Below are 57,671 nucleotides of genomic sequence, written 5' to 3'. Positions count from 1 at the left end.
TCAATGGAAATTATGAATACCATAATCTTTCAGGTGAAGTTATTGTTGGTGTTCCGGGTAAATTCGACTTATCACAAAATTATCCGAATCCGTTCAACCCTGTAACAAAAATAAATTATGATTTGCCTGTTGACGGTAAAGTTAATTTGAGAATTTATGATATTACAGGTAGAGAAGTAGCAAATCTGGTAAACGGAATTCAGACTGCAGGTTATTATACAATTCAGTTCAATGCTTCTAATTTCGCCAGCGGTGTTTATTTCTATAGAATTATTTCTGAAGGAACTGCAGGTCAGCAGTTTGTAATGACTAAAAAGATGGTTCTTGTAAAATAATTCTTAATTCACATAATTTCTTACAAAAAGGGGCTTTCAAGCCCCTTTTTTATTAATATAGGTTCAAAACAATTCTTCCTATTTTGTTTGCTTTGTTAGGTTTTTGTTAGGATAATATTTAAGTTTATAATATTACCTAACATAAAATTGGAGGAAAAATGAAGAAGTTTTTCCTGTATATCTTCACGCCTTTCCTGTTCGTTCTTTTTTTCTTATCTCTCATTACCGATTTTAAATATTTCCCATCTGACAATAAATCTTCTGAACTAAAAGAACCTCTGAAAATGATTCAGGGCAAGGAAGATAATCCTTATGAAGCCGCAGAGTTCAGATACAAAATGCTTGCCACCACGAAAGATTCCAAAGACAAATTTGTAGACTTGCCGGAATTGCGACGGGAAGCGGTTGAATTTTTTAAGCAAAATTTAACACCGCAGGGAGATAATTCAAGCGCTGGAACCGACTGGGTTCCGATTGGACCCGGAAATATAGGCGGAAGAATAAGGTCTATATTAATAAAGCCGTCATCTCCATCTACCATTTTAATTGGAGCAGTTGCAGGAGGGGTTTGGAAATCAACAAATGCAGGTCTTAACTGGACACCAACAATGGATGAGCTTGACCCCATTGCAATCGGAAGCATGGTATTCGACCCCAAACATCCTGACACGGTATTTGCAGGTACCGGCGAAGGTTGGGGAAACTCAGATGCAGTTTATGGAAATGGAATTTACCGTTCGACAAACTTCGGAGACACCTGGGAGCTTCTCGCTGCTACAACTTCAACATCTTTCAGAAATGTTCTGCGGATGGCTTCAGATACTGCCGGAAATATTTACGCTGCAACAAAAAGCATAAACACAAAACAAGGCGGTGGTGAATATACACTCGCAGGAGGGTTATTTAAAAGCACAAATTCCGGAACCAGCTGGACAAAAATAAGCTCCTCTACTTTTGCGGATAACTATTTTAATCCGACAGATGTAATTGCTATGACCCCGTCAGAAATTTTATTTGCCGTTAATAACAACGGTGCAACCTTTGGTGGAATTTACAGAACAACGAACGGCGGAACTAACTGGACTAAAATCACTTCCGGTTTACCGACAACAGGGCATGCAAGAATTGCTCTAGCACAAGACCCTTCGCATAAAGATACTTTGTATTCGGTATTTCAATCAACCGACGGGTCACCCGCAGGTGATGGAGGGCTTGAGGGAATTTTTATGTCCACAAACCGCGGCGTTGACTGGACAGGCGTTACAACACCTCCAAAAATCAGTTCCACCGGAACACGTTCATATCTCGGAACGCAGGGATGGTATGACAACGTTATAACCGTTGACCCGCATAACTCGGCAAATATCTATGTCGGCGGTGTGGATATGATGAAATCAACCAACCGTGGAACAAACTGGACTCAGTTGACCTATTGGCATAGCTTTTATGGCTCTCCTGTAATTCATGCTGACCATCATGCAACTGCTTATGACCCGGTAACTCCTGACATTGTTTATGAAGGAAATGATGGTGGAATTTTTAAGACAACGGACGGAGGAACAACCTGGACTTCTCTGAATAATGGACTTGCAATAACTCAATATTATGGCGGCGCAGTTTCTCCGTTGGGTGTTGGTGCTTTATACGGAGGAACGCAAGATAACGGGCATTTAAAATATTCTGCAGGAACTGACTGGACTATGGTCTTCGGAGGCGATGGTGGTTATGCTGCTGTTGACCAGACAACATCAACTACAGCATACGAAGAATACGTTTATCTTGAAATGTCAAAAACTACAGACGGCGGTTCATCCTGGTTCTCAAGCATAACAGGTTTAACCGACGCAACAAGCAGTTCGCTATGTTTATTCATTTCGCCGTTTTCGATGAATCCCGATGCATCAAGTGTTCTCATAGCCGGTTCAAATAAAGTATGGATAACATCAACCGGCGCAACATTATGGACTGCGTCAAGCGGTGTGCTTTCAGCGGATGAATATGTAAGTGCTGTTTCTGTTAAAGGACCAAGCTCGCCTTATCTCGGATACGCCGGAACAACAGATGGAAAAATATTTAAATGCAGTTCACTTGACCCGGCAATCGGTTTAGATACATGGACTGATGTTACACCTCCGGGAACAAACGGAGCATGGGTTCGCAGATTAGTTATAAACAGTTCCGACCCCGGACGGGTTATTGCCTGTTATTCCGGATATAATATAGTCCCGCCATTAAGCGCAAAACATATATGGCTCACAACAGATGGAGGGCTAAGCTGGTCTGACATTTCAACCCCAATTGGAAACGTTCCCGTTCATACGGCAATTTTTGACCCGAACGATGCTTCGATAATTTATGCAGGAACTGAAACTGGAGTAATTAAAACTACTAACTCAGGTGTGAGCTGGACTAGTTTTGCAACGGGAATGCCGAAATATGTTCCGGTTGATGAGTTAGTGCTTCAAACAACTACGCAAACAGGTTTTGCTTTTACTCACGGAAGAAGTGTTTATTATACCGACGGTCCTCTTCCTGTTGAATTAGCTTCATTTTCCGCAGTCGTTAATGAAAGAAATGTTACTTTAAACTGGACAACTTCGACCGAAGAGAATAATTCGGGATTTGATATTGAACGCCGGACAATTACAAATGAAAACTGGGCAAAAGTCGGCTTTGTTCAAGGGAACGGTAATTCAAGCGAACCTCATAATTATACTTTTACCGAAAATAATCTGAATGCAGGAACATATAAATACAGATTAAAACAAATTGATTACAACGGGAATTTTGAATATTTTAACTTGTCTTCTGAAGTTAATGTTGGTATACCTGATAAATTTGATTTGTCACAAAACTATCCGAATCCGTTTAACCCTACAACAAAAATAAATTACGAGTTTCCTGTTGAAGGAAAAGTAATTCTGAAAGTTTATGACATCAGCGGCAGGGAAGTAGCGCAGCTTGTGAACGAAATTCAGACAGCAGGCTATTATACAGTTTCTTTCAATGCTTCCAGTTTTGCAAGCGGAGTATATTTCTATAGACTCTTTGCAAACGGAAACAACGGACAGCAATATCAAATGACAAAGAAAATGATGCTGATTAAATAAAAATATATTTTAATATTTTTTGTTTTCCTTAAAAAGGGGGCTTAAAAGCCCCTTTTTTGTTAAAATTCCTAACCAATAAAATTAAAAATCACCATTTTTGTTAGGATTTTGTTAGGATTTTTTTTAAGTTTAGTAATATACCTGTTCAAGGTAGAAAATCTTATTTATTAATTAAAAATCATTTTAAGGGGATGAAAATGAAACGAAAAACGTTTACTATTCTTTTATTTATTTTTTCAATTTTTTTAATTTCCGCACCTACATCTGAAGCTCAATACAAGTTGAATGAAGGGTTTGAAGATACGACCTTTCCTCCAGCTGGTTGGACTAGAGCTAACATTTCCGGCAGTGTTGAATGGGTGAGAAGCACTGCCCAGAAAAGAACAGGTGTTGCAAGTGCATTCAGTAATTATGATGCATCTGAACCTTCCATGGACTGGCTCATTTCAAAAAGATTTGTTCCCGGCGTAACGGATTCACTTACATTTTATGCCAGAAGACAATATTCAAGTAATTACCCGCCCGATTCTATGTTTGTATTTATTTCAAATACAGACTCTGTCTATACTAGTTTTTCAACTGTTCTTGTTGAATTTAACACAAACGAAATCACATCAGGCACTTGGAATAAGTTCACAGTCTATATCGGTGGTTATTCCGGACAGACTTGCTGGATTGGTTTCAGACATCAGAATTATGACGGAAATGGAATTTTTATTGACGATGTAACAGTAGGTGAACCGGTTTTAAATGATGTCGGTGTTACAGCCAATAATGCTCCTACGGGCACATTGTTCACATCAAATACACAGATTACTCCCAATGCAACGATAAGAAATTTCGGTACTCTTTCTCAAATAGTTCCGTTTAACATTACTTATCAGATAACAGGTCCTGCAAACTTAACTACTACAACATCAGATACTTTAGCAGCCGGAACTTCAAAAAGCATTTCTTTCCCGGATAACTTTACTCCGAATGTTGCAGGAACATATAACGTAACAATCTATACAAGTTTGGTAACTGACCAGGATAGAAGCAATGATACATTAAAGACATCATTCACAGTAAGCAATCCTAAAGATGTTCTAATACTTAATGCTGACCAGCAAAGTGCTGATTCATTAATGTCACACATGAACCAATCTGGTTATGCAGGAAAGTATGATGTTCTTACAACTTTCCCGAATGTATCTTTCAGCAGCTGGCAAACACTTATTGTATTGCTTGGTAATAGTGCAAACTGGAGTCCTGCATTAAGAGATTCAATGAAATCATTCCTGGATAATGCTCCATTGCCTTTATCCGGTTCAGGCGTTAAAAAAACCTTTATGATTTTCTCCAATGATTTAGGATATTATAATGACCCGAGAAGAAATGCATCAGCTCCTGCAGCAGATACTGTCTTCTACCGTCAATATCTGAGATCAATGTATTGGGGCGATAACTGGCTATCTACAATTGCAGCGGCTGACAGCACATTTAATGGAGTTAATGATTTTTCAGGTTTAAATAATAATTATGTTACGGGTAGCTATCCTGACTTCGTAATGGCAGTTAACGGAGGTTCAGCAGCATTCGTTCCTGCTACGCTGACAACTAATGATACTGCTAACGCTGTATATTATGCCGGTTCAACATATAATATGTTTTATGGAACAAATCAGTATTGGGCATTCAGACCAAGCACTGATGTTGTTGAAGCACCTATTAATGTATTCCAGAAAATTGCAGAATGGATTGAAAATAATGGAGGCGTTCTTCCTGTTGAGCTTTCTTCATTCACAGCTTCAGTATCTCAACGAGACGTTAATCTGAATTGGTCAACAGCTGAAGAAATAAATAATTCAGGTTTTGATATTGAAAGAAAAACAAGTGACGGTCAATGGACGAAAGCCGGATTTGTAACCGGAAGCGGTACCACACATGAAACAAAATCATATTCATTTACTGACAGAGGATTGAATACAGGTAAATATAATTACAGACTCAAACAAATAGATTACAATGGCAACTTTGAGTATTATAATTTATCATCTGAAATAAATGTCGGTATTCCGAATAAATTCGATTTATCACAGAATTATCCGAATCCGTTTAATCCTGTAACAAAAATAAATTATGATTTACCGCTTGACGGAAAAATCATGTTAAAAATTTATGACATTACAGGAAGAGAAGTTGCGCAGCTTGTGAACGAAATTCAGACAGCAGGCTATTACACAGTTTCTTTCAATGCTTCCAGTTTTGCAAGCGGAGTATATTTCTATAGACTCTTTGCAAACGGAAACAACGGACAGCAATATCAAATGACAAAAAAAATGATGCTGATTAAATAATTTTTTTTATTCTTCATACGGAAAGACCGTTCTGCAACTTGCGGAACGGTCTTTTTTATTTTGTCACACTTGTGCATTTCAACTGTCTAATGTATATAATAAATTATTATATATGAAAAACCCATTGTCGGAAAACTATAAATTTGATGAAAATGACCTTGAAACCATCGAATTAGCAAAAAACGGTGATAAAAAAGCGCTTGAACAAATTATAAAAGACAATCAGAATTACATTTACAACATTGCATTACGGATGGTTTTCAATCCCGAGGAAGCAAAAGATATTACTCAGGAAGTCCTCATTAAAGTAATTACGAACCTCTCCCGTTTCGAAGCTAAAAGTAAATTGAGAACATGGATTTATAGAATTGCAGTAAACCATATCCTGAATTTCAAAAAAACTTCCGGTGAAAAAATGCATGCGAATTCTTTCTCGATTTACGGAAATCTGATTGATGAAACACCTGATTATGAATTGCCCGATAATAGCAATTACTCGGTGGATATGAAAATAATTGTTGAAGAAGTTAAATACAGCTGTATGTTCGGAATGCTGCTTTGCCTCGATAGGGAACAAAGAATGGTATATGTTCTTGGTGCAATGTTTGGTGTTACCGACAAAACCGGAGCTGAGATTATGAACATAAGCCGTGATAATTTTCGTCAGAAACTCTCACGTGCAAGAAAAGATATGTATAGCTTTATGAATAATAAATGCGGGCTTGTAAATAAAAATAATCCCTGCAGATGCGAGAAGAAAACAAAAGAATTGCTTGATGTGGGATATGTCAATCCGCAAAGTTTGAGATTTAATGTAAATTATTATAACACGATTGAAAAAGAAGTTGGAAAAAAACTTAATGAGTTTATTAATTTATCGGAGGAAGTTTGTGAAGACCTTTTCAGAACCCAGCCGTTTCAGATTTCCCCTGACTTTGCCGCTTATTTTAAAGAATTAATTAATTCAGGAAAATTCAAAGACATTTTTAATTATAATTAGTTAATCTGCATTATTTGTCAATTTTTTCAATGCCCACTTACCTTTTTATTCTTATTTTTTTCATTTAAATTTAATCTGTTAAAATTAAAAGGAGAAATATAATGAAACCGTTCTACTCCATAATTATATTTATTTCATTGATGTTTTTTGTTGCCAATATCAATGCTCAGTCCCATGACGAAGTTTACAGAGAGGCAAATCCGGAACAAACCGTTCAAACGGATAACTCTCCTTATGCAAATTTATTAGCGCAAATTGCCAATGCAAAGAAAGCAGGTAACTTTGAGCAATATAAACAACTAAGTGAGCAGTTAAAAAGCCAATTTCCTGAAAAATTTCATTATTCGCAGGATGCATTTCAAATAAGAGCACAGTATCCTGAAGGAAATATGAAAGCTCCTTTCATAGAAGGGGATTGGGGTCCGGGCGATGTAAGGCTTTACCCGAGGAATGTCTTTACGGGTAATGCAAGAAATAATAAAACTCTTGACCTGGAAGTAGATTCCCTCGGAAATAAATATGCAGCTTTTATTGTAAGCACGAGAGACTCGATAAAGCTTTATAAATCCACAAATGATGGAACCATATGGACAAATTTTCAGACTGTCATCATTGCCGCCCCTTTGCAATTTCATTCTTTTGATATGTTCATAACAGATTCTGCGAATGCATTTAGAATCGGAATTTCCTGTGCTGTAAATACTATCGGAAGTGAAAATGACGGACAACTTTTCTGGATAAGTATGACAACAGAGGGTACAGGATTTCGTGCAGCGAGCATTTATGCAACGCCTGCAGGTTCAGGATATGCAAATCCTTCAATCACATCAGACGGATTTTTGTACAGCGCAGGACTAACATATTGGTACACGGCATACCAGAGAGTAAACTCCGGAACTGGCGCAGGAAACCAGCTTCTTTGTTCATTCTCTACGGACTGGGGTTGGACATGGAGAATTGATACGGTTAGAAATACTTTTAATGATTTTAGTATTGATATAGAATATAATTCTTATCCTACGGCTGATTCCATTTATGTCATAATGACAAACGATGTTACTCCCGCAAATCCTAATTTAAGGCTTATGAGAGTATGGCTCGGTATTCTCGGAAACTCGCCGGCTTGGACACAATTTAACATCAATGCAAGTGCCCAACCGGAATTGGAATGCGAATTAGCAGTCAACAGACAAAATAACGGAATGGCAATTGTCTTCAGAGAAGATTTCGGTGCTGCAAACGGAAATGCAAGATATAATTATTGGGTACCGGGATTAAGCAGCTGGTGGGGGAACACCGCTGATATATCTGCCAATCCTAATAATGAAAGCAGACCGAGAATTGATTGTCAGGAAAGACAAGGAGCATATCGAGTGAGCTTCGTGTCTCAGGATGTTTTATATGACACGGTTATTTATACTTCCACAACAGATATTACATCAGGATTTGCAGGCAGAACTATTGTAAATCAAACTAATGACGGTTCAACAATAATTTCTCCTGATGTAGCAGGTTTCAGAAGTGGTGGCGGATTCGGTGGCGGAGTTACTTTTGCAGGGTTTTCATCAAGTGTCTGGTATGATGGTTCAAACATTACTCCAACCGGCATAAATCCGAATAACGGAATCGTTGAGCAATATACTCTTTCTCAGAATTATCCGAATCCTTTTAACCCGGTAACAAATATTAAATTTAGTTTGCCTGTAAAAGGATTTGCAAGTCTTGTTGTTTATGACGCTCTCGGAAGAGAAGTTGCGACTCTGATTAACTCTGAATTAAATGCCGGCTCGTATACAGTTGATTTCAATGCGTCTTCATTATCATCAGGGGTTTATTTCTATAAGCTAACCGCAAATAATTTCTCTGACGTAAAGAAAATGCTTTTGGTAAAATAAAATATTTTATTTATCCTAAATTAAAAGACCGTATGGCGGAAGCTATACGGTCTTTTTTTATACAAAAAAATATTATTAAATTTTTAATCTGTCATTACGGGCAGTTCGATGACGAATTTTGCACCTTTGCCGTACACACTTTCACACCATAATCTTCCGTGCATTTCTTCTGTAAATTTTTTTGCAATAGAAAGTCCTAATCCGTTCGAGGTCTCTCCGCCTGTCGGAGTCGAGCTTAAGCGTGAATACTTCTGAAATAGTTTACTTATTTCCTCTTTCCTGATGCCTTCGCCTTCATCAATAATTTCAATTCTTGCAATTTTTTCGTTGCGTGATACATTCACAAAAACATTTTTATTTTTGGGTGTAAACTTTATGGCGTTGGAAAGAAGGTTATCCAATATCTGTGAGAATGCATCTTTATCATACTTGGCTGTTATTGATTTTTCTTTGGTATTAAAAATTAGATTTATATTTTTTTGCTGGGCATGTTTTTTAAACGCATCAACGGATTTTTTTATGGAATTCACAAGGTTTAGTTTAGTCGGCTTTAACTCAATTTTTCCAGCTTCGATTAAATTCAGGTTTAAAATGTTCTTCAGAAGGTTAAGCATTTTTTCGGAAGTTGCTTTAATGTCCTCAATGCTGGATACAAGTTCCTCTTTTTTTAAGGCGTTGAAATCTTCGAGAAGCTGATCGGTTATCATAATAATCGTTGAAACAGGATTCCGCATGTCATGCGCAACAATGCCAATCATTTCGTTTTTATCTTTGTCTAAATCGATTAATTTTTTATTAAGGTGTTCGACTTTTTTAAGAGCTTCCATAATCTCCTTGCTCTTTTTTTCTGCGGCTGCTTTTTCTTCCCGGAATTTTTTTACTTCATATTTTATGTTAAAGCTTTTTGTCTTAAGCAGAGTCTTCTCAGTTATCAGGTCTTTTTGAATTTTTTCAGAAGTTTTTATCTCTTCAAGGGCTTTTTTGTAATCGCCTTTTCTTTCATAATAATCCGAAAGACTGCTATGCAGTCTGAAAATCAACTTCTTGTTTTTTATTTTCTTGGCAATTTCAAGCGCTTTTGTGTAATTATAATATGCTTCTTCATATTGTTTCTCATCTAAGTAAATATCACCGAGAGTGCTGTATCCGGTGGATTTAAACTCAGGCATCTCAATCTCATTCAAAATTTTCATCGCGTGATTAATCTCGTTCATCGCTTCCTTTACTTTGCCTGTCTTATGAAGATTATAAGCAAGGTTTATCAGCACTCCTGCCTCGTGTTTTCTGTCTTTAAGCTGTCTTCTGATATCAACCACCTCGGAATAAAGGTCGACTGCTTTTTTGTAATTACCTGTATGGCTTTCAATCATTCCTAGATTGTTAATGACGTTTGCCATCCCATCAAGGTTTTTCAGTTTCCTTAAAGTTCTCAATCCCTGATTTAAATACTCACGTGCCTTTTCATAATCCTGAAGCTCAATATATACAAGTCCTATGTTCATTAGCGTGAACGTTGTGCTTGGCTCTTCATTAATTTTTTCTTTTAGCTCCAGACTTTGAAAATAGTAATCCAGTGCTTCCTCATAGTCGCCGATTGCTTCGTGAATGTTGCCTATGTTATTTAATAGGTATGCTTTATTCCGTTCATTGCTGATTTCATTTGCAAATTTCAGCGCTTCAAACGCATACCTCAGCGCAAGCTCATAATCTCCCAGACTTGAATAAGCGCTGCTCAATGAACCGTAAGTAGATGCAATTCCTGCTTTGTTGTCTATCTTCGCATAATGATCAAGAGCAATCTTTGAATACTCGATTGCTTTTTGTGCATCACCGAGCGCAAGATTTCCCGAAGCAATATTTAAATATGCTTTTGCCTGCCCTTTGACATAATTAATTTCTTTCGACTGCTTTAGTATCTCTTGCGAATTTTTGATTGCCGAAATTGGATTATTATACCTCAGCGCAGCATTCTCATCATTCTGCTTGTCGATTAATTCCCTGAGAGCTTCTTCATTAGACGTTTCAGTGAATTCATCACTAAGCTCTCCGTTAAGCGGCTTACTGCTAAGCTCGGCAGGAGAATCTTTATAAGAATCTTTTTTTACGATATTATTTTTGGTTTTACTCAATCAACGAGCTGATTTATTTATAAACAAAAAAACCTTAAAGACATCTTTAAGGTTTAATTTGGAAGTATTTTCAACACTATCTCACGTTGCGGAGAGGGAGAGATTCGAACTCTCGGTAAGGGTTTACCCCCTACGACGGTTTAGCAAACCGTTGGTTTCAGCCACTCACCCACCTCTCCGGTGGTACATATATAAGCTGATTTTTAAATATATACAAAAATAGCTAATTACCGATACTGTTACAATGGAATAAAAAACTGCACCGTGTGTCATTCTGAGGAGCTTGCGACGAAGAATCCCCTTAAGGGTGTCATTCCTGCGGGGTACCCTTTGGGTCACGCAGGAATCCCATTAGTGAAACATAAATTGCCACAGAGAACACAGAGAAAATAAAAAATAACAGTAAAAAACGAAGTTTTTCTGAACACAAAAACACGAAAGCACAAAACAAATAACCAATGTCATTCCCGCGTAGGCGGCAATCCACCCCCTCTATGTCATTCCTGCGCAGGCAGGAATCCCATTATTAGAAATAAACATTTTACGCCCCCGCTGGAGTCTCCGCAGGGACTCCAACGAAACATAATTTCTGATGCTTGTTGGTGAAAACACCAACAAGGGCTTTTCAAGTTCAGAAGATCTGTGTATAAATAAAAAGGGGCTTTCGCCCCTTTTGTGTTATTACAATTTTATTTTAAAACTCTCTTACAGCGATATTATATCATTATATATCACAAACAACATCAGCACAAGCAATAACGCGAAGCCGACGTTTTGTAAAACAATCTGAACTTTGTAAGGCACGGGACGTCTCACGATTCCCTCATAAGCAAGCATCACGAAATGTCCGCCGTCAAGAGCAGGGAAGGGAAGTATGTTAATTACCGCGAGCGACATCGAGAGCAATGCAAGGAAACTAATGAAAGTAAAAATACCGCCCTCAGCAGATTGTGCAGATACCTGCGCAATCTTCACAGGACCACCGATTGCTTTATTAAAAGGAATGTCGCCCTTTATGATTTTGTAAATCGAACTAAAGAAAACCTCAACACCGTAATAATACATATCCGAAGCCGCTTTTGGAACTGCGCTGATTACGTTGTAATTTTCGGTCTTAACAGGTCCTTCGTATTTTGCGCTTATGCCTATTCCGATTGTTGAGTCAACTCCCGGCGTAACCATTCCCGACATCACCTGACCATCGCGCGTCCATTTAATTTCAGAAGTTCTGTTAGCATTTGCTTTAATCGTTTCAATCAATTGTTGTGAGTTGCTTATCTTAACGCCGTTAAATTCAGTTATAATGTCATTCACCTGCAATCCTGCTAATTCAGCCGGTTTGCCTGATACAACCATATTCACAAGAGGCATAACTTTTTCGGGAAACAACCCGACGTTCTTTTCGGTGATATCGCCAAGCTGTTCTTTTGTAACTCTTATGACGGTATCTTTTCCGTTCCTGTTAATTGCAAAAGTCAATGCTTCTCCAAGATTATCAATGTAAATGGAAGAAGTAATGTCTTCCCAGTAATGAACAGGATTATTATTGATTGAAAGAATTCTGTCGCCTGGTCTTATGCCTGCACTATATGCCGGTGTATTTATGCTTACATAACCGACGGTTGTTGTCTCGGTTAAATTTTTTCCTTTGATAAGCGTGAGCGCATAAAAAATAAAAAATGCAAGCAGGATGTTCATTATAACACCTGCGGTTATAACAACCATTCTTTTCCAAACGGGCTTTGAGCGGAACTCCCAAGGTTTCGGAGCTTCTTCTATGAAATTTTTATCCATAGATTCGTCAACCATTCCCGCTACTTTAACATATCCGCCGATAGGGAAGGCGCATAAACGGTAATCCGTATGGTCGCCAAGCTCGACGTTTTCTTTCATTTTGCCGAATGAAAATCCGGTTACTTTATTCCATCCGAATAATCTGTATCCGATTCCCAAAGCAAAAACTTCCGCGCGCATTCCCATCATTCTGGCTGCCGCGAAATGTCCAAATTCGTGGACAAAAACAAGTATTCCGATAACTATCAGAAAGTAAAATATTGTGTTAAATAATTCCATTTATCAGTTTTATAAATTTTTAATTTGAGTACTTCATAAAAACATCATTTCTAGTGTTTTTATCAATATATAATATATCTTCTACTTCAAAATCCTTTAGATTTTTATGACTATCAAGACTATTTTTGATAATAGCCGGGATATCTGTAAATTTTACCTTAGAATTGAGGAAAAGTTCGATTGCAATTTCATTTGCGGCGTTCATAACCGTGGGATACGTGCCTCCCTGCTTGATAACGTCATAAGCAATTTTCAGGCATTCAAACTTGTCAAAATCAGGCTCCTCGAAACATAAAGTATTATATTTCCTGAAATCCATCCTCGGGAAATCCGATTGGATTCTCTCGGGAAATGTAATGGCATACTGTATAGGGATACGCATATCGGGAATTCCGAGTTGCGCCTTAATCGAGCCATCGACAAATTCAACCATTGAATGAATGATTGACTGCGGGTGAACAAGAATTTCAATCTGGTCAACATCTAAATTGAAAAGCCATTTTGCTTCAATGACTTCGAGTCCTTTGTTCATTAATGTCGCGGAATCAATCGTGATTTTTCTGCCCATCTTCCAGTTAGGATGATTAAGCGCTTGCTCGATTGAAATATTCTTGAAATCTTTTTTATCTAAATTTCTGAACGGTCCTCCGGATGCAGTTAAAATTAATTTTGATATTGTCGAATTATCACCTGAAGTATCTTCACCAGTAAGACACTGAAGTATTGCAGAATGCTCACTGTCAATCGGAAGTATTTCTGATTTATGCTTTGCAGCCAAATCATAAATAATCTTTCCGCCTGCTACGAGAGTCTCTTTGTTAGCAAGCGCAACACGCTTTCCTTTTTTCACTGCTTCAATTGTCGGCATCAAACCTGCAAACCCGACAAGCGAGCTTACAAGAATGTCGTAATCATCACGCTTGCATATTTCAACTAATGCTTCATCACCTTTAAGAACTTCTATATCTTTAAACTTTCCTGCATTTAAAAAATCAGAATATGCCTTTTCATCTGTTATTACAACACCTTTTGGCTTAAATTCTTTTATTTGAGCGGATAATTCATCAATATTTTTGTTAACGGTTAAATATACAATTTCTATACCATAACCGTTAGAATTAAGGTTTTTTATGACGTTTAAAGTATTAACGCCAATCGAACCGGTCGAACCTAATATTGAAATTTTTTTATTCATCCTGTAGCTGAACAGATGTCCTGACTGTTCACTAAATCCCCATATATAAAAAAATTGTCCCGCGTTGCACGGGACAATTTCCAAATCATTTATTCTATAATGTTTACAACGTTTTTAAACGAGATATTTATTAATCATTTTCAAAAACTCTTCCTTGCTTCTTTTCCCTTCAATTGCTTCTACAATGTTTCCGTCTTTATCGATTATCAGCGTCATAGGGATAGCATTAATATCTTTGTTGATTGCTTTACTGAAAGCGCTGACTAAATCATCATTGCCGGTTAAAATCTGGTATGAAACAGGATTCTTCTGTAAGAAGCTTTGGACTGCTCCGTCTTCCTGCTCAAATACGCTCACTCCGAGCATCTTGAAATTTTTACCGTTAAGCTCCTGAGAAATTTCAGAAAGGTCAGGCATCTCTGCTTTGCATGGTCCGCACCATGTTGCCCAAAGGTTAACGAATACAACATTGCCTTTGAGGTCATTTAATGAAGCGCTTTTTCCGTCTGCTGTCCATGTGAAATTCGGAGCAACGTTCTTGCCTGTTGACGGCTGAACTGATGAAACAGCTGCTATCTGACCTGTTGTGGATTTAGGAGTCTGCGTGGTCTGATTATTTGTAGTGGTATTAGTCGTGTTGTTATTATTGTTAGTAGTAGTTGTCGTGTTTTTGTCATTAGTGCCGCATGAAATTAAAAAACCACTGAGCAATGCAACGAATAAGAAATTAAAATATTTCATTTTATAATTTTTATTTTATGTTATTAAGGGTAGTGAGAATTTCATCGCTTTGAAGTTTAGATACTGATGAGCAAACAACGTCATCATCTTTGTACCATACAATTACATTATCAGATTGCTTTCGTTTGCACGGCTGCCAGTTTTTTCCAGCGAAAATGTTATTCTTAAATTCTTCGGTAAGCAATAAGCCGTTATCATTGTCATCCATCATATCTTTCTTTTTCAGCTGAAGAGTATAAATCAAATGGTCGCCTTTTTTATGCACAAAATGAACCGCTTTCAAGCCGTTTACTTCATTATATACGCCGCCTAAAAGCTGAGCATCATTTAAATCAGGAACAAAAACTTGAAAATCACATCTTTCTTTGAAAAAGTTTTCCAAACTTTTTGCATCAGAAGTCTTATATTGAATCTGGAAATCACCTGCCGCAATTCTTTCATAAAGCTCCGCAGATTTTTCTACCATGTCCTCGTTTGCAGTTGCGGTTTTGTTGAAGTTCACAAAATTCATTACAATGAAAACAGCAAGGAGCACCACAAATGCCGATGCAAAATAATAAAAATATTTTCTTTGCTGTAGAACTGGTTTATGATTATTAACGTGTGTTGAATTTTTTACGCTGACTTCGCTTAGTTTCTTTTCAAACTCTGCATTTATACCGTTCTGGATGTTCTGTCTTAGATATAAAGGTGTGTCAATGTTTTTGAGGCGTGCCTTAAGAAGCTTCTTTGTCTTCAGCTCAAGAATGTATCTGTTTCTTAAGTCCTCATTTTCGGAAATGAGTTTTTCAATTCTCTTCTTTTCATTATCGTCGGTAATTTCTCCGTCGATGAAAGAAGTAATTTCTTCGTAAAGTTTTTCTTTACTGTTGTTACTGTTGTGGTTTAAGTCTGACATATTAGGTAATTATTCTTCTATTCTTCAATTAATCCTCTAAAGCTTTTTTTACATCGAAGCCCTTGTCGCGTGCATATTCCAATAACTTTTGCTGAAGCATCTTTCTCCCTCTATGAAGACGGCTGCGGACAGTCCCTATCGGGCATTGAACGAACTCCGCTATCTCTTCGTAGCTTAGTCCCTCAAGGTCGCATAAAATAACTACTGTTTTGAAATCGTCCTGCAGCGAATTCAGAGCAGTGATTACTTCATCATCAAGAGTATTCGCAAACATTTTCTCCTGAAGGTCTGTTGAATCTACTCGCTCTGACTTTATGCTGTCATAAAAATTCTCTATGTCCTCATAGTCAACTTTTCCGGGTTCTTTCTGGTTTTTCCGGTACTTGTTGATAAACAAATTTTTCATTATCCTAAACAGCCACGCTTTGCAATTAGTTCCTTTCTCAAATTTATGAAAGAATCTGTATGCGCGCAAATATGTCTCCTGTACGAGGTCATCTGCGTCAAGCTGGCTATTGCACATTCTATATGCATAATTGTGCAGCAGTGACATATGAGGAAGAGCTTCATTTTCGAAGTCCTTTTTGAGCTGCTTTAAGTCTTCTTCCGATAGATTGTCGGGTTCGGACTCATTAAACTCATCCTCGTTTAGGTTTTCATCCTCGGTTGAATTTATGTTCGATTCCTCGGATAATTTAACTTTTGTTTCAGGGTTCAAAGACAAAATTTAAAATATACATAATAAAAGAGGGCGAACGACGGGGCTCGAACCCGCGACCACCAGAGCCACAATCTGGCGCTCTACCAACTGAGCTACGTTCGCCGTTGACTAAACTACTAATTACTGTAAAAATATACAAATATAATGCCTATTTCAATTCATATTAAATGTCACACTCAACTTGATTAAGGTCAACGAAAATATTGTAAATTTTCTATCATGTATTGATTTTAAAATTGATTAAAAAATGTAAATATGCTAAATTATAATATTATTCGGCGTTAGCTCAATGGTGGAGCATTCGGCTGTTAACCGAAGGGTTGTAGGTTCAAATCCTACACGCCGAGCAACAAAAAAGCCACTTTTTAGTGGCTTTTGCATTTTATATATGTATAAAGCGAGAAAACCCTCCCGGTAGTACGCGGAGGGTTTTCTCTTTAACAGTATGAAATAATATTGAAAGAACAGTACTACACTTGTATTTTCACTCTTAATTCTTCTCTGAACTTTCCGTTACCATAGATTTAACGGGTATTACGCTGATTTCACCGTCTGTTTCTAAAATTGCCAAATCCACTTCATCCACATGCGAAACTCCTTTTGTTCTCAATGCTTCTTTTAAATTTTCAAGTGTTACTCTTTCTTTATCCATATTTCTCTTCATCATTTTTCCTTTGCGAATCAGTATTACCGGTTCTCCTTCAAGTATCTTATTAAACTTTTTCGATTTAAAAGCCCAATATTCGATTCCGTAATTAGCTGCCGAAAGAGCAATGACATAAATAACAACTCCGCCAAACCCTGTCTCTTGTGGAATCATTGTGCTGATTCCTTCACCTATAATTATAATCAGAACTAAATCAGCTGCAGATAATTCGGCAATTCCTTTTTTTCCGAGTAAACGCAAACAAACTAATATCAGAATGTATATGCCGATTGTCTTTAATATTACAAATAAAAATTCATTCATACTGTATTATCATAGATTGCCATAAAATTAAAAACAATTCTTATGCCAGTATAAACTTTTTATAATAACAGTTTTTAGGGATAAACGTTGATGGCTTTTGTCAAAAGTGACTGTGTTGTCATTATTTTTTATTAAAGTGTCCCATTAAATCCTTAATTTCCATAAAAAATGAATGTTTTGCTGTGGTATGACTTTTGTTATTATAATGTTATACAATTACTATAAACACGATTAAAATTATCATAGGAGAATTAAATTATGAAGAAATTTATTTTATCAGCATTGCTTTTCATCGGGATTTTGTTTGCGGCAACAGCGGCTGCAAATGCTCAAGATGCAGACGCATCAACAGGAACTGTCGAAACCCGCGATTATGCAATCATAAATAATACCGGCACCACAATTCATTCAATATATTTTTCACCCGCAAATATGGAAAAATATGGTGATGATATATTAGTCCCCGGAGTAAGTATTTTAACAACAAATAATTATGCTTATAGATGGATGGATTTTCCCGTTGCAGAGTGTTTGTGGGATATAAAATATACAACTATTGATGGCACGGACTATGTGGTAAATAACGTTGACTTATGCCAGAGCCGCACAATAACATTCTACGGCTTAACAAAATAAATCAGTTTAATAGATTTGTAGATTAATGAATGTAGTTTGTTATTAGTTGTAAATATTTTTAAAAAATGAAAACCCGGTAATCATGTTCAAAACAATTGCGATTCGATGGATATCAAACAAATTCGAAGAAACGATAAACTGTTGATTTTGATAAGCAAATATATTTAATGTAAAACAAATTTAGCCCCTAATTTCTTACCAATATAACCTATCAGACCCCTTCAAGAGAGTCTTGAAGGGGTCTGTTTTATAATAAACTACTTTAACAAAATCATTTTCTTTGTATCAGTAAAATTATTTGTTATCACTGAATAATAATAAATTCCGCTGGCTAAATTTTCTGCATTCCAATTTCTTTCATAAAATCCTGCTGACAATTCTTTAGAAACTAACGTTTCTAATTCTTTTCCTAATGCATCATAAACTTTTACTGTTACAAATGTTTTTGATGGAATATTAAATGAAATGGTTGTAGCCGGATTAAATGGATTAGGATAATTTTGGTATAACATGAAATCCTTTGAAACTATATTTGATGTTGGTCCAATACCTGTTGACTTTCCATAATGCATTATCAGAGTTTTTGGCACATCTCCGTCGTAATATCTACCTACAGCCCACATATCCGAAGATGTTACTCTTGAAATATCTAACATATTTCCTTGAAAAGGTATAGCTGCACTTACCGTATTCCAGGTGTTTCCGTCATAATGAACAAACGATGAACCCACTGACCAAATATCATTTGCTGAGTTATGAACAATTCCTGCACCTCCGCCCGGACTACTGACCGAAGTCCATGTGCTTCCATTATAATGCAAATATAATGGGAAATACTGAGTGCCGTCATTGTATTCACCTACAGCCCAAATGTCATTGGGTGAAATAACATCAATACTGTACAAGAAATTTTCAGCTCCGGGCTGAGGAACTGATACAAGATTCCAGGTTGAACCGGTTTTATGCAGCACCATTGCTTGAAAATTTTCACCAAAATTTCTTGAATAACCTACTGCCCATACATCATTTGTTGATACACCCTTAATATCTGTTATCATGTTAGTTCTATTGGTTGCCTGGTTTGGAACAGATTCAATGTTCAAGCTTGAACCGTTCCAATGAACTATCAAATTGCCAACTAAAGGACCGGGCGCTCCTATAGCTTGATAACCGCCTGCATAAATATCATCGGGACCAAAAGCTAAAATGCATTCCAAGCTGCTTCCGCCTGTAATTACAGGTGTGCTTATCTGTGACCACGAAGAGCCATCCCAATGTATTATTAGCATCTGAGGAGTTGCAGGAATCCCTGCATAATTTCCTACTGCATAAACATCATTGGAAGACAATCCTTGAACTGCATATAATTCGTTATACTCCGAACCGGGACTTGGTGAGTTAACTGTTGACCAATTGATGCCGTTCCAATGCAAAGCTAAAGTCTTTGATTGGGTTTCACCTGATACTCCAACTGCCCAACCGTCATTAGAACTTATGAATCCCACTCCTCTTAAAATATTACGGACGGAACTTGGATTTGGACTTTCCATCACAGTCCAGTTCTGTGAAAAACTTTCATTGCTGACTGCTATTATAAACAGAAATAATATTGTAATTATCTTTTTCATTTTGTTTATATTTATTTTATTAAATCTCTTCATTTATAACTTAAACAAAGAAAACTAATTTCGGAATGATTTAGGTCATATAATTAAAAATTATTTTTTGGTGCAAATAACTAAAAAACAGTTATTTATTGGTTCCGGCAACCAGCATTTAACGATAACTTCACATATTTTTTAACGATAACTTCACATATTTATAGCTGGATGGATTTTCCGGTATCGGAATGTTTGTGGGATGTTAAATATACAACCATTGACGGGACTGATTTGAGTGTGGTGTCATTGTGAACGCAACGAAGGGTACCCTTTGGGTCACCCCATCCCTTTATAATCAAACCCCTTCTCGAGAAATCTTGAAGGAGTTATTTTAATTCGAATTTTGTTTTACATCTATTGCATCGGATGAAATCATCTATAACCAGTTGTTTAATTTTTTTAACATCAAGCGAAAAAATATAACTGCATTTAGGGCATTCAATATCTTTTATTTTATCTTTCTGAGATAAGACATTTAAATTGACAATTTTTTTATCCCAAAATTTATTTTCGATCCCCCATACAATAAATCCTAATACTTTTTTGCCTTCTTCTTTTGCAAAGTAATCATTTTCTTTTAAAATTTCTTTTAAACCAAATAGTCCATTTTGAATCTCTGAGATGTAATAAAGTAAATAGGGCAATAAAAAGTATAATCCTTTCCATTGATTCTGAATGTCCTTATTAGTTGAAAAAATATAATTAATGTTAGTATTTTGAGTTTTTGTTCCTTCAAATGTTGTAATTAAATGAATTGAATGATTCCAAAGGACATGAAATGTATAGTATGCATCTTTATTATATCGAATATTAAATATTAATTCATCATTTAATAATAAATTGTCAATTTTCTGTAAAGCTTCTTTAATTAAGAACTTTTTCTTTTCGTCTTTCGTCTTTAAAGGGCTGATTTTAGAAACATCTGAATAAAATAATTTATGACACTCTTTAGGATTTACAAGAAGCCATTCCAAAATTAATAAATTTTCTTTTAAAGGTTTTCTTAATAAAGTAAAAGTGATTACTAGATCTCCTTTGATAGAATTAAAAAGGGCTTCTCTAATAAATATTATTAAGTCATCAATTAATCTTTGAATAAGTGCTTTATATATAATCTCAAAATGAATTTTAGTATAACCTTTTTCTATTAACCAATCAAAATTTTTATTTTTTAAAACTTTATCAAATTCTTCTCTATCTTCTTCTTTTAAATCCTTTTTAAGTATTTTTGTGTGATAAATTTTATTCGCTATTAAAGAATCCTGAACGTGCAGAATATGTTTTAAAAGAAATAAACAATAATCGTGACTAAACCTCAATTTTGAAGGTATAATATCATTAAAATTTAATTTAATTGTTTTGGCTTTTTTCTTTGATTTCATAATAATATGTGGTTGCGCTTTTAATAAAATATTAATTATATAATGAAATTATTATATAATTTCTCCTCCTTTTTCTTCGTATTTTTGTATATGGAATTGCCAATCAAAACTTCCGAAACTCCCATAACAGTCAGTGAGTTATCCAGACGAATAAAATCCCTGCTTGAATATGAATTTCAATATATATTCGTAACGGGTGAAATTTCGAACTGCAAAAAACATATTCCATCGGGAAATTTTTATTTTGTAGTCAAAGACGACAAGTCGCAGGTAAGCGCAGTTATGTGGAACTCGCGAAGCGTCAAGCTTGGATTCGAGCCCAAAGACGGACAGCGCGTCGTCATCAAAGGACGCATTTCTCTTTATGAAACCCGCGGGACATACCAGATTGATGTTTTCGAAATGCACCAGGCAGGACTCGGCGAGCTTCAGATGGCATTCGAAATGCTCAAGCAAAAACTTTTCGATGAAGGACTTTTCGATGAAGCAAGAAAAAAACCTCTTCCCGAGTTTCCCGAAAACGTTGTCATCATAACTTCCGAAACCGGCGCAGTCATCGAGGACTTCAAGCGCATAGCAAAAAAACGTTTCCCTGCATCGAAAATTACTCTCATTCCCGCAACCGTTCAGGGAACAACCACCGCAAAAAACGTAATCAAAGCTCTGAAGTTTGCTCAAAACCTAAGCTACAAAATCGACGTAATTTGTATAGCACGCGGAGGCGGTTCGATTGAGGATTTATGGGGATTTAACGATGAAGCCCTCGCGCGGGCAATTTGCGACTGTATGATTCCTGTCGTGAGCGCAATCGGACATGAAATCGACTTCACAATATGCGATTTTGTAGCGGATATTCGTGCTGCTACGCCTTCCGCGGCGGCGGAATTGATATTCCCCGATAAAAATGATTATCTTGAAAGAATAAAGCAATCTGAGTATCTTATAAAGAAGATAGTTAGCGGAAAAATCAATAACTTAGGTGAATATCTTGACGGCTTAAAAAACAATTATTTTTTCAATAAGCCAATCGACATTTTGAATGATTATAAAATGAAACTTGATGACTGTGAGGATGAGTTAAAGAACCTGACAACCGAAAAGTTCAGCGCTATCAAAAACGACTTAAATTACATCGAAAAGATTTTATTCAATATCTCTCCGCAAAATACTCTCAAGCGCGGTTATTCACTCGTTAAGAAAAACGGTAAATATGTTTCAAATTCAGATGAGCTTGTTTTGTTCGACCGCGTGAAAATTCAGTTCAAAGACGGCGAAAATGACGCGGAGATAATTTCGTAAATGGCGAAACAATCAAAAGACACAGAATCGTTTGAGTATAATTACAAACGTTTACAGGATATTGTAGAAAAGCTTGAAAGCGAAGTTGATGATGCTTCGCTCGATAAAATAATGGAATATTATCAGGAAGGATTGAAGCTGATAAATTCCTGCCGCTCTAAGTTAAAAGACGCAGAGCTTAAAATAGAAAAAATAAATTCCGAATTTAATAAAAAATAATAAATGGAACATAAAGATTTCGATTTATCAAAGACGAAATTTTTAAAGGATATAGATTATCCTAACGATTTAAAAAAGTTGAACCTCATGGACTTGCGTGTGCTCGCCGATGAGATTCGCGAGTACTTGATGGACGTTATTTCACAAATCGGCGGGCATCTTGGCGCATCGCTTGGCGTTGTCGAGCTTACCCTTGCGCTTCATTATGTTTATAATACTCCCGATGATAAGCTTATCTGGGATGTAGGACATCAGGGATACATTCATAAAATCTTAACCGGCAGACGCGACAGCTTGAAAACCATCCGTCAGAAAGACGGCATCAGCGGTTTCCTCAAACGCAGCGAAAGCGAATACGATGTTTTCGGCGCAGGTCATGCAACAACTTCTATCTCTGCAGCGCTTGGTATTGCAACCGCTCGTGATTTCCAGAAAAGAAATTACAAAGTCGTTGCTGTAATCGGTGACGGCTCAATGACAGGCGGTATGGCTTATGAAGCGATGAACAACATCGGACTACTGAAAAAGGACATAGTCGTAATTTTAAATGATAATAAAATGTCGATTGCTCCAAACGTGTGGGCAATACAAAATTATTTTACCGACATTTTAACTAACGATACTTACAACAAATTCCGCGGAAAAGTCTGGGAGCTTACGGGTTCATTTGATAAAAAAACAACCGACCGTTTGCGTCACGTTGCTGCAAAAATCGAAGGCGGACTAAAAGGCGTTATCACTCCGGGAATGTTGTTTGAGTCTCTCGGCTTCAGATATTTCGGACCAATCAACGGACACAACGTAGTTAACCTTGTAAAAACTTTAGAAGAAATTAAAAATTTCTCAGGACCTATTCTTCTTCACGTTGTAACTGAAAAAGGAAAAGGACCTTCTTATGCAGATGCGCATCCGCAGAAGATTCACGCATTGACACCATTTGATAAGACAACAGGCATTGAACATAAAAAATCTACTGTTCCTGCATATACAAAAATTTTCGGAACAGCATTAATCGAGCTTGCAAAAAAAGACGATAAGATAATCGGTATTACTGCTGCTATGCCTGACGGAACGGGATTAAACCATTTGCAAAAAGAATTGCCTGACAGATACTTCGATGTTGGAATAGCTGAACAGCACGGCGTTACATTTGCCGCAGGACTTGCAACGGAAGGATTTACACCTGTTTGCGCAATTTATTCAACATTCTTGCAGAGAGCTTTTGACCAGATTATTCACGATGTGGCAATTCAGAAATTACCTGTAGTTTTTGTTCTTGATAGAGGCGGACTTGTCGGCGCTGACGGACCAACGCATCACGGTTCATTTGATTTGAGCTACCTGCGTTTAATTCCTGGTATGGTAATCATGGCTCCGAAAGACGAACAGGAGCTTCGCAATATGATTTATACCGCAACGCAGTATAAACGCGGACCGATTGCTCTCCGTTATCCTCGCGGAAACGCACTTGGTGTCGAGATAAAAGATTTTGAAAAGCTTGAAATCGGAAAAGGTGAAATCGTCAGAAAGGGAAATGATGTTGCAATTCTTGCAATAGGAAACATGGTTGAAAATTCAATGCATGCTGCAGAGCTTCTTGAAAAATCAGGCATCAATGTCGAAGTCGTTAATATGCGTTTTGTGAAACCTTTGGACAAAGAATTATTGTTAAATATACTGGAACGCTTTAACAAAGTTATCACGATTGAAGATAACACTATTAAAGGCGGATTCGGAAGCGCGGTAGTTGAGTTTGCAGCGCAGTATAATTTCAAAAATGATATTATGATACACGGCATTCCTGATAAATTCATCGAACACGGAAAACCTGAGGAGCTTCAGGCAGAGCTTCATCTCGATGCAAAGGGAATTTCTGAAACGGTTAAATCATTTTTAGCTGAACACAAAATTAATGTTAAAAGCTAACCTTTTAATATTGCTTTTTCTTTCCGTTGCAATTTATTCATGCACGGATAAAATCTTTACACCGTCACCGTTCTTTCAAGTGATTTATGAAAAGCCTGGGTTAGTTGATAGTCTCCGGGGTGATTGTTCTGCTTCTCAGATTAGAACATTTAGCTTGGGCTCACATGACCTTGCGCAATATGATAGTTTGTTGTTTCAATTTTCAAACTCTACTGATGCGGACTTAGCTCTCATACAGGTATATTACCCGGGGGCTTCTAACTATCTTATGTATTTACAGGGTAAGTCACTTTCGGAAATAAGTCATTGGCAAATTCCGGCACCTGATTATAACGGAGAAGTGTATCTGCGAATGATATTAAATTCGTCTGTTTGCACAGGGCATATATATCACTTATCAGTTAGAGATTTTAAAATGTACGCGAGATAAATTTTTTGAAGTCATTCCTGCGAAGGCGGGGGGAACCCTTTGGGTCATCCCGGTAGTTTTAAATAAGTAATGATAGACTTAAACAGCTTAATATTAGATAACAAAGCGAAAGCAACCAGGCAAAGCTTCGATAAATCAGATAACGATAAAAAAGTTTATATCGAAACTTACGGATGCCAGATGAATTATTCCGACACGGAAATAGTTCTGAGCGTTTTGAGCAAGTTCGGATATAACGAAACAACAGACATACATAACTCGGATGTTATTCTACTGAATACCTGTAGCATTCGCGAAAACGCTGAGACAAAAATCTTTAATCGTCTCGAAGCATTGAAGATGTTCAAGAAAAAAAATCCGAACATGGTTGTCGGTATTCTTGGCTGTATGGCAGAACGCATGCGTAAGGAGCTTCTTGAAAACGAACCGATTGTAGATTTAATCGTAGGACCTGATGAATACCGTAAAGTCCCGCATCTTATTGATAATGCTCTCGAGACAGGTGAAAAGGGAATTGCTGTTAAACTTTCTAAAGTTGAAACTTATGATGACATCGTTCCAATCAGACGCGACGGTATTTCCGCATGGATAACCATCATGCGCGGCTGTGATAAGTTCTGCACATATTGCGTTGTGCCGTTCACACGCGGACGCGAGCGCAGCCGAAAGCTTTCGAGCATTGTTGATGAAGCAAAAAGATTATATGATGAAGGCATAAAAGACATCTGGCTTCTTGGTCAGAACGTGAATTCATATCGCTATGAGGAATACGATTTCTCTGACTTGCTTGCCAATGTCGCAAAAGCTGTGCCGCAGATGAGAGTCCGTTATACAACTTCACATCCCTATGACTTATCCGATAAGCTTCTTTATACAATGGCTGAGCATGAAAACATCTGCAAATATATTCACTTGCCTGTGCAGTCAGGTTCTGATAGAATCTTAAAACTAATGAATCGCGAATATTCCGTCGAGCATTACATGAATGTCATGAAAAAAGCTCGTAAGCTCATGCCTGACATCGGTCTTTCGACTGACATAATCAGCGGCTTTCCGACTGAAACCGAAGAAGACCATCAGGCAACAATGAACGTGATGAAAGAAGTTAAATACGACGGCGCTTATATGTTCACTTATTCACGCAGACCGAACACAAAGGCATTTAGAATGGAAGATGACATCGACCCTGAAACCAAAACACGCCGTCTTGATGAAATAATTTCTTTACAGCGTGAGCATTCTTATGAGCTTTATAAAGAGCAAATCGGAAAAGAAAAAGAAATAATACTCGAAACGCTGAGTAAAAAATCCGATGATTACTATATGGGCAGAACAGATTGCAATAAATCCGTTATTGTCCCGAAACATAAAAGTTTTGTAAATGAAAATGGCGAGCTTGTTGAAGAAAAAGCTTTCAATATAGGGGATACTATAAAAGTTAAGATAACAAAAGCTAATTCGGGAACCCTCTTCGCTGAACCCATCTAAAAAATAATTATTTGACTGACTATGTAAGCCAAATATTATTTAAATCCCTAAGTTTTTTTGTCCGATTATTTCCATTAAAATTAGTCCAGAGAACAGCAAGCTTCATTGGACTAATTTTTTTTTATGTCATACCAATTCGCAAGAAAGTTGCATTAGATAATCTCAACATCTGCTTTCCCGAAAAAGATTCACATTGGAAAAAAGACATCGTAAAAAAATGCTATAAGAATCTATTCATCGATATGTTCGAGTTTTTATATTTTCCAAAACTTGATGAAACCGGAACCAAAAGCTTTGTCCATTTTAAAAATCCCGATTTAATGCTGAAGAGTCTGAATGCAAACAAACCCGTTATGCTCGCAAGCGGGCATTTCTCGAATTGGGAGCTAACTGCTTTTGCTTCTCCTTATTTTTTTAATAAAGAGCTCGACATCATCGCCAAAAAACAGGCGAGCACCGGATTGAATAAGCTTATTAACCGTTACAGATGCCTTTCGGGAAACAATATTATTCAAACAGGTTCATCACTTCGCGAAGTTTTTACGGCAGTAAAACCAAAATCGATTTTAACTTTTCTAATTGACCAGTCAGCGCATCCCGATTATTCTGAATATGTTTACTTCTTCGGGAAAAAAGTTGCAACATTCGCAGGGCTGTCTAAGCTTGCCTTGAGATTCGATGCAGATATTATTTTCGGCTATGGTATTCGGAACGATGATTATTCATATGACATTTATCTTGAAAAAATAAATTACGATAAGCAAAAAGATTCATCAATCGATATTACTCAGCGATTGCAGACCTCACTCGAAAAAGTTGTCAGTGAAAATCCTTCGCAATGGCTATGGTTTCATAAAAGATTCAAGCACATGAGGAATGACTGACATGATTAATCTTAATGAAATAAATAAAGTTTTAATCATACAAACCGCGTTTCTCGGCGATGTAATCCTCACGCTTCCTCTTGTTCAGGTTTTAAAAAAACATAAACCCGGTTTGCAGATTGATTTTCTTTGCATTCCTGAAACTGCCGGCGTTCTTAAAAATAATCCTGATATAAACGAAGTTATTTTATATGACAAGCGTCAATATAAAGGAATAGGGAAGTTATTTAATCTTACCAATAAGCTCAAAAAAAACAAATACGATTTAATCATTTCACCGCACCGCTCGGCACGAAGCACATTGATAACTTATTTTACTTCTGCTAAGTACTCAATTGCATTTGATAATTCTGCTTTCCGCTCATTATATAAAATAAAAATACCATATCAAAAGGACATTCATGAGATTCAGAGAAATCTATCATTGCTAAAACCTCTCGGCATTAACGAAACACAAATCATTAAACCTGATATTTATATAAGTGAAACTGAAAGAAAAAAAATCGATGAAATATTTCTACAAAACAATATTTCATCAAACGATAAGATAATTTCCATCGCACCCGGCTCTGCATGGTTTACAAAACGTTTCCCACAGGAAAAGTTTTTAAAACTTATTCAAAGCTTAGATAATCAGATTAAAATAATTTTAATTGGCGGTAAGGATGACATTTCAATAGGAGAGTATTTGAAGTCAAATTACCCTGATTCAAATTTAATAAACCTGATAGGGAAGTTAAATATTCTCGAATCAGCAGAAGCAATTAGGCGTTCGCAAATTCTTATCACAAACGATTCGGCTCCATTGCATATCGGCAATTCTGTTGAAACCAACGTATATGCAATCTTCGGCTCGACAATTCCGCAGTTCGGATTTTATCCCTTTGGAAAGAATGATATGGTTTTTGAAATTAACGGCTTGGCTTGCCGTCCCTGCGGGATTCACGGTCGAACTGCCTGTCCGCTCGGAACTTTGGAGTGCATGAATGCAATTGATGAGAAAAACATCGCGGAAATAATTAACAAAAAATTCAAATAAGTTCTTAAACTAAAAACTCTTTCAGTCTTTCTTTAATCTCTTCTTGCGAATAAGCTTCTTCTCTTTGGTTCATCTCATTAATAATGTCAGCTAAAATTTTTTTACCTTCTTTCTTGGTTAAATCTTTTAAGAAACCATCAAATACAGATTCACCATCCATTGCTTTGTTGATTTCAGAATGTTTGTTATGCTCATTCAGCTCTGTATAAATAATGCACCTGAATTTTCTGTTAAAATCTTTTTCGCGGTAAATCTCAAACATTGTTTTATCTGATTCAAATGCCATATTATTTTTTATTTAAGTTTTTTGAAATGTATTTTCCGACCATGTCAAACTCAATATTAACAACATCTTTCTCCTTATTGTATTTGAATATCGTATGCTCAAGCGTATAAGGAATCATCGCAACTTTAACTGTAATATTTTTTTTGCCTTCTTTTGCAATTTCTGCAATCGTCAGGCTTGTTCCGTTAATCGTAATCGAGCCGGTATAAATTATAAAATTTTTAAATTTTTTTGAAAATGAAATAAAATATTCCCTGCTTTGCTTAACGTCTTTTATTTTTTCAATTTTCCCCGTTGTATCGATATGTCCCTGCACAAGATGTCCGTCAATAAATGAGTTCAATTGCAGTGGTTTTTCTAAATTCACATAATTGCCTTTCTCAAGCAAACCGAGATTTGTCTTTGAAAGCGATTCTTTTATTGTCGTAAACTCAAAATTATTTTTCTGAATTTTCTCAACCGTCATGCACGCACCGTTAATTGCAATGCTGCTCCCGGGTTTTATACCTTTAAGGAAATTCTTATCAGCTGTTTCAACCTGAAACGCAATCCCCGAACCGTGTTTGACTTTATCTTTTACTAATCCTGTTATTTCTATTATCCCTGAAAACATTTTATTTTCTGCAATAAATTAATGTATCATTTTCTAATTTAAAAACATTAGTTGCTCTTAATTTACTTTCTGAATTTAAAGAATCTATTCCTAAATCATTAAATGTTCGTATTCCTTCTCCTAAAATCTTCGGAGCAACAAAAAAATAAATATCATCATATAAATCACTCTTCAAAAAATTAGCAAAAGTATGCGCACCGCCTTCTATCAAAACACTTGCAATATTCATTTCATAAAGTTTCTTCAAAATATCTTCAACCGCAAATCCATTTCGAGACTCAAGCCACACTTCTTTTGTATTCTGCTCATCCGAACTCACAAAGGTAATCAAAATTGTCTTCCCATCATCATTCTTGAAAACATTCAAATCTCTCGGAAGTTCATTTGCCTTATCAATTATAATCCTATATGGATTTCTTCCTTCAGCATCTCTAACGTCAAGGAAAGGATTATCGTGTTTAACAGTATTCTTTCCAACCAAAACCCCGTCATAAATGCTTCGCAAATAATGAACATACTTTCTCGATTCTGCTCCCGTAATCCACTTCGATTCGTGATTCTTCAAAGCAATAACTCCATCAATGCTTTGTGCTATCTTCAATGAAACATACGGACGATTCTTCGTAACAAAAGTTATAAAAAATTTATTTATCTCTTCGCATTGCTCTTTCAATATACCAACACTGACTTCAATCCCCGCATCTTCGAGAATTTTTATCCCGCCGCCGTTCACCTCTTCATAAGGGTCCTGCATCCCTATAAAAACCTTCTGTATGCCTTCGCTCACAATTGCCTTTGCGCATGGGGGAGTCTTTCCCGAATGTGAGCACGGCTCAAGATTTACATAAAGCTCAGTTCCTTTCAAATCATAACCTTTGCTTTTGGCATTATTGATTGCATTAACTTCGGCATGTGCTTCACCGTATTTTTCATGGTATCCTTCGCCGATAATCTGCCCGTCTTTTACAATCACACTTCCGACCAGCGGATTAGGTGATACATATCCCGCACCTTTATTCGCAAGTTCAAGGCACCTGAACATATACATTTCTTCATTAGATATATTTCCATTCATATCATTCATCTGATAACAAATTGCTGAATTGGTTTATAACCGAATCCGGGTGATTCCTGTAATATACATATGTCGGAACATCAATTTTTTTAACTTTAAAGGTTTTCTTAGCACGTTTATAAAAATCGGAATCATAAGAATACATGTCTTTAAACCCTCCGAGCACGGTAAAAACTTTTTTCTTTCCGAAAAATGTTGCACCTATTACGCAATCATTTATGTGAATTTTTTTTGACGTATCCCGTGCATCCGGAACAAAAAAATCTTTTTCATCACCAACTAACGTCGCTGAAGAATAAATCAAATCAACTTTTTTGTGATCTTTAAAGAAATTAACTCGTGTTTTTAAATGCTCTTTCTTATATTCATCATCAGAATCAAGAAAAGTTATGTATTTACCCGCAGCATTCAAAATGCCTGTATTTAATGAATAAGCTGTTTTCCTATTTGAATGTCTAATATATTTAAAATTACGATGTTCTTTCAAAATAGGGAAAAGAATTTCTTCAACATTATCTGTGCTCCCGTCATCAACAATTATTAGCTCATAATCTTTATAAGTTTGATTTAAAACAGAATCAATTACACGTGTAATAAATCCTTTCCTGTTATAAATCGTAAGTATCACAGAAACAGTAAACTTTTCTATTTCGGTTTTTAATTTAATCTCAGCCATTGTTTCGGGTCTAAAGGAACATCATCCTTCCATAACTCAAAATGAAAAGATTGCCCCCTGAAGTTTTGTGAAGTTTTTCCGATTATCTGACCCGCGACAATTTCATCATCAACATTTACACTTATATCTTTCACAATTGCATAAATACTTTTATAGCCGTTTTCATGTTCAACAATAACAATATTTCCGAGCACGGGAAGAAAAGTAACCTCTGTAACCACGCCATTTGCAATTGCTTTTACATCCGAACCTTCTGCAATCGAAACATCCATTCCGTTATTAAAAGAATTGGTTTTGGTTAATCTATTAAACGTATTTCCAAAATTTTCAATAATGTTTACGCTTTGCACAGGCAATATTAATTTGCCTTTTAGCAGGCTAAAATTCGAATCAGGATAATTTGGTACCTGATTTATTTTGAAAACAGGATTTACAAATCTCTCATTTATAATTTTCTCCAATACAGCAATGTCATTTAATATTTTATCACGCTGGCGTACAAGGTTGTCATTAACGTTCAATAAATCATGCAGGTTATTTTCGACAATAATTTTTTTCTCGGATAAAGTCCTCTGGTCTTCTTTTTTATCGAGAATATATCTAAGTTTTTCCCGGCTCTTTAAAAATGAAAGCCGTTTTTTATCCTCAAGTAGATAATAAGTTTCTTTAATGTTATCAAATTCTTTTTTCCGTGATTCGGCAAATTTATTTAGATACGTTAAACGTATTTTAAAGTCATTTAACGATTTTGATGAAAGTAAAAGCTGGTCTTCATAAATTTTCCCCGATTTGTAAAGATTTACTATTTTATTTTTTAAATTTTCTTTAAGATTGTCTGCTTTTTCTTTTAAGTTTCTTATTTCAATTTCATCTTCAATCAAATCATAATCCGCAATCTGTGACTTATCAACATAATTTATGAATTTTATTATGTAGCTAAGCTCTTCGTTTATCTGCGCCAGTTCCTGCTGATAATTAATAATCGACAAATCATTTTCTTTAAGCATGTTATCGATTTCATATAAGTCCTGTCTGTAATTCTCAATTTGTTTTAGCTTGTCGGCAACAAAATCGTAATCCGCTTTTGCTGTGCTAAAGCAGAACGAAAATAAAAACAAAAATATCCAATATTTTTTAATTACTGCCATTGAATTACTCGAGCGCTTGAGGGATAATTAACTCTAAAATAAGGATATTCAGAATTTAAAATTTTATCCGAAAGCTCTATGATAACGTTTTGTTTTTTTTCTTTATTGTAAATAAAAATCTTTCCGGGAAATTTTATACCGCCGGAACGTGAGTATTCCATGTACTCAACATCAATGCTGTTGCCCTGATTATCAGCTGTATATTTAATTAAATTCCCGGTTTCTTTATCGATAAAATATTTTTTTACAGTTCCATCAGCAGATGTTTTCACAATTTCATACAGCAAAGACCGTTCATTGAATATAATATTGTCTCCTTCGTTATTTTCAATCTTAAGCGAGCCCGACATTCCATGAATCATATCATCATAATCAATCTTTATGCTGAGTATCGCTCCGAGATTAATAGGGGTCGATGAACCTTTAATCACATAGCTTTCCTGAACATTATAATAAACAAAATCTTCACGGTTAATTTTAACTCTTGCAATCGAAATTCCGAATGGTCCGTTTATTTTTATATATGCGGAATCGGGCTTTGCGATTCCAAATTCTATGCTTCCCGAATTATACATCTCGGGAGAATCAATCGTAATAGAACCCTCCGCAACGACGGTTTCAATCCTATCAGCGTTTTCATTTATTGCCTGAATAACTTCTTCAAGAGACTTCGAATATATCGCCGATGACTGGTCTCGTGATGCTGTGCATGAGCTGATAAACAAGACAAGACATAAAAATCCCGTTATGTATGAAAATCTGTTATTCAGTTCAAACCTCATTAATAATCTTCATGTTATAAAACAGCTTTACTTCATTCAAAAATTTTAACAATAAATTTTTGGATGCAATATCTTCGAAGTCTAAAAATCTTTCAGGATGCCATTGAACAGCAACCAAAAATCCTTTATCCTCTTTGTTTAGATATTCAACACCTTCAACAACCCCGTCGGAAGCCTTTGCATTTATCATCAGACCTTCACCAAGACGGTCAACCGATTGATGATGTGAGCTTGTAACATCGGTTTCGGAAATTCCCATTATTTCAAACAATAAAGAATTTTTATTTATCACGACTTTATGTATGCGGTCTTCAGTTTGTGAAATCTTTCTGTGGTTTACTCCGCGAATCTGCTCGAGGTCAAATATCAAGCTACCTCTGAAGAACACGTTCACCAGCTGGCATCCTCTGCAAATTCCAAGAACAGGCATTTTCACATTGATTGCTTTTTCCAAAAGCTTAAACTCAAACCCGTCACGCATCGGCAGGTAAGTCCCTCTTGTTTCAACCGTATCCCAATCACAATAAAGCTCCGGATAAATATCGACTCCTCCGGTTAAAATTAACCCGGAGCATTCATCAAGTTTTGCTAAATCATCTTTGCTTTCATAATCCAAAACGGCATAATCGACCTTCCAGAAATCCAGCCATTTTAGATATCTGTCAAACTTTGAGTCTGATTTGGATATGCCGATTTTCACTTTAAAACCTGGTTTAGTTTATCGTAAAATAATTCTCGATTATCTGCAATTTCTACATCTATTTTCAAATAATATATTCTAAAATTTTTCAATTTCTCAGCAAATTGTTTGAGTTTAACTGAGTCTTTTTGGGTCGTAACATATGGTGTTCTGACATCAAATCTACTAAATAAATCAAGCAATTCATTAATAAAATATTTTTTGTGATCTTCATATTTATAAAAATCAAAAACATTAACACCGGTTTTTTCCAGTGAGTTCAAAAAAGCCACCGGTCGCGCAATTCCGCAGAATGCAATTACATTTTTTTCATGTGCCAAAATTTTTTTATCATTCAAATCATAAAATCCGTCAATCTTGTAATTCATAATAATGCTTTCATCAATTATCTTTTTTCTGATATCAGTTGACTTATTATTTTGAATAACTAAGCCGGCGCGTTTATAGTTCGAAAATGACTCTCTTAAATTCCCAACAGGCAATAAAAATTTGTAGCTAAAATTATCTTCAAAATAATCTTCCGCATCGATAATTAGTAAGTTAAGATTTCTATGAATATACCTCGATTGAAAAGCATCATCTAAGATAATTACATCCGGTTTGAAGTTGATGCATTTTTTAATCGCATCAATTTTATTGTTTCCTGCGGTAATAAAAAAATTCCCACCATAATTGCCTTTAAGCTCATCGGCAATCATGTAGAGTTCATCACCGCTAACATCAACTGCGCTTAAGTTTTTCCCGTCATATACAATCTCAGTTTCTTTCGAATCTCTTTTGTACCCTCTTGAAACAATTCCGATTTTTTTGTTTTCAGATAAAAAAAATTGAGCAATAAATAATACAAGCGGAGTTTTGCCGGTGCCGCCCGTGGTAAGATTCCCAATGGATATTATCGGAACGTCAAACCTTTCCGGTTTAAAAATATTTTTATCATAAAACAAATTCCTGAAAAAAATAATCAGACCATACAATAATGAAAAGGGGAGCAATATTAATCTGAAATATTTCAATTATAAATTATTATAAATAATTTGAAATTTCTTTTTTAAAATTATCAAGTTCATAATCATATTTATACTCATTATAATAAAAGTGCTTTCCAAATTGGGCTTCACACTTTGAAAACGGATATGGAATTTCAAAATTATCCCAGCTTTTATTCAAAATAAATTTGTTTTTATAAATAATTTTAACCGGAATAATTGGTTTTCCCGTTTCAATAGATAATTTTAAAACCCCGTTTTTTATTTCATCTTTCGGACCTCTGGGACCATCGGGAGTAACAATCGCTTTGTAGCCCTGTTTAGAAATTGCAATTAACTCAGCCAAAGATTCTTTCCCTCCGCGCGAGCTCGACCCGCGTATTATTTTATAGCCCCACTTATCTAAAATCTTTGTAAGAACCTCTCCATCTTTGCTTTGCGACACAAGTGATGCAGCTTTTAAGTTTCTGAAAAGATACCATCCAGCAAGCATTTTTGAATGCCAAAAAATATAAATTCCGTCCTCATTATGGAAGTTTTTTACGGATATTCTTAAAGTTTTTAAATATAAGTTTATAAAAAAGGGGAGTAAGCTGTTTCCAATGAAATATTTTATCTTGCTCAAAGATATTGGCTTATAATTTTTGCAGCATTTTGGGAAGCATGTTCTTTGCCAAGTATGTTATTAACAATCTCAAAACTATTTTTCATTTCAGCAATATAATTTTCATCTGAAAGTAATTTTATCCCTTCTTTAACCAGGTTTTCTACCGTAAAATCATTCTGTATAAACTCTTTTACAATCTCCTTGTTTGCAAGAATGTTCACCATGCCAACTTTATCGACCTTAATTAAATTTTTTCCGATAATATAATTCATTGAACCGGTTCTGTACACAATGCAGAAAGGTGATCCAAGCAAAGCACACTCTACCGTCGAAGTTCCGGATTTTGTGAACAATAAATCGGAGTTATATATTGTTTCAAACTCAATCTGCTTTGTCCCGTCATCGTAAATTAAGTTCACATTATAGCCCTGTAAAAATTTTTGATAAAAACTTTTCTCAATGTTTCCCGAACATAAAATATTAATAGTTATGTTAATATTTTTCTTTATTTCACGTGAAGCAATAAGAAGCGTGGGAAGGATTCGTTCAACTTCCTCCTTTCTGCTGCCCGGCATAATCGTGACAATTTTATATGAATTAGTTTTCTTAGTTCTGTTTTTCAAAAATACATCCGTTTTTTCCTTCAGCGGATGCCCGACAAATTTTGCCTGCACACCTTCTTTAGCATAAAAATCAACTTCAAAGGGAAATATTACAAGCATTTCATCGATATTTTCTTTAATCGATTTTACCCGTTCTTTATGCCACGCCCACAGCTGAGGCGATATGTAATAAATTATTTTCCCTTTATAAAATTGTCTTATGGTTGATGCGAACTTAAGATTGAACCCCGGAAAGTCAACAAGTATAACTACTCTCGGATGTTCTTTTAAAACATGATCGACGCAGTCTTTCAAAATTTTTTTAATCTTAAAAATATTTTTTACAACCGCAGAAAATCCGATAAAGTTTACTTCGTTATAATGATGAAGCAATTCTGCTCCTTCTGCTTCAAGATTTTTTCCTCCGATACCCGAAACTTTAATATTCGGTTTTATTTTTTTTAGCTCATTAATTAAGGCAGCTCCGTACATTTCACCCGAAGATTCACCCGTAATTATGAATACTTTACCGGACATTATGAAGAAAAAGTTTTAAAAAGAAAATATATGATTATGATTGATGATAAAATTAAAAATGCCTGAAGGCTTCTGCGCTCCGACTTTAAACCCGCCGCAACATCTAACGGTAAATCGGATTTTATTTCTTCCGGAAGTAATTTGAACTTCGGAAAAAATCTGTTGACCGTTACGGTATAAATATGAAATTTATCCCTGAAAGTTTTTTGAAGATATTCTTCTTCATTGAGGATGATGCAGTAATATTGAAATGTAAAAAAAATCAATCCTGCAATCTGAAGATATGGAAATAATGCTTTGCTCATTACACCGATGCCGGTGTAAATCAGAATATTCCCTATGTATAAAGGATTACGCGTTATGCTATATGGACCTTGTGTAACTAAATAAGTTCCTCCCACTCCTGATGTTGTCCGTGTTTCGCTTCCCGCATAAGAAACTGCCCATATCCTGATTGCTTCACCGCAAAGAGCAATAACGAACCCAATGATTATACTTAAAAAAGTCGGGTTAATAAAAACTAACATTAAGATTACAAACGGGAGGGGAGTGTAACTGCGGTATTTAAATAAAAAATTTCCTGTTTTTTTGAAAAAGCTCATCCGCCAAGTAGTACATCCTTTCTGTGTGTTTTTGCAGTTTGTCTGTGCTTGATTTTATTTTCCGATTTCAGCTTATCGAGTTTTTTTAAAATGTCGTCAAAATTATTAAACTCGTGATAAGTTATATTGTTCTTCCAGCAGAATGATGCAAGCCGTCCTTTGGCAAAAACAATATCCGCATAATTAACCGCGCACGCATCTGAAGCTCCATCTCCAATAAAAACTGAAACTTCGTTGTATAAGTCGTTCGTGTTGTTTATAATAACATTTCGTTTCGATGTCCCGCACCACGAGCACATCTCCTCGCTGTTCGGGAACTCGCAGGTGACTTTCAGCTTTCCGTCTTTGCCTACATAAGTCGTGAGCTTATTCGCATAAAATTTTAAGTCAATTTTTTCACGCTTCATAATATGCTCTATGTAGTAATCATATCCTTCGCTTACTATTATCAGTTCGTGTTGATTATCTTTACAGTACCGAACAAAATTTTTAAACGTCTCATCAAGTGGTTCGATATCAAGGTGTTCATTGAATTTTTTGAAATCAAAATTATCAATCAGCTCAAGCTCTTTCAGATTTGCCTCTCTTGATGAATATTCGTAATTACAATATTTTTCGATTATTTCAACATGTGCTTTTTTATCCTCTATAAAATTATCGAATGAATTTATGCATACGTCATTTTTTGCAATCGTTCCGTCAAAGTCGCAGAAAATTTTCAATATCGGTTTTTCTTTTTTCACTCTTTCATTATTCCTTTCTCAGGAAATTTTTATCTTTATCTATTTCAAGAATCAAATCGGTCATATAATTTACGCTTTCATCCAAATCCTTAAGCGATAGCACTTCTTCACATGAATGCAGGTATCTCGTTGCAACCTCGATTCCGCCGACAGGTATTCCACTTCTTATTGGAGCAATATAATCAGAATCGGTTCCAAATCTTCCGTTATCCATATCAATCTGATACTTATATTTCTTCTTCTTCGCAACCTCAAGCATCTTATCGGCAATTCTTTTGTTTGTCCTTACGCCTCTTCTTATTACAGGACCGCTACCGAGCTTGCAATCACCGAATTGTGTCTGTGAAACTCCCGGATAATCCGTTGCAGGCATAACATCAATTGCAATTGCCATAGTCGGATTTAGATAGTATGCCGCATTTCCTGCGCCGCCCGTATTTATTTCTTCCTGAACGGAAGAAACTCCGAAAACTTTTGTCTTAAATTTTTTATTCGAGAGCTTGCGTAATGTTTCGGCAACGATAAAAATTCCTATCCTGTTATCGAAGCATCTTGATGCAGCAAGATTGTTTCTTAAATCACGGTAATCATTTCCAAAAATCACCGGGTCGCCGATTGTAACTTGCTTCAAAACTTCAGCTTTGCTCTTTGCGCCTATATCAATAAATACTTCGTATCTTTTTGGAACACTTCTTTTCCCGCCGTCTTCCTGATGCAAAGACTTCTGACCGAAAACTCCTTCAATGATACCGTTCTTTGTGATTATTCGCGCACGTTGTGAACCGAGAATGCTCGCGTCAACTCCGCCAATGCTGTAAAAATATATAAATCCATTGTCATCGACATAGTTTATCACCAGTCCGATTTCATCGGAATGTCCCACAATCATTATAGAAAATTCTTCGTCAGGGTTAAGCGTAGCGGTGAGATTTCCGTGAACATCTCCTTTGATGTTCCTGCAGAAACTGCTTACTTCAGTCTTCCAGATTTTCTGGACTTTCTCTTCAAAACCGGAAGGACCCGGCTCATTAATTAAACGTACTAAGAAATCTTTTTTTTTGGTTTCCATAAGTGTAAATACAATATAGGAGGTTAGGCAACTTTATTTTTGAATTTAGTTTCGACGATGGTGGTAACGCCGGCTTCCTGCATCGTAACACCATATAACCTGTCAACGGTTTCCATGGTTCTCTCATTGTGCGTAATCAATATAAACTGAGTATTCTCCGAAAATCTTCTTATCATGTTGTTGAACCTTCCCAAATTATTCGGGTCAAGCGGTGCATCTACCTCATCAAGTACGCAGAACGGTGACGGTTTCACAAGATATATTGCAAAGAGTAATGCAATCGCCGTAAGAGTTTTCTCTCCGCCCGATAAAAGTTCAATCGATGTAGGTCTTTTACCTCTCGGCTTAGCGCTGATTTCGATTTTTGCTTCAAGCGGGTCACTCTCCAGCTTTCCGTCTTCATCCATTTCATATACAAGTTTCAAATCCGCCTCATCACCTTCCTGAAACAGTTCTTTAAATATCATTATGAAATTCTCACGGATTTTTTCAAACGTCATTAAAAATCTTTCTCTTGCTTCTTGATTTATCTTTTCAATTGCTTTCAGAATGTCTTTCTCAGAATCAAGCAAATCATTCTTCTGTGTAATCAAGTTTTCCAATTCTGCTTTTTCTTTATCAAAATCTTCGAACAACAACTGCTGATATCCGCCAAGCTTCTTTAACGTCTCTGTCAGGTTATCAATTCGCTTCTTGAATTTCTCTATATCAATATCTTCATTCAGAATTTCTAAAAATTCATTATTCTTTATTTCATTATTAATGATTTCATCTGAAAGCGGCAGGTCAACTTCATATTTTCCGTGAATAAATCTCGACAGGGAAGATGCATTTGCTTTGTTTGTCGCAATCTTTGTATTTGAATCAATAAGATAAAATGAAACTTTATCAAACTTTGTTCTTCGGTCGCGTTGCTGAATGTCCGTAACATTCATTTCCTCACGCTTTGCTTCATACTCTGATTTCAGTTTGCGGTAATCTTTCTCCACAATTTCAAAATCAGAATTCAGTTCTTTAATTTTATCGGTATTACTCTTTATTGTCTGGTTTAATTCGGCAAGTTCCTGCATTCCGCTTTCCATTGCGCTCTCATTTTTTGCAATAAGTTCGGTCTGGTTCTCAATCGTTGACGTAATTCTTATTAAATTTTCTTCTTCATACTCAAGTTCTTTCTTTGAACCGATTACACTTAAATTGTATTCATTATAATCATTTGTCGCATCGTTATAAACATTTTGTATGTCGTTGACTTCCTCAGCTAATTTCACAGCTTTTTCTTCGAGAATTTTATGCGCATCATTAGATTCATTTAACTCGGTTAAAACACCGGTTACCTGCTGCTGCAGATGTTTGTTCTCACCTGAAATCTGCTTGTAATCATCCTCATTCTTGGTTATGGTTTTGTTAAGCTCATCGATTTTAAAGTTCAGCTGCGCCATTTCGTTGGATAGCTGGTCAACGCTCTTATTATATGCTGAAATATTCATCGCAATGTCATCGAGTTTCAATTCATCAATCTTCGAATTTATCTGTGCAACTGACTCTTCTGCGTTTTCCATTTTTTGTTTTATAGTATCGAGACGTGTTTGCATATTTTCAATGCTCTTGTCTCGTCCGAGACGGATTATGTCAGGATTCGTCTCGCTTCCCGCTCTTATCACACTGTCCGTAATTATATCGCCGTCAAGAGTAATAAATTTATAATAATTATCCTTTGCATACTTCATCCCGATATCAAGACTTTCTACAATTATGTATTCATCAAGAATGTATTTTATCAAAAGCTCATGCTTTTTATCGGCACATTTAACAAACTTATCCGCAAATCCGATAATTCCCTTATCTTTAATAAATTCAGGGTCACCAAAATATTCCGTATAATAAAAATTATTATAATTTATTTTGTCGTTTAATATGAATGTAATCTTTCCCTTGCGGTTATTTACAAGAAGGTTAATCAATTTATTAATGTCGCGGGAATCATCCACAACAAGATAGTTTGCCACCTCGCCTAACGCAGTCTCGACAGCAATTCTATATTTGTCATCAACTTCGATTAAATTCGCAATTGTAGAAATATTCGGGTGCTCTAATTCTTTTGTAAGATATTTAATCCCTTCGGAGTAATCTTCAAGCGATTCGGATAATCCGGAAAAATAATCTATCTTTGTTTTTAATTTATTATATTCAAGGTTCTCATTCTTCAGCTCTTCCTCAAGTTTCATCTTTTCGGTCTCAAGTTCCGCTTTCTGAATCTCCATATCACGCTGTCTTAATTCTAAATTCTTCAGTGATTCTTTTTCTTTTGAAAGCTTATTTGTCAAAATGCTTTTCTCTTCTTCAAAGCTCTTAATCTGTAAAATATTTTCTTCATTGCTGTTCGTTAGTTTCGTAAGCTTTTCAAAATTATTTTCGAGACGCAGATTAAGCTTGTTGTGTTCATCTTGCTTTGAGTGTATAGACGCATTAACTTCTTTAAGCTGAGAAGTCACTGAGGAAACTTTGGCTTTATTTTCATTAATAACAATTCGCAGTGAATCAACTTTTTCTTTTTTCTCGCGTAAAGCGTGTTCGGAAACCTGAAAAGCTTCTTTCAGAATATTTACTTTTTCAGTCTTTTCTATTTTTCTCGCTTCGTTTTTGCTTATGCTTGCCTTTGTGTTTAAAATTTCATCTGTTAATCTCTTTATATTTTCATTCGTCGAATTTAATCTTTCATTTAACTTTATGTTTTCTCGTTCAAGAAACTCAATCTCTTTTCTTCTTTCCTCTCGTAAGTTCGTCATCTCGGATAGGGAAGCCTCGCTTTCCTGAATATTGCTTCGCAGCTCATCTATTAACGCATCGTTCGCTTTAATTTCTGTTTCAAGTTTTTCCTTGAGTTCGATATTTTCTTTCTCATGTGCTTTAATATATTCAATCTCGCTATTTAGCTTATGGTAATCAAAATTAAAAACTAAAAGTTCAAGCTGTCTTAATTCCTCACTTACTCGTTTAGCTTCTTCGTTTCGTTTCACCTGTCTTTCAAGCGAGTTCACATTTCGTTGCTTCTCGCGGATTATATCGCTGACTCTTGAGAGCGTTTCATGAACGGAGTTCAATCTTAGAAGAGTTGCATCTCGGTTTTGCTTGTATGTCACAATACCTGAAGCTTCTTCGAACATCTTTCTTCTTTCATTCTTTACGGAAGAAAGAATAACCTCAGTCATCTTCAACTCAATAACCGAATACGCATCCGGACCAATTCCTGTTCCTGCAAAAAGATGCTTTATGTCTTTAAGACGAACCTTAGTTCCGTTGAGATAATATTCTGTCTCACCGCTTCTGAAAAATCTGCGGGCAATTTGCACTTCGGCAAATTCCGTCGGTAAAATATTTTTGTCGTTAACAATTGTGAGGGAAACTTCGGCAACACTCAAAGGTTTTCTGTTTCGCGTTCCGTTGAAAACAACGTCCTCACGTTTTTCGCTTCGCAGTGCTCTGTCGCCCTGCTCGCCCAAAACCCATCTGAGTGCATCAACTATGTTCGATTTTCCGGAACCATTTGGTCCGACAATCGCAGACACACCTTTACTGAATTCCATAGTAGTCTTGTCTGCAAAGGACTTAAAACCGAATATGTCGATTTTTTTTAGATGCAAATAATTTAATTATAACTCGAAATTAAGTTGATTAGATAGAACGTATTACGCCCGTAGTAAAAATAAGAAATAAATCCGCCATATAATATCAAAATTATTATGACCGCATAAGAAAATGCCCTCAAAATCGAGAACTCCAAAACTATCCTCGCCCCGTTAATCAATCGGTAAAGATATATCAGATGAATCAAAAGAAACAAAATTATTGAGAGAAAAATATACTCCGTATTTGCAAGCCCCAGTTTATAAATTATTGTTCCTATGGGCAGAAAAAGAATGAACGGCAGAGCCGACCAGACTGCAACTTTATAAACATTTTTGAAATTCGCACCTCTTCTCGTGAACAATGAAATAACAAAAATTATTATTGCTGTAAAAAATATCAGCAAAAAATTTATTACCGTTAAAACCGGAATCGAAATCTCAGGGCTGTTCGAAAGCGTTGAAAAGAAAGTTTTTAAAGTGTCCGAAGAAAATATATTCGCCAGCAGCATGTCGAACACATTCGACTCTTTATATAAATTAAATACTGATGCCCAGAATAACGCAATGCCTGCAGAAATAAAAATCGCTAAAACTACATTCAAAAAAGTAGGTATTAAGAACTGTTCGCTTGCAAAAAGAAAAAAGTTCTTAGGTCTGTAAAGACCTTTCCAGAAACTTTCTTTTAAACGTTTCAAGTTCGTAACCAGGAATAAAAAAATAATGTTAAACGCCAGTCCGACAATTATAAAAACATTCGATGAGCTTTGGGAAGAATTGCCTTCGAGAATCTTGGGCGATTCCTGATTGTTTAGCATTCTCTGCACATATTGCTGCGCCTGCTTTGGCTCGCGTTTTTGCGTATAAATACCGTCGGTATTAATAAAATAATTCTCATTTAAAGGGAAATTCAATGGTCTGTCAGCAGTCCAGTCGGCATAGCTTGAAATAATCGAACCGGGAAACTTTGCTTTCACCATACTATAAACATCCATTAAAAATTTTGTCTGATATTCCACCGAATGAATGTCGCTGTACCCGTTCCGGTTGTTATTATTTATTCTTCTTCCGTATCCCGAAATGAAAACTGTTTTGTTCTGAAATTTCTTTGCCAATGAAACATTATTCGCATCATCAAGAAATTTTTTAATGTAATCAAAAGAGTAATGTTCAAGATTCAGGCAAACCACATCAGCTTCATCTATGCATTTTATTTCAGATAAATTTCTTGTCGTGAAATAAACCTTTCTGCTGTCAAGCTTCCCGGCAAGCTCTTTGAAGTCTCTCACATAATTTGAAGAAATTTCCTGCGTAACATCAAAATCATTCCCTATGCCCCACATTAAAATGCTCGGATTATTTCTGTTCACATTAATAACTTCGTCAATATATTCACTTACAATAAATCTGTAATCATCATCCTTCATAATCTCATACGGAACCTCATTGAACGGAATCTCCATCATAACAAACAAACCGTATTTATTCGCAAGACTAATTATATAAGGATGCGCGCTCTTTCCCGGAACTCTGATTACGTTACAGCCAAGGGCTTTAATGTTTTTTATGTCTGCCTCAACCTCACCATAGCTCAATGCCGATGCAAATTTATATGAATCCTCGTAATAATTTATGCCCTTCAGAATCATTTCAGTACCATTTACAATAACAGCATTGCTCGTGAACTTCACATCCCTGAAACCGTAATTCACATTATATTCATCAATCACATTACCTTCTGAATCACTAATCACCGTGCGAATTTTATACAAATTCGGGTTCTGCGGGCTCCAGTAAGCAGGATTTGGAATATTCACGCTGTTCTCAAATGTCTGCGACTTAAAATTCTCGAGATTAAACTTAATCTCATCGCTTTTGCCAACCGTATCTACCGAGTTTGAAGAATCCGTAATCTGTTCGCGGATAACAAACGTTCTCACGCTGAATTCATTGCCGGAATATATCTTAGTCAGCTCTGTTGCCTTGATGTTTATCTTGTTCGTCAGCTTCACGTTCGATGCGCTTTCGTATGAGGTCAAAAACTGAACATCAGATACAAAAATTTTCGGAACCGCAATCAGATAAATATCGCGATTAATTCCTCCGTAATTTTTAGAATAGTTAACCTGATTTGATAGGGGAATGGTATTCGAATAACTCAGACAATTATTAACCTTAATTTCAATCGTGTTATCTTTTGAAATTATATTCTCCTCGATGAGATTTATAATCGATGACGACCCGCCAATATGCTTCGTAACGAAAACACCGTTAATCGAAATCTCCGACTCGTAATTTATCCCCTCAGCTACAAGAATAAAACTATACTTGCTCACAAGCTCATCACTCACTGCAAATCTTTTCTTGAAAATCGTCGTACCGGTGAAATCATACGCAAGCGGAACGATTACCTTTGCAAAATTATGTCCCTCATTAAATGAAAGCTCCCACTGTCCGTTCAGATTTATTAAAGTCCTCTGACTGCTTTCAAGAAAAAGCCCCTTATTTTCAATCGTATCGTTCGTGTTACGTTCAAAAATCCTGACCTGTCCCTGACTTGTGTTGTGAAGTAATAAAAGAAATGTAAATAAAATTAGATATGAAGCTACCTTCATCAGCTATTTTAAGGTAAGGAGTAACTAAAAATAAAAAAATATGAATTAAGAATGTAATTAAGTATATAAATATAAATAATTTAAAACGGAAATTAAATGAAATTCAAATACGGACACTAAAAAATCCCCTCTTGAGAGGGGTGGCACGAAGTGCCGGGGTGTGTTATCAATGAGGCGGAACAAAATCAAAAGCAATTTATTAAATAACATAAATAAGTTATTTTAATATCAAGCGTCAACAATTGAAAAAAGCATATATCATACCGTTAATCTTTATAATCTTTTCCTGCGGTCTCGTTAGCTGGATAAGAGCATTTCACGATCAGGAAGTATATAGAATTATAATCATTAAAAAAGAGTATAACTTTTTTGACGGTGAATATTTCTTAAAAGATTCGAGTGCAACATTTGAAACGTACAATAACAAAAATCAAAAAATAGGGTTAAATAACCGCGAATTTTATGTGTATGATTCTGTAGGCAGAATGATTGAAAAACATGTTTGCATGGATTGGTGTGACAGACCTTATACTTATAAATATTTTTATAATTCTAATGGAAAACTTGAAAAAATTATAACATTTCCGTATAATAATCTTGTTGAACACAATATTTATGATGAAAAAAATCGTTTAATCGAAAAACGAAAAGGGGAAGATCCTTATCTTGATGTTGAATATTATACATATAAAGGCGATTCAATGAATGTTATAAGAACTAATAGGTCAGAATCCTACATAGTGGATAGCTTATATTATGATATAAACAATAGATTAATTAGAAAGGAACGACGAAAATCCGATGAGACTGAAGTGCATATCAGAGAAATGCAATATAATGACTTTGGTTTGCTTAGTATGACAATAGATACAACAATAAATTCAGATACACCATTTATCCATTCTGAAGGTCTACTTATTACCTCATATTATAATAAAATAGAATATAAATATAATAATGAAAGAAAATTAATTGAAGAGATTCAGTATAAACCAGATTACAAAACCCCTTGCTGTAAATATACTTATGAGTATATTTATAAATATAAATAGGGAAATTAATTTCAATTTAATTTTATTCATAGTAGCATTATATTTTAAGTAAGATGAAAAAATCCTTAACAATATTTTCCCAGATTGTAATTGTCCTCATCGGCATCGGGACTCTTGTTTTTATGCTTTGGGAACCACACCTCGAAGGCAGAAATGCAAATGCTTCGGTCTTTGAAATCTACTTCAATGACCCCTTTTTGGCGTATGCGTATTTATCATCGATTTTGTTTTTTGTAGCGCTCTATCAGGCATTCAAAGTGATGGGTTACATAAGGCAAGATAAGACATTCTCTCAGGCAACCGTGAAAGCTTTGCGGACAATAAAATTTTGTGCGTTAGCTCTCATTGGTTTTGTTGTGATAGCAGAAATCTTTATTATGTCAAATACAAGTGATGACCGCGCAGGCGGTGTTGCTATGGGACTCTTTGCCGCTTTCGTTTTTGCTTTAATTGCCACTGCGGCAACGCTCTATGAACGGGCTTTGCAAAGAAAAATTTAAACACAAAACCACTAAATCACAAAAATCAAAATTAATGTCATTCCCGCGAAGTCGGGAATCTAAATGAATATGATTATTAATCTGAAAATTTTAATAGTCTAAAATCAAAATAGCATCATTAAATTCCCCTCTTGAGAGGGGTGGATTCGACGAAGTCGAAGACGGGGTGTGTTTGCTGGTGAATCGAATACCCTTTACTTCTCAAGCCGTATCTTCCATATGTCCCCGAAATCCTTTTTCATTCCACCCATTCCCATTAACAAAAACATCTGCCCGTGAGTATGGTTTTCATGCGAGATTAAACGGTTGACAATATCACGTTTCGTCATTCTTGCTTCATTCTCTCCTCTTCTTACCACAACAATTTCATCCAGCACACTGTCGTCTATGATGTCCAAAAAATCAAGCCACAGTTTTCTCACATCTGTAATTGCATCAATGTATTCCTTGACTTCAAGGGCTTCTTTAGGCGGATGGGCTTCTTCAGCCGGACATCCAATCCATACCGCATAATAATTTCTGTCTTTTAATTCCTGCGGGAGAGTTTCACCGGTAGTTGTTTCATACCACCCGATTTCACACTCGCCAAGATGCATTAGGTATGCGCCAATGCAATCCTCGTTTGGAACCGGCGGAGCGAATAACTGCTCTTTAGTAAGACCTTCAATACCTTTCAAAGTTTTTCTGCGCGCATCTTCAAGCATAAGCTTTAAAAGTTTCGCTTCAGTGTTCATTAATTTAATTTATATATTTGATGTAAACACAAAAATCAATATTAATGTCATTCCCGCGCAGGCGGGAATCTAATGAATATGATTATTAATCTGAAAATTTTAATAATCTAAAATCAAAATAGCCCTCATTAAATTCCCCTTTTGAGAGGGGTGGATGCGACGAAGTCGAAGACGGGGTGTGTCACTTTACTTCTCTCCTTGGGAGTCTCCGCAGGGACTCCAAAGAAACTTTTACTTCTTTTTCGGATTCGTTGGTCTTAACTCAACCTCGCTCACCATTGCATTATCCGGCAGATTAATCGCAAACATACACGCCTCGGCAATGTCTTCCGGACTCAAAATCGATTCTCTCGCCGATGTCAGCACCGAACCCGGATGATCAAAGAAATTCGTATCGACTGACCCCGGACAAACTTTCACAACTCTTATGTTATGCTGTCTTACTTCGAGCATCAATGCGCCTGAAAGTCCCATCACTGCATGCTTCGTAGCGCTGTAAATTGACGCAGTCGCAATCGAACTCTTCCCCGCAATGGATGCCATATTTATTATTACTCCCGAATTCTGCGGAATCATAATCTTCAAAGCATACCGACAGCATAAATATAATCCGCGCACGTTCACCGCAAACATCTCATCAAAATCTTTTGTGGTTGTCTCAGCCAGATTCGCAAACTTCCCGAACCCTGCATTGTTAATCAGCACGTCAAGTCTTCCGAACTCCTTCGCAACGTAATCAAAAAGATTCTTCACATCACCTTCGCTGGCAACGTCCGTCTTAAAATAATTATAATTCGCATTATCGAGACTATGTTTTGTTCTCGATGCATCAATCACTTTATAACCGTCTTTTATCAGAGCATTCACGCAAGCCCTGCCGATTCCTTTTGAACCACCTGTAACAACTGCAATTTTATCCATTTTAACTCCGATTTATATAATTTTTTTTAAAAGAAAATTCCCCCTTAATAAAGGGGATAAAGGGGGTTGTTTCCCTTTATATTTTAAATCATAAACAAAAATAGCGGAGATAAATCCGCTATTTTCAGTTATTTATTGATTGTATGCCCGAGTGGAATCGAACCACTAACCCTCAGCTTAGAAGGCTGATGCTCTATCCGATTGAGCTACGGGCACGTTTTGCATTTTTTTAATGCTTATACTACAATTTAACTATATTTTAAAATCTATTCAATGAATTAATAATGAAATCTACAAAGAAACGCCTAAAAAGAAGTCATTCCCGCGAAAGCGGGAATCCCAGTCTTATATAAAACATAGCCATAAACTTAACCATTTACCGCCAATTATTATAAATAATGCAAATTTTGCTCATTTCCGCATCCTCACACTTTGGCACGGTCTTTGTAACTATAGTGTCAGTCTTTTGAAACAATAAGCAAGAAGAAGGAAAAGTAAAAAGACTAAAAGAAAGAATAATGGAAGCAACACTAAACAAGACAAATTTTTTCCTGAGAATGGTTCAGTATTATAATCTCAATGCACTGGGTAAAGGCAAAGGCGTTAACTGCTGCATAGATTTTAATCTGCCTTATGACAGCGACGTAAAGCTGAACATATTCAACTTATCAGGACAGCTTGCAATGATGGTTTATAACAATAAACATTTGAAGACAGGATTTCATTCAAAGAGAATTGACCTCAACACATTACCGCCGGGGGACTATTATTACGAGCTTGAAACAAATCAAAACAAAGAAATTAAATACCTGAAACACTTAGGTAAGTATAGCAAATAAGTTTAAGAATTAACGGGACTCAAATCCCATAGGGAGACTTCAACTTCAGAAGTCATTCCCGTGAAAACGGTGGGTACCCTTAGGGTCAACCCAGAAGTAACCCGAAACGTTCTCTCAAAGATTTTTCTCTCTCATTTTTTTCTCCTATAACCTACCATAGAAAGCCGGTTGGATAAGTCCACCCGGCTTCTCTTCTTTGTATACCAACTTTTCAAAAATCGCCACAGAGAACACAGAGTAGCACAAAAAGTAAAACACGAAAACCACTAAGTAGCATAAGGGTCATCAGAACAGGAAGAAAAAATAGTTATGTCGTTCATGCGGATGCAGGAATCCAGGCAAGAAGATATTTAACACAAAACACACTAAATCACAAAAATAAAATAAGTGTCATTCTGAGCGATGCGAAGAATCCCATTCTGTCACCCTGAACTTGTTTCAGATTTAATAAGGGAATCTACTTCAATATTCAAATTCATAATTTTCTCGTAAATACCAATGAATAACGTTTAATGCTGAATTTAAATGGTATCCCCAGTGAATAATAAAATCATATTTAAATCCCCATAAGGCATCTTCAATTGATTCTATTTTATTTGTGTCAAAAGAAACTATAGCTTCTTTTATATTTACATAAATATCTGCTAAATCGTCATCCAATGAACCGATAATCGCATCATGTTCCTTTTCATCTAATGGATTAAATACACTCCAATAATAATTAATAGGTAGTCTCTCCTCAATAATTTTTCTTATCTGATTATAATCTATATCAGAAACTTGTGAAGAATTGTTTTCATAGATAATTTCAACAAGTTTAACTTTCACTATGTATTGATATAAATTTAATAAATAATTTTGAATATTATTCAAAAATACTACTCCACTATCTTTGCTCTCTTCAATATATCTGCAATATTCACGGGCGTGTTTAAGGAATTTTTTAAAATCTTCAGATTCTAATATTACTTCCATTGAATTTTCTTTCGGCATCTTTAAAAATATTTTACAAAACTACTAATAATTTATAAATAATAATATATCCGTTATCTTCCTCATCCCAACCCGATTTCTCCTGCAACTCAAATCGTGAATAGCGAAATTGCGAAGTCGTAAAAATTCCCCTCTTGAGAGGGGTGGCAGCGTAGCTGACGGGGTGTGTTGTCTATACATTAAATTAATCTGTGTCATCTGTGTAAATCTGCGGTCTGTCTTTCTCTGTGCCCTTTGTGGCAAACTATTCGTGCAATTTGTGATAATTCGCGGCAAGTCTTAAATAAATAGAATAAAAAATAAAAATGAAAAATTCTTCAATTCTAAACCTCAATCAAACTTTCCACTCTAAAAATAGAATGAATGATAGAATATAAATAGAATGCAAATAGAATAAAAATAGAATGAAAGTAGATTACAAATAGAATAAGATAGAATGATAATTGAATAAAATAATCTGTGCTAATTTGTGTTAATCTGTGGTTCTGTTTTGTGCGTATGCATTATCCTTTTCATTATTATTTTTGCTTAGATGACCCGGAGGGTTCCCCCCGCCTGCGCGTGAATGCCATTTGTTAAAATTTTTGTGTTTTTGTGATTTTGTGATTGCCTTTTTTGTTTTTCTCTACGTTACTTCTTCGCGGGCTTCGTGTCATTCGTGAAATTCGTGGGGCATCTCTCTGCGCCTTCGTGTCTTTATGGCTGTTTGAAATTTGAGTTGACAATCAAAATTATTTATGCCATATTAAGTTATGGTAACAAAACTAACCAAACGTCAGAAGTCAATTCTCGATTATATCGAGAAATATTCTTACAACAACGCTTATCCGCCGACCTTAAAGGAAATCGCCGATAAGTTCAAAATCACCATCGGTACCGTGCAGGACCACATCGCCGCGCTTCAGAAAAAGAACTACCTCGAGCGCGTGAAAGACGTTGCCCGCGGATTCCGCGTAATCCGTCAGGACGATAAAATCGCCGAGCGCATCGACCCGAGCAAATACGAACTCATCCCGCTTTACGGCAATGTAGCAGCAGGCGAGCCCGTTTTTGTCGATGACAACGTTCGCGGATACATCTCGCACACAAAAAGCCGCAACTCGCATCAGATTCATTTTGCTCTCAAGGTAAAAGGGGATAGTATGATTGACTCCGGGATTTATGACGGCGATATCGTAATCGTCCGCAAGCAGGATGCTGCCGATGACGGTGATATTGTGATTGCACTTTTGGAAGATGAAGTTACCGTAAAAACTCTCAAAAACAGCCGCATCAATGCCTATCTCGAAGCCTCAAACTCGAAATATAAGGCAATCATTAACAGACCGTTTTCTATTATTGGTAAGGTAATTGAACTCAGAAGGCAGTATAACCTTATTTCAGCAGCGTAAGATATTTACTACTATTGTTATCCTGAACGAAGTGAAGGATCTCGTTTTAAAAGAGGAGATTCTTCGTTGCACTCAGAATGACACATTTTGTGTTAATAAAATTTTTACTTCACTCCAACTCTTTTAAAAATATAATCAACATTCTTTTTCGATTTTTCGTAATCGAAAATTTCTTTTATATCTTCTTCATTGAGGTATTTCACAACTTCGCCGTCGTTGCGTAAAAGTTTTTCAAACGGCACGCCTTCTTCCCAGCACTTCATTGCTGTTGTTTGAATTATCGCATAAGCATCCTCGCGCTTCATTCCCTTTGCAATCATCCTGAGCAAAGCAGTCTGTGAAAATATTAGCCCGTTAGTAAGATTAATGTTACGTTTAATATTATGCTCATTAATCACAAGATTATCAATCAGCCCATTGAACTTATAAAGAATGTAGTCCATCAGAATCGTTGAATCAGGAAGAATAATTCTCTCGACCGATGAATGCGAAATGTCGCGCTCATGCCAGAGCGGGATGTTTTCTAAAGCCGCAAGAGCATTGCCGCGAATTACACGCGCCATTCCTGAAAGACGCTCCGACAATATCGGGTTTTTCTTATGAGGCATTGCCGAAGAACCTTTTTGTCCTTTTGCAAAAAATTCTTCCATCTCAAGCACTTCCGTTTTTTGAAGATGACGGATTTCAGTCGTATATTTTTCAATGCACGATGCAATGATTGCAAGTGTTGTCATGAACTCCGCATGTCTGTCTCTCTGCAAAATCTGTGTTGCAATATTTGTAGTCTTAAGCCCGAGTTTCTGGCAGACATATTTTTCAACCTGCGGTGAAAGATGCTCATAAGTTCCCACGGCTCCTGAAATCTGCCCGACGCAGATAACATCAATCGCTCGTTTTAGTCTTTCAATGTTCCTTGTCGTTTCATCATACCAAAGTGCAAATTTTAACCCAAGCGTAATCGGCTCTGCATGAACCCCATGCGTTCTTCCAATCATCGAAAGATGCTTGTATTTCTTAGCTTTTGAGTATAAAGTTTTGTGAACACGCTGTAAATCATTGAGCAAAATTTTTCCTGCTTGCTTAAGCTGAACCGAAATCGTCGTATCTACAACATCGGAACTTGTCATGCCCATATGAATAAACCGTGAGTCAGGACCGACATATTGCGCTACGTTCGTTAGAAAAGCAATCACATCATGATTAACTTTTTCTTCGATTTCTAAAATCTTTTTTACGTTGAAGTTGGCTTTCTGCTTGATTGTTGCAAGCGACTTTTTTGGAATCAATCCTTGCATTGCCTGTGCTTCGCAGGCAAGAATTTCGATGTTGAGCCATATCTTATATCTGTTTTCATCAGACCAGATGTAGCTCATTTCTTTTCGGGAGTATCTTTCTATCATAAGGGGAAATCAGGTCTTTACCACAACAAGCGTAATGTCATCATGTTGTTCGGCAAAACCTGTGAATTTTTTTACTGAGTTTACTAACTCTTTAACAATTGTCTTTGAGTCAAAATTCCTGAAGTTTTTGACTATTTCAATTACATTATTTGTGGTGAATTCCTGTTTCTTTTCATTGCGCGCTTCAGTTAATCCGTCGGAATAAAATATAAACAAGCTGTCATCAGATAAATCAAGCACTTCTTCTTCGAGCGTATTTTCAAATAACGATTCGCTTTCGAGACCCAGTCCCATTCCTTTGGTTAGCAGAATATTCACCTCATTGTTTTTTGAAACAAGCGCAGGATTATGCCCCGCTCTTGCAATGCGGACTTTCTTTTCTTTTAAATCGAATAAAGCAACAACCATTGTTACGAAAGATTTTCTTTCGATTTTTTCATGTATCAATTTATTAAGCTCAGTTAATAAAATTTTTGGGGTCTGATAAACTCCCGATGCAAACTGAAGCATTGTCTGAATCTTCGACATATTAAGTGCTGCAGGAATCCCTTTGCCTGAAACATCCGCAACAACAAGAAGAATTTTATCTTCGCTTAATTTAATCAAATCATAAAAATCTCCGCCTATCATTCTTGCGGGCTGTGAATAACTGAAGATATCAAGACCTGCAATGTTATGCTCATCAACCGGTTTAGATTCTTCCTGAATCTGTCTTGCAATCTTTAGCTCGTCTTCGATTTTTTCTTTTGACAACTCCTCCTGCTGCAGACGTGAATTCTCAAATGATATTGCGCATTGTGATGCGAGAGTTTTCAGCAGGTCAATATCTTCTTCGGTGAATGCTTTATTTGAAGCTTTATCGCCGAAGTTCACCGCCCCGATAAGTTTATTCTTAAAAAAAATCGGAGTCGATAAAACTATCCCTTGCTGCTTTATTATGTTTTTCCATTCATCAGGTATTGCCATTTCGTTAAGATTGGCATCGTATAGTAAAACCGGTTCTTTATTATCCCTGTACAAATATAATAGCATATCATCAAACGAACGGTTTGCAATTTCATCATACTTATCGCCGAAGTAATCGCTGAAATTTTTATCGAGCAATTTTTCGTATTCAACATCTTTTATCCATAAGGACACTTTTGAAATACCCATGACCTCCTGAACCGAGGAAGAGATTTTTTTTAATATCTCATTAATGTTTTTCAGATAGGGAAGCTCCTGGGTAAAATCAAGAAGCGACTGCCTGTAATTATATCTTTCCTTATAAAACTGTTTATCTACAAACTGATGAACTTTTTTATTTATGTAATCGAATGAAAGAATTATAACAACTATTGATAAAATTATTATCAATTGTCCGTTGTCACGCAGGTATCCGCTTAACAGCGAATTAAGAACGAACACAATTAAAAGATAAACGCAAATAATAAATGTTGTAAGTATTGCAAACACGATTCCGCGTTTGACAATAAATTCTGTATCTAAAATTTTGTATTTAAAAATTGAATACCCGAATGAAAGCGGAGCTGCCACGATTAAAAACGACGGGAGCAGCAATAGCGGGTTTTGTAAAAACAACGGAACGTTTGTAGAAAATTGAATCGAGAAAAAATAAATAATTCCCGCAGCGGTGAGTATCGTTCCGAAGAGAACTATTCCAAGAGCTTTTTTCAACGGACTGTCTTGAGTAACTCTTCTGTATGATATTATAAGGAAAACTACCCCGGCAATTATATACAAAGATGTAAACGATATTCTTGCTATCCAGCTTGCGAAACTGATTTTCAATACGTTCACAAGAATAAATTGCTGTAAAAAGAAAGCAAGATTTAATCCGTATAAAATGAATATGACGATTCTTCTGTTCCTGAATTGGTACTTAACAGGATAGCTAAGAAAAAAATGCAGAAACATCGGTGGGAATATTACTGTGCACGCCGCAAGAAGCCACGAGATAAACGCTTCGGTCCGGGTCGTAATAAAATTTACGTTTGAGTATGCAACCACACCAAAAGCAGCAGTGCATCCCAAAAAGAAAAATAATTTGGAAGTAAATTCCTTCGGTTTGGAATAACCGACTAACAAGCCCACTATGATAAAACAAAATCCGAATATGCTGAAAATTAAAAATTGCGTATTGAAAAACTTATAAACATAAATCGGCAGATTTAGAACTTCATTGCCTCTCAAAATTGTATAAACTATTGTTTCGTTATCAAATTCATTAAGAATATCCTGAGCCTCAAAACTTCCTTTAAATAATCTTCCGTTTATTGCAACAAGCACGTCACCGTTTTTTATTCCGGCTTCATCTGCAACGCCACCCGGAGTTATCTGAATTATGTAAACTGCAGAATCAAGCCGTGAGTATTCCCGGCCTTGACCTTCGCCTTCTTTTTGTAATTGTTCAACCCATAAGCAATCATCGACAGTTATACGTTCCACAATCATCGTATTGACAAAAATAAGTCCAAGTATAATAAAGCAAAATATTGCAATTGCTATATAAACAAAACGGAATGTGCTGTCGGAAAATTTGTTAAAAAATTTCATAAGGGTTTTATTTTTCCAATTACAAAGGTTATATCATCATTTTGTTCGCGACCGTTTCTGAATTCATTGACGGCGTTAATGATTTTTTCCTTCATTTCTCCGGTATTATTATACGAATTTGAGTTAATAATGTTTAGCAATCTGTCGGTTCCGAACAGTTCATTATTGAAATCCATTGCTTCAATAAGTCCGTCCGAATAAAACATAAAACAGTCATCATCTTTAAATTTAATCTCTGTCTCGAGCATATTTTCCTTGAATAGACCGATTTCATTAATTTGACTTCCTTCTCGGACTAATCCGATACCGATGCCTTTATCCCAGATAATGTTCGTTCCATTGTGTGATTTATAAATAACAGGAGGATGTCCGGCGCGGCAAATCTTCGCAGTCTTTGTTTTTAAATCAAATAATGCCATCACAACGGTAACAAAAGATTTGCGTTCAATTTTATTTTTTATCTGTTTGTTTACTTCAATTAAAATATCCTTCGGGTTTTTGTAAATTTTGGCTGCAATCTGAATCATTGCCTGAATCTTCGACATATACAAAGCTGCCGGTATGCCTTTGCCTGAAACATCTGCAACAACAATAATAATCTTATCATTATCGATTTTTATCAAATCATAAAAATCACCGCCTACAATTTTTGCAGGTTTGTAAAAGCAATCTATTTCAATTCCGTTTATTAGATTTCTTTTGCTGGGTAGTAACCCTTCCTGAATAGTTTGGGCAATTCTAAGCTCTTCCTCAAATTTTCTTTTCTTTATCTCTTCTGCCTGAAGACGCGCGTTTTCAAATGCAATGGCGCTTTGTGAGGCAAGAGTTTTTAACAAATCGATGTCTTCATCAGAATATGCTTTGCCGGATTTTTTCTTTCCGAAATTAATCGCCCCGAGTAAATTATTTTTCAGAAAAACAGGAACGGATAATACAATTTTTTCTTCGGTGAAGATTTGCTTTAACACGGGTTTTATATGCAGCTCCTCAAGATTCACTTCATAAAGCGATACCGGTTCTGAATTATATGCATAAAGGTCTCTGAATGCTTCGCTCAATTTCTCGGATTTTGTTTTTTGATTTTCATCATCTTCAGTCAGTTGTGAATAATATTTGTCATTCAGCCAGATATTGATTGATTCAATTCCGATGGTTTCATAAATCGATTTCCCGATTTTGCTTAAAATCTCATTTATGTTTTTAATATACGGAAGCTCTTCTGCGAACTTGAGCAATGCTTGCCGGTAATTATATCTCTCTCGATAAAACTGTTTGTCAACGAATTCTTTTACTTTTTTATTTACGAAATCAAACGAAAAAGTTATGATTATAATTAAAGAAATTGTTATGAGCTGTCTGTTTGAAACCAAAAATTGGCTTAGAAGTGAATCGATTATATAAAGCACCGCAAGGTAAATACAGATTGTAATTGCAGTTACGAATCCGAAAACAAGGCTTTTTTTGACAATGAACTCGGTATCCAGAATCCTATATTTGAAGATGGAATAACCAAACGAAAGCGGTATGGCAAGCACAAGAATTGTGGGCAGTCTGAAAATCGGGTTCATTCCGAATCTCTCATATATCAATGAAAACAAAAAGAAATAATAGATTAACCCGATTGCTCCAATTAAAAACCCTATCGCTATGACCTTCAGGGATTTTTTTAACTGCGGGTCTTTAATTTTTGTATATGAACGGATGAACAATGCTATGCCGGCAAATAAAAATATTACAGGAGATAAACCTAATAAGTTTCTTAACAAATTCCCTAAGATTACACTCTGATAGGATAAGAAATAAAACGAAATAACCAGAAGGAAAACATAAATATATGCAAAAGCAATGATGCTCTTTCTGAGTCTGAAATTATATTGAATCGGATAAATTGAAAAGAAGTGAAAGAAAAGAGGGAACACAAATATTTCGCCAAACGCAAAATTATACCATATAAAGGAATCCACGGTTATATAATACCATATGCCTCCAAAGACATTAAAGCCAAGCGCTGCAGCGCATCCCAAAAGAAAAAATATCTGGGAAACATACTCTTTAGGTTTGGAATAACCGACAATAAACCCGATGACTAAAAATCCGAACGATAAAGTAAAAAATACATAATAAATCAGGTGGAAATATTTATATACCTTTACTTTGAAATTCAGAAGCTGACCGTTGCGGATAACGGTATAGTTTAAAATCTCACCGTCTTTGGATTTGTTTAGCGTGCTTTGAAAAGTATTAAAATCAA

At 35.9% G+C, this 57,671-nt stretch carries 47 protein-coding genes and 4 tRNA genes (2 of these 51 only partly in view); 18 read left to right on the top strand and 33 right to left on the bottom strand.

The window, feature by feature from the left end; all coding sequences use genetic code 11:
* From VHP32_10670 to VHP32_10650, 5 genes are all read left to right on the top strand, one after another.
* On the top strand, positions 1-335 hold the 3' portion of the coding sequence (locus tag VHP32_10670; protein HEX2788358.1) for a T9SS type A sorting domain-containing protein. It extends 3,775 nt beyond the left edge of the window; only the last 335 of its 4,110 coding nucleotides appear in the window; its start codon lies beyond the left edge, outside the window; its stop codon occupies positions 333-335.
* Positions 336-493: 158 nt separating this feature from the next.
* Positions 494-3,445: a T9SS type A sorting domain-containing protein gene (locus VHP32_10665; GenBank protein HEX2788357.1), complete on the top strand. Its 2,952-nt coding sequence runs from the start codon at positions 494-496 to the stop codon at positions 3,443-3,445.
* Between the two features lie 197 nt (positions 3,446-3,642).
* Complete coding sequence (locus tag VHP32_10660) at positions 3,643-5,784, top strand: choice-of-anchor J domain-containing protein (protein HEX2788356.1); 2,142 nt, start codon at positions 3,643-3,645, stop codon at positions 5,782-5,784.
* Positions 5,785-5,896: 112 nt separating this feature from the next.
* Positions 5,897-6,784: an RNA polymerase sigma factor gene (locus tag VHP32_10655; GenBank protein ID HEX2788355.1), complete on the top strand. Its 888-nt coding sequence runs from the start codon at positions 5,897-5,899 to the stop codon at positions 6,782-6,784.
* 101 nt (positions 6,785-6,885) lie between these two features.
* Entirely contained in the window at positions 6,886-8,679 is a 1,794-nt protein-coding gene (locus VHP32_10650) for a T9SS type A sorting domain-containing protein (protein ID HEX2788354.1), read from the top strand.
* Between the two features lie 83 nt (positions 8,680-8,762).
* Here the strand turns inward: VHP32_10650 and VHP32_10645 are convergent, their stop codons facing one another.
* The 8 genes from VHP32_10645 to VHP32_10610 form a co-directional block, all read right to left on the bottom strand.
* Positions 8,763-10,808 (bottom strand): tetratricopeptide repeat-containing sensor histidine kinase, encoded by a 2,046-nt coding sequence (locus VHP32_10645; GenBank protein HEX2788353.1) that lies wholly within the window; start codon positions 10,806-10,808, stop codon positions 8,763-8,765.
* 89 nt (positions 10,809-10,897) lie between these two features.
* Positions 10,898-10,987, bottom strand: a tRNA-Ser gene (locus tag VHP32_10640).
* A gap of 526 nt (positions 10,988-11,513) precedes the next feature.
* Positions 11,514-12,881, bottom strand: coding sequence for an RIP metalloprotease RseP (rseP, locus tag VHP32_10635; protein HEX2788352.1), 1,368 nt, complete (start codon positions 12,879-12,881; stop codon positions 11,514-11,516).
* 19 nt (positions 12,882-12,900) lie between these two features.
* Positions 12,901-14,076, bottom strand: a complete 1,176-nt coding sequence (locus VHP32_10630; protein ID HEX2788351.1) for a 1-deoxy-D-xylulose-5-phosphate reductoisomerase — start codon at positions 14,074-14,076, stop codon at positions 12,901-12,903.
* Between the two features lie 114 nt (positions 14,077-14,190).
* Complete coding sequence (locus VHP32_10625; protein ID HEX2788350.1) at positions 14,191-14,817, bottom strand: TlpA disulfide reductase family protein; 627 nt, start codon at positions 14,815-14,817, stop codon at positions 14,191-14,193.
* Positions 14,818-14,827: 10 nt separating this feature from the next.
* A complete protein-coding gene (locus tag VHP32_10620) occupies positions 14,828-15,715 on the bottom strand; it encodes a hypothetical protein (protein ID HEX2788349.1) in 888 nt (295 codons plus the stop codon).
* 28 nt (positions 15,716-15,743) lie between these two features.
* A complete protein-coding gene (locus VHP32_10615) occupies positions 15,744-16,433 on the bottom strand; it encodes a sigma-70 family RNA polymerase sigma factor (protein ID HEX2788348.1) in 690 nt (229 codons plus the stop codon).
* Between the two features lie 32 nt (positions 16,434-16,465).
* Positions 16,466-16,538, bottom strand: a tRNA-His gene (locus VHP32_10610).
* Between the two features lie 173 nt (positions 16,539-16,711).
* Here VHP32_10610 and VHP32_10605 point away from each other — a divergent pair.
* Positions 16,712-16,783: transfer RNA gene (locus VHP32_10605), tRNA-Asn, on the top strand.
* Between the two features lie 143 nt (positions 16,784-16,926).
* Here VHP32_10605 and VHP32_10600 read toward each other — a convergent pair.
* A complete protein-coding gene (locus tag VHP32_10600) occupies positions 16,927-17,406 on the bottom strand; it encodes a YetF domain-containing protein (GenBank protein ID HEX2788347.1) in 480 nt (159 codons plus the stop codon).
* Between the two features lie 258 nt (positions 17,407-17,664).
* On the opposite strand from VHP32_10600, the gene VHP32_10595 reads away from it, so the two are divergent.
* The gene (locus VHP32_10595) at positions 17,665-18,042 is read left to right on the top strand and encodes a hypothetical protein (GenBank protein HEX2788346.1); all 378 of its coding nucleotides are present in this window, start codon (positions 17,665-17,667) and stop codon (positions 18,040-18,042) included.
* A 257-nt stretch (positions 18,043-18,299) separates the two neighbouring features.
* On the opposite strand, the gene VHP32_10590 is transcribed toward VHP32_10595, so the two are convergent.
* Positions 18,300-19,670 carry a T9SS type A sorting domain-containing protein gene (locus tag VHP32_10590; GenBank protein ID HEX2788345.1) on the bottom strand — a complete coding sequence of 457 codons (1,371 nt, stop codon included), beginning with the start codon at positions 19,668-19,670 and terminating at the stop codon, positions 18,300-18,302.
* A 359-nt stretch (positions 19,671-20,029) separates the two neighbouring features.
* Positions 20,030-21,085 carry a hypothetical protein gene (locus VHP32_10585; protein ID HEX2788344.1) on the bottom strand — a complete coding sequence of 352 codons (1,056 nt, stop codon included), beginning with the start codon at positions 21,083-21,085 and terminating at the stop codon, positions 20,030-20,032.
* 90 nt (positions 21,086-21,175) lie between these two features.
* On the opposite strand from VHP32_10585, the gene xseA reads away from it, so the two are divergent.
* From xseA to VHP32_10550, 7 genes are all read left to right on the top strand, one after another.
* Positions 21,176-22,384 (top strand): exodeoxyribonuclease VII large subunit, encoded by a 1,209-nt coding sequence (xseA, locus tag VHP32_10580; GenBank protein HEX2788343.1) that lies wholly within the window; start codon positions 21,176-21,178, stop codon positions 22,382-22,384.
* Positions 22,385-22,603 (top strand): exodeoxyribonuclease VII small subunit, encoded by a 219-nt coding sequence (gene xseB / locus VHP32_10575; protein ID HEX2788342.1) that lies wholly within the window; start codon positions 22,385-22,387, stop codon positions 22,601-22,603.
* A 3-nt stretch (positions 22,604-22,606) separates the two neighbouring features.
* The gene (gene dxs / locus VHP32_10570) at positions 22,607-24,529 is read left to right on the top strand and encodes a 1-deoxy-D-xylulose-5-phosphate synthase (protein HEX2788341.1); all 1,923 of its coding nucleotides are present in this window, start codon (positions 22,607-22,609) and stop codon (positions 24,527-24,529) included.
* The gene (locus tag VHP32_10565) at positions 24,516-24,959 is read left to right on the top strand and encodes a hypothetical protein (protein HEX2788340.1); all 444 of its coding nucleotides are present in this window, start codon (positions 24,516-24,518) and stop codon (positions 24,957-24,959) included. Before dxs ends, VHP32_10565 begins: the two co-directional genes overlap by 14 nt.
* A 69-nt stretch (positions 24,960-25,028) precedes the next feature.
* The gene (gene miaB / locus VHP32_10560) at positions 25,029-26,447 is read left to right on the top strand and encodes a tRNA (N6-isopentenyl adenosine(37)-C2)-methylthiotransferase MiaB (GenBank protein ID HEX2788339.1); all 1,419 of its coding nucleotides are present in this window, start codon (positions 25,029-25,031) and stop codon (positions 26,445-26,447) included.
* An 11-nt stretch (positions 26,448-26,458) separates the two neighbouring features.
* Positions 26,459-27,331, top strand: coding sequence for a hypothetical protein (locus VHP32_10555; GenBank protein HEX2788338.1), 873 nt, complete (start codon positions 26,459-26,461; stop codon positions 27,329-27,331).
* On the top strand, positions 27,324-28,370 hold the full coding sequence (locus VHP32_10550; GenBank protein ID HEX2788337.1) for a glycosyltransferase family 9 protein: 1,047 nt from the start codon (positions 27,324-27,326) through the stop codon (positions 28,368-28,370). Before VHP32_10555 ends, VHP32_10550 begins: the two co-directional genes overlap by 8 nt.
* A 4-nt stretch (positions 28,371-28,374) precedes the next feature.
* Here VHP32_10550 and VHP32_10545 read toward each other — a convergent pair whose 3' ends face one another.
* The 15 genes from VHP32_10545 to VHP32_10475 form a co-directional block, all read right to left on the bottom strand.
* Complete coding sequence (locus tag VHP32_10545; GenBank protein ID HEX2788336.1) at positions 28,375-28,656, bottom strand: hypothetical protein; 282 nt, start codon at positions 28,654-28,656, stop codon at positions 28,375-28,377.
* Between the two features lies 1 nt (position 28,657).
* On the bottom strand, positions 28,658-29,269 hold the full coding sequence (locus tag VHP32_10540; GenBank protein ID HEX2788335.1) for a riboflavin synthase: 612 nt from the start codon (positions 29,267-29,269) through the stop codon (positions 28,658-28,660).
* A 1-nt stretch (position 29,270) separates the two neighbouring features.
* Positions 29,271-30,344 (bottom strand): bifunctional diaminohydroxyphosphoribosylaminopyrimidine deaminase/5-amino-6-(5-phosphoribosylamino)uracil reductase RibD, encoded by a 1,074-nt coding sequence (gene ribD, locus VHP32_10535; protein HEX2788334.1) that lies wholly within the window; start codon positions 30,342-30,344, stop codon positions 29,271-29,273.
* Between the two features lies 1 nt (position 30,345).
* Positions 30,346-31,020 carry a glycosyltransferase family A protein gene (locus VHP32_10530; protein HEX2788333.1) on the bottom strand — a complete coding sequence of 225 codons (675 nt, stop codon included), beginning with the start codon at positions 31,018-31,020 and terminating at the stop codon, positions 30,346-30,348.
* A complete protein-coding gene (locus tag VHP32_10525) occupies positions 31,002-32,168 on the bottom strand; it encodes a peptidoglycan DD-metalloendopeptidase family protein (protein HEX2788332.1) in 1,167 nt (388 codons plus the stop codon). Before VHP32_10525 ends, VHP32_10530 begins: the two co-directional genes overlap by 19 nt.
* Complete coding sequence (locus VHP32_10520) at positions 32,159-32,950, bottom strand: DUF4292 domain-containing protein (protein HEX2788331.1); 792 nt, start codon at positions 32,948-32,950, stop codon at positions 32,159-32,161. The genes VHP32_10525 and VHP32_10520 overlap by 10 nt, the downstream gene beginning before the upstream one ends.
* Complete coding sequence (locus VHP32_10515) at positions 32,940-33,650, bottom strand: gamma-glutamyl-gamma-aminobutyrate hydrolase family protein (GenBank protein ID HEX2788330.1); 711 nt, start codon at positions 33,648-33,650, stop codon at positions 32,940-32,942. Before VHP32_10515 ends, VHP32_10520 begins: the two co-directional genes overlap by 11 nt.
* Positions 33,647-34,642, bottom strand: coding sequence for a tetraacyldisaccharide 4'-kinase (gene lpxK / locus VHP32_10510; protein HEX2788329.1), 996 nt, complete (start codon positions 34,640-34,642; stop codon positions 33,647-33,649). The genes VHP32_10515 and lpxK overlap by 4 nt, the downstream gene beginning before the upstream one ends.
* Before the next feature lie 31 nt (positions 34,643-34,673).
* Positions 34,674-35,129, bottom strand: a complete 456-nt coding sequence (locus VHP32_10505; protein HEX2788328.1) for a DUF374 domain-containing protein — start codon at positions 35,127-35,129, stop codon at positions 34,674-34,676.
* Between the two features lie 128 nt (positions 35,130-35,257).
* Positions 35,258-36,382, bottom strand: a complete 1,125-nt coding sequence (gene lpxB, locus VHP32_10500; protein HEX2788327.1) for a lipid-A-disaccharide synthase — start codon at positions 36,380-36,382, stop codon at positions 35,258-35,260.
* Positions 36,382-36,909, bottom strand: coding sequence for an isoprenylcysteine carboxylmethyltransferase family protein (locus tag VHP32_10495; protein HEX2788326.1), 528 nt, complete (start codon positions 36,907-36,909; stop codon positions 36,382-36,384). Before VHP32_10495 ends, lpxB begins: the two co-directional genes overlap by 1 nt.
* Positions 36,910-36,980: 71 nt before the next feature.
* Positions 36,981-37,727: an HAD-IB family phosphatase gene (locus VHP32_10490; protein ID HEX2788325.1), complete on the bottom strand. Its 747-nt coding sequence runs from the start codon at positions 37,725-37,727 to the stop codon at positions 36,981-36,983.
* Between the two features lie 7 nt (positions 37,728-37,734).
* On the bottom strand, positions 37,735-38,796 hold the full coding sequence (locus tag VHP32_10485; protein ID HEX2788324.1) for a hypothetical protein: 1,062 nt from the start codon (positions 38,794-38,796) through the stop codon (positions 37,735-37,737).
* Positions 38,797-38,819: 23 nt separating this feature from the next.
* Positions 38,820-42,437: a chromosome segregation protein SMC gene (smc, locus tag VHP32_10480; protein HEX2788323.1), complete on the bottom strand. Its 3,618-nt coding sequence runs from the start codon at positions 42,435-42,437 to the stop codon at positions 38,820-38,822.
* Between the two features lie 5 nt (positions 42,438-42,442).
* Positions 42,443-45,034: a glycoside hydrolase family 2 TIM barrel-domain containing protein gene (locus VHP32_10475; protein ID HEX2788322.1), complete on the bottom strand. Its 2,592-nt coding sequence runs from the start codon at positions 45,032-45,034 to the stop codon at positions 42,443-42,445.
* Positions 45,035-45,276: 242 nt separating this feature from the next.
* Here VHP32_10475 and VHP32_10470 point away from each other — a divergent pair, with 242 nt between their 5' ends.
* Both VHP32_10470 and VHP32_10465 read left to right on the top strand, forming a co-directional pair.
* A complete protein-coding gene (locus tag VHP32_10470) occupies positions 45,277-46,086 on the top strand; it encodes a hypothetical protein (GenBank protein HEX2788321.1) in 810 nt (269 codons plus the stop codon).
* 53 nt (positions 46,087-46,139) lie between these two features.
* The gene (locus VHP32_10465; protein ID HEX2788320.1) at positions 46,140-46,586 is read left to right on the top strand and encodes a DUF2975 domain-containing protein; all 447 of its coding nucleotides are present in this window, start codon (positions 46,140-46,142) and stop codon (positions 46,584-46,586) included.
* A gap of 194 nt (positions 46,587-46,780) precedes the next feature.
* On the opposite strand, the gene VHP32_10460 is transcribed toward VHP32_10465, so the two are convergent.
* The 3 genes from VHP32_10460 to VHP32_10450 all read right to left on the bottom strand — a co-directional run bounded on the left by VHP32_10460 (position 46,781) and on the right by VHP32_10450 (position 48,457).
* Positions 46,781-47,320, bottom strand: coding sequence for a DinB family protein (locus VHP32_10460; GenBank protein HEX2788319.1), 540 nt, complete (start codon positions 47,318-47,320; stop codon positions 46,781-46,783).
* 231 nt (positions 47,321-47,551) lie between these two features.
* The gene (locus VHP32_10455; protein ID HEX2788318.1) at positions 47,552-48,241 is read right to left on the bottom strand and encodes an SDR family NAD(P)-dependent oxidoreductase; all 690 of its coding nucleotides are present in this window, start codon (positions 48,239-48,241) and stop codon (positions 47,552-47,554) included.
* Between the two features lie 142 nt (positions 48,242-48,383).
* Positions 48,384-48,457, bottom strand: a tRNA-Arg gene (locus tag VHP32_10450).
* 302 nt (positions 48,458-48,759) lie between these two features.
* Here VHP32_10450 and VHP32_10445 point away from each other — a divergent pair.
* Positions 48,760-49,080, top strand: a complete 321-nt coding sequence (locus tag VHP32_10445; GenBank protein ID HEX2788317.1) for a T9SS type A sorting domain-containing protein — start codon at positions 48,760-48,762, stop codon at positions 49,078-49,080.
* A 462-nt stretch (positions 49,081-49,542) separates the two neighbouring features.
* Here the strand turns inward: VHP32_10445 and VHP32_10440 are convergent, their stop codons facing one another.
* A complete protein-coding gene (locus VHP32_10440) occupies positions 49,543-50,055 on the bottom strand; it encodes a DUF5063 domain-containing protein (protein ID HEX2788316.1) in 513 nt (170 codons plus the stop codon).
* Between the two features lie 770 nt (positions 50,056-50,825).
* Between VHP32_10440 and lexA the strand changes: the two genes are divergently transcribed.
* Positions 50,826-51,464, top strand: coding sequence for a transcriptional repressor LexA (gene lexA / locus VHP32_10435; protein HEX2788315.1), 639 nt, complete (start codon positions 50,826-50,828; stop codon positions 51,462-51,464).
* 104 nt (positions 51,465-51,568) lie between these two features.
* Here the strand turns inward: lexA and purB are convergent, their stop codons facing one another.
* The 3 genes in view from purB to VHP32_10420 are tightly spaced (at most 9 nt apart) and all read right to left on the bottom strand, a layout consistent with a single transcriptional unit that may run on beyond the window.
* On the bottom strand, positions 51,569-52,864 hold the full coding sequence (gene purB / locus VHP32_10430) for an adenylosuccinate lyase (protein HEX2788314.1): 1,296 nt from the start codon (positions 52,862-52,864) through the stop codon (positions 51,569-51,571).
* 9 nt (positions 52,865-52,873) lie between these two features.
* A complete protein-coding gene (locus VHP32_10425) occupies positions 52,874-55,420 on the bottom strand; it encodes a SpoIIE family protein phosphatase (GenBank protein HEX2788313.1) in 2,547 nt (848 codons plus the stop codon).
* Positions 55,417-57,671 carry the 3' portion of a SpoIIE family protein phosphatase gene (locus tag VHP32_10420; protein ID HEX2788312.1) on the bottom strand. The gene runs 271 nt beyond the window's last position, so 2,255 of the gene's 2,526 nt are visible here — the last part of the coding sequence; the start codon falls outside the window, past its right edge — the gene reads right to left on this strand; its stop codon occupies positions 55,417-55,419. Before VHP32_10420 ends, VHP32_10425 begins: the two co-directional genes overlap by 4 nt.

The sequence above is a fragment of the Ignavibacteria bacterium genome, from assembly GCA_036262055.1.
GTDB lineage: Bacteria > Bacteroidota > Ignavibacteria > Tepidaquicellales > Tepidaquicellaceae > DATAJP01.
Note: the sequence above shows the minus strand (reverse complement) of the source record. Positions and strands in the feature narration are given on the sequence as shown.

What these genes read in the sequence shown, in the direction of transcription:
- VHP32_10590 (HEX2788345.1), bottom strand. Translation starts at nt 19,670, where the DNA reads ATGAAAAAGATAATTACAATATTATTTCTGTTTATAATAGCAGTCAGC.
- VHP32_10485 (HEX2788324.1), bottom strand. Translation starts at nt 38,796, where the DNA reads ATGGAAACCAAAAAAAAAGATTTCTTAGTACGTTTAATTAATGAGCCG.
- VHP32_10460 (HEX2788319.1), bottom strand. Translation starts at nt 47,320, where the DNA reads ATGAACACTGAAGCGAAACTTTTAAAGCTTATGCTTGAAGATGCGCGC.
- VHP32_10540 (HEX2788335.1), bottom strand. Translation starts at nt 29,269, where the DNA reads ATGTTTTCAGGGATAATAGAAATAACAGGATTAGTAAAAGATAAAGTC.
- VHP32_10520 (HEX2788331.1), bottom strand. Translation starts at nt 32,950, where the DNA reads ATGAGGTTTGAACTGAATAACAGATTTTCATACATAACGGGATTTTTA.
- VHP32_10525 (HEX2788332.1), bottom strand. Translation starts at nt 32,168, where the DNA reads ATGGCAGTAATTAAAAAATATTGGATATTTTTGTTTTTATTTTCGTTC.
- dxs (HEX2788341.1), top strand. Translation starts at nt 22,607, where the DNA reads ATGGAACATAAAGATTTCGATTTATCAAAGACGAAATTTTTAAAGGAT.
- VHP32_10445 (HEX2788317.1), top strand. Translation starts at nt 48,760, where the DNA reads ATGGAAGCAACACTAAACAAGACAAATTTTTTCCTGAGAATGGTTCAG.
- lpxB (HEX2788327.1), bottom strand. Translation starts at nt 36,382, where the DNA reads ATGTCCGGTAAAGTATTCATAATTACGGGTGAATCTTCGGGTGAAATG.
- purB (HEX2788314.1), bottom strand. Translation starts at nt 52,864, where the DNA reads ATGATAGAAAGATACTCCCGAAAAGAAATGAGCTACATCTGGTCTGAT.
- VHP32_10505 (HEX2788328.1), bottom strand. Translation starts at nt 35,129, where the DNA reads ATGCTTGCTGGATGGTATCTTTTCAGAAACTTAAAAGCTGCATCACTT.
- lexA (HEX2788315.1), top strand. Translation starts at nt 50,826, where the DNA reads ATGGTAACAAAACTAACCAAACGTCAGAAGTCAATTCTCGATTATATC.
- rseP (HEX2788352.1), bottom strand. Translation starts at nt 12,881, where the DNA reads ATGGAATTATTTAACACAATATTTTACTTTCTGATAGTTATCGGAATA.
- VHP32_10585 (HEX2788344.1), bottom strand. Translation starts at nt 21,085, where the DNA reads ATGAAATCAAAGAAAAAAGCCAAAACAATTAAATTAAATTTTAATGAT.
- VHP32_10530 (HEX2788333.1), bottom strand. Translation starts at nt 31,020, where the DNA reads ATGGCTGAGATTAAATTAAAAACCGAAATAGAAAAGTTTACTGTTTCT.
- xseB (HEX2788342.1), top strand. Translation starts at nt 22,385, where the DNA reads ATGGCGAAACAATCAAAAGACACAGAATCGTTTGAGTATAATTACAAA.
- ribD (HEX2788334.1), bottom strand. Translation starts at nt 30,344, where the DNA reads ATGAATGGAAATATATCTAATGAAGAAATGTATATGTTCAGGTGCCTT.
- VHP32_10465 (HEX2788320.1), top strand. Translation starts at nt 46,140, where the DNA reads ATGAAAAAATCCTTAACAATATTTTCCCAGATTGTAATTGTCCTCATC.
- VHP32_10475 (HEX2788322.1), bottom strand. Translation starts at nt 45,034, where the DNA reads ATGAAGGTAGCTTCATATCTAATTTTATTTACATTTCTTTTATTACTT.
- VHP32_10620 (HEX2788349.1), bottom strand. Translation starts at nt 15,715, where the DNA reads ATGTCAGACTTAAACCACAACAGTAACAACAGTAAAGAAAAACTTTAC.
- VHP32_10455 (HEX2788318.1), bottom strand. Translation starts at nt 48,241, where the DNA reads ATGGATAAAATTGCAGTTGTTACAGGTGGTTCAAAAGGAATCGGCAGG.
- VHP32_10595 (HEX2788346.1), top strand. Translation starts at nt 17,665, where the DNA reads ATGAAGAAATTTATTTTATCAGCATTGCTTTTCATCGGGATTTTGTTT.
- VHP32_10655 (HEX2788355.1), top strand. Translation starts at nt 5,897, where the DNA reads ATGAAAAACCCATTGTCGGAAAACTATAAATTTGATGAAAATGACCTT.
- xseA (HEX2788343.1), top strand. Translation starts at nt 21,176, where the DNA reads ATGGAATTGCCAATCAAAACTTCCGAAACTCCCATAACAGTCAGTGAG.
- VHP32_10440 (HEX2788316.1), bottom strand. Translation starts at nt 50,055, where the DNA reads ATGGAAGTAATATTAGAATCTGAAGATTTTAAAAAATTCCTTAAACAC.
- VHP32_10545 (HEX2788336.1), bottom strand. Translation starts at nt 28,656, where the DNA reads ATGGCATTTGAATCAGATAAAACAATGTTTGAGATTTACCGCGAAAAA.
- VHP32_10495 (HEX2788326.1), bottom strand. Translation starts at nt 36,909, where the DNA reads ATGTTAGTTTTTATTAACCCGACTTTTTTAAGTATAATCATTGGGTTC.
- VHP32_10425 (HEX2788313.1), bottom strand. Translation starts at nt 55,420, where the DNA reads ATGAAATTTTTTAACAAATTTTCCGACAGCACATTCCGTTTTGTTTAT.
- VHP32_10600 (HEX2788347.1), bottom strand. Translation starts at nt 17,406, where the DNA reads ATGAATGAATTTTTATTTGTAATATTAAAGACAATCGGCATATACATT.
- VHP32_10660 (HEX2788356.1), top strand. Translation starts at nt 3,643, where the DNA reads ATGAAACGAAAAACGTTTACTATTCTTTTATTTATTTTTTCAATTTTT.
- VHP32_10625 (HEX2788350.1), bottom strand. Translation starts at nt 14,817, where the DNA reads ATGAAATATTTTAATTTCTTATTCGTTGCATTGCTCAGTGGTTTTTTA.
- miaB (HEX2788339.1), top strand. Translation starts at nt 25,029, where the DNA reads ATGATAGACTTAAACAGCTTAATATTAGATAACAAAGCGAAAGCAACC.
- VHP32_10665 (HEX2788357.1), top strand. Translation starts at nt 494, where the DNA reads ATGAAGAAGTTTTTCCTGTATATCTTCACGCCTTTCCTGTTCGTTCTT.
- VHP32_10630 (HEX2788351.1), bottom strand. Translation starts at nt 14,076, where the DNA reads ATGAATAAAAAAATTTCAATATTAGGTTCGACCGGTTCGATTGGCGTT.
- VHP32_10565 (HEX2788340.1), top strand. Translation starts at nt 24,516, where the DNA reads ATGTTAAAAGCTAACCTTTTAATATTGCTTTTTCTTTCCGTTGCAATT.
- VHP32_10550 (HEX2788337.1), top strand. Translation starts at nt 27,324, where the DNA reads ATGACTGACATGATTAATCTTAATGAAATAAATAAAGTTTTAATCATA.
- VHP32_10650 (HEX2788354.1), top strand. Translation starts at nt 6,886, where the DNA reads ATGAAACCGTTCTACTCCATAATTATATTTATTTCATTGATGTTTTTT.